This is a genomic window from Paraclostridium sp., from assembly GCF_051656405.1.
In the GTDB taxonomy this organism is placed as follows: domain Bacteria; phylum Bacillota; class Clostridia; order Peptostreptococcales; family Peptostreptococcaceae; genus Paraclostridium.
Genome location: NZ_JBOGBV010000001.1, coordinates 1 through 57,671, shown reverse-complemented (window position 1 = coordinate 57,671; position 57,671 = coordinate 1). Strand labels below are relative to the sequence as shown.

The following is a 57,671-nucleotide window of genomic DNA, read 5'->3' as shown; positions in this document are numbered from 1 at the left end:
GTTCATTCCATCTTTTTTACACTTATCAACTGCTTCTTTAGATTCTTGAGATGAATATCCTAATGCAATAAGTGCATCAACTGCTTCATCTTGTGATATAGCTATTGGCATTTGACTAAGAAGTGTAGGTTCAAACTCTATGTTATTTTTATCAATTTTATCTTTTAGTTCTAATATAATTCTTTCAGCAGTTTTTTTCCCAACCCCTGGTGCTTTTGACATTTTTGCTACATCTTCACTGACTATATATGCACCTATTTGCTTAGGTGTAGCAAAAGATAAAATTCCCAAAGCTACCTTAGGTCCTATTTTAGAAACTGAATTTAATAATTCAAACATTTTTAACTCTTCTTTTGTTGAAAATCCACATAGACTCATATCATCTTCTCTCACTATTAGCTTAGTATGAATTTTACATTCTTTCCCTAATTTTACATCTGATAAAGTGTTTGCTGATACATTTACTTTATATCCAATGTTATTCGCCTCTATTACTAAACTATCTAAGTTTATTTCTTCAATTTTACCTTTTATATAACTATACATATTGCCCCCCTATGTTCTTTATTGTTTTTTCTAATTTATTTGAATGACAATGACATATTGCAACTGCTAATGCATCGGCTACATCATCTGGTTTTGGTATCGCCTTTAAATTTAAAAATGACTTAACCATTTGTTGAACTTGAGCTTTCTGAGCTCTACCATATCCAACTACTCCTTGTTTAACTTGAAGAGGTGTATATTCATATACAGGTATGTTGTTATGTGCACATGCAAGCATTGTAACTCCTCTCGCTTGTGCTACCGTTATAGCTGTTTTTACATTTTTGTTAAAGAATAACTCTTCAATTCCAACTTCGTCAATATTATAGTTTTTTATAAGCATGTCTATTCCTTTATATACAAGCTCTAATCTCCTTAATATATCCATGTGTGCTGGAGTAGTAACTGCTCCATAATCAATAACTCTGAACTTATTATTTTTATATTCTATAATTCCATAACCAACAATAGCAATTCCTGGATCTATACCTAAAATAATCATATTTTGAAATAACTCCTTTTTACGAAACTTACGTTCTATATTAATATATAATAACATATTTATCTATAAACTATAAAGAGATGAAAAGTTTCCCTTTCATCTCTTTATAGTCTTGGTTATGAGTTTATATTTTTTCAACTTCCAAAGTCTTCTAATTTTGAATAAATTTCGTCTTGTGATTTTGCAAATATTCCAGATTTAACTTCTTCTTGAACTTTTTTAGGTAAAGACTCTGTTTCAATTTCTGTATTTTCTATAAATTCTCTATCGCCTTTTTCATTGTACTTGTAAACATTTAATAAACCTTTGTTGTCAACTATAGCAAATTGATTAGCCTTACTAGCATCATTAAATGTTTCTCTTTCTTGTAAAGTAATTTCATATGTATCTAGTTTTTTTATGCTTCTATTAGGATATTTAGTTGATAAGTACTTAGTTATATCTTCTTTTGATTTTCCAACTAAATCTTTCGGTATCGTACCGATCATTGTTGGAGCTTCTTTACTAGGTGTGCCATCTTCAAGTGTCTTTTCTACCCAAATTTCACAGTCTTCACTTAAATTAAAAATTTCTTTAGCTGTTGTTTCTTCTTTCTTTTGCTCTGAATTGGTCTTTTTAGAAATATTTTCATTTGTTGATTTAAATCCTACATAAATCCCTCCAGCGAGAACTACTATGCCTAAAATTATAACAATTGGTATTCGCCAAGGAAATTCTTTTTTCTTTTCGAACATTAAAAACAACCTCCTTATATCGGATATTTTTTCCAATTGTTTATTTTTTATACATTTTTTACATTTATTATAGTATTTTATTTTAAATATTTTTCTATCCTTAGTCCCATTTATTGATAAATTTTCATATTATACTTTATAAATATGATTTTTTGATGGAGGTGAAAATATTGAGTATCGATAATGAATTACTATCAAGAGTTGAATTTATTGAGTTTAAACAACAAGTTTTACTCTTAAAACATCCGTCTCATAAAGCTACTATATTTGCTGAGCTAACTTTATACGAATTTTTATCTATTAAAGATTATGTTAAAAATTTTGAATATTATTTAGAAAATGGATATAATTTTGATTTCAAAAGCTTTGAATCAGGCTTATACGATTTAGTACCTAAACTAAAAACTTATCCAGAAAGTTCAATTTTAATCGCAAAAATAATAATGAATATATCAAACTTCAATAAATTATTTAATTCAAATAATTAGTGATATGACTTTGAAAGTTCATATTGCCTTTTTTTATAAAGTATATCTATAAATCCTTTTGGAAATAATTTTAATAAATACTATTTTAGGAGGATTTATTATGGATAAAATTAAATGTAGCGTTAACAACTGTTCTCATAATGGTAAAGGTTTATGTTATGCGGATAGAGTTAATATTCAAGGAAGTTCAGCCCAAACAAAAGAACATACAGCATGTGCATCATTTTTAGAAAATGCAGTTTACAGTGAACTTACTAACAACACTAATGATAAGGGAGCTTGCTCTTGCCTTTTCTGTAAAGTAAATACTTGTTCACATAACTCTAACAACCTGTGTACTTTAGAATCTATCGATGTCTGTCCTGATACTGGTAGACCTAACCTTTACTCTGAAACAAGTTGTTCAAGTTTTAAATGTAAATAAAAAAAAGGAGATATAAATATCTCCTTTTTTTATTCTTCTATTTCCCAGTTATGAGCTATAGATTGAACATCATCATCATCTTCTAGCATGTCTACTAATCTATTCATGAACTTTAATTGTTCTTCTTCTGTTAATTTAGTAGTTGTTTGTGGTAATAATTTAACTTCTGCTGATATAAAGTTATATCCTTTACCTTCTAATTCGTCTCTAACAGCTTGGAAATCTTCTGGAGAAGTTACTACTTCAAATCCATCTTCTTCAACTATTAGATCTTCAGCTCCAGCTTCTAATGCTATATCCATTAACTCTTCTTCAGATACATCATCAGTTGCTTCTATTAATATTTGACCTTTTCTATCAAACATAAATGAAACGCATCCACTAGTTCCTAAATTTCCACCATTTTTATCGAAATAGTATCTAACATTTCCTGCTGTTCTGTTTTTGTTGTCAGTTAAAGTTTCTACTATTACTGCAACTCCTCCTGGTCCGTACCCTTCATAAACTATAGTTTCAAAGTTCTCGTTGGCTCCACCACCAGCACCTTTAGCTATAGCTCTATCTATATTATCATTAGGCATATTGTCTGCTTTAGCTTTATCTATTGCTGCTTTTAGTGTTGCATTGTATTCTGGATTTCCTCCACCTTCTTTAGCTGCAACTGCTATAGCTCTTGCATGTTTTGTAAATATTTTTGCTCTCTTAGCGTCTTGTTTACCTTTTTTGTTGATTATGTTTCCTATACGTCCCATAATTCCACTCCTTGCTATGTAAATTAAAATAAAGTTGCGTTATGCTTATATTTTATATAAGGATATTTAATACGTAATATAACTTTAATATATAAATATTTTGTAAGTTATACTATATATACACCGTAATTTTAGCATAAAACATTAATTTAGTAAATTAGAACTTAGGCGGTGCTGCTGCCGTATGTCTTTTATGTTCACTAATTCTATGAAGTCTTGCTATTATAGCTTGGTCTTTTTGAGGAACTTTTTCTACTTCTCCTTTTACAACAGCATCTATCATGTCATAAGTTGTCCCCATTTCATTTTCATCAGTTTGACCTTCCCAAAGTCCAGCCGATGGTGCTTTATTTATAATATCATCATGAACACCTAAAGCTTTTGCCCATTCATATACTTCTCTTTTTGTTAAGTTTGCTAGAGGAACTAAATCAACCCCTCCATCTCCATACTTAGTAAAATACCCTGTGTGAATTTCTGCTGCATTATCAGTTCCTACAACTAAATAACCTAAATTATTTGCAACTGTATATACTGTACTCATTCTTATTCTAGCTCTTAAGTTAGCATCGCTCATTCTATCATTATTTTCTTTATAAAGTCCTTTGTTTTTTAAGCCATCCGTAACTTTATTGTATATTCCGACTTGTTCATTCGTTAAATCTAAATCTAAATACTCTAATTCACACCCATCTATTACTTTAAGTGCATCTAATCTATCTTGTGGATTACTCTTTATACTCATAATTACACCCATTGAATCATTTGGAAAAGCTTTTTTTATAAGGTAAGCAACTACTGCCGAGTCTATACCTCCAGACACACCTACTATTAAACCATTAGTATTTGATTCTTTTACTTTTTCTCTTAACCAATCTATTATTTTATCTATTTTTGAATTTATATCTGTCATTACACTTCCTCCTTACATTTTATGGATAACCCAATTATATCAGATATTTTTATTTTAATTAAATATAATTTATGCTTTATGTTAAAAATAATTCAAGAAGGTGATATTATGGAAAAAAAATTTTTGAATTTCAATATTAAAAATTCATTTATAGGTTTAATCACAGGCTTTATAAACGGTGTTTTTGGATCTGGTGGTGGAACACTTTTAGTTCCTATTTTAAATAACATTTTAAAAGTAGAAGAACATAAGTCTCATGCTACAGCACTTGCAATAATATTATTTTTAACAACTACAAGTTCATTTATATATGTTTCTCAAGGTACGTATGATTTAAATACAACACTTAAAGTTGCTGTAGGAAGTATTGTTGGAGGCATTGTTGGCGCTAAAATACTTTGTAAGTTGACTGGAAGATTTTTAAGAATATCTTTTGGATCTATAATGATTATAGCTGCATTAAGGATGGTGTTTTAATGTTTCTTGTTTTACTTGGATTTTTTTCTGGAATAATAGGTGGTATGGGTATGGGTGGTGGTACAATATTAATTCCAGCATTAATATTATTTGCAAATATTGACCCTAAAATAGCACAAAGTATAAATTTACTTTCATCCATACCTATGACTATATTCGCTTTGTTAATACATATAAAAAATAAAAAGGTTATTTTAAAATTAGTAATACCAATAGCCTCATTTGGTATTTTGGGGGCTATATTTGGATCTTTTTTAGCAACATACCTATCATCAGAAGTTTTAAAAAAAGTGTTTGGAGTTTTTTTACTTGTAATAGGAGTTTTAGAAGTTAAAAAAGGGATTTTCAATCCAAATAAAAATAAATGTGAAAAATAAAAATCGCTTTGCTCATGTTGCCAACGACTTCGTCCGTTGCTCAAAAAACTTTTTTACGCTCAAAATGTAGAATGTTTATATAACCAATTTTTATAGTTTATCAATAGTTTTTAAATAATTATAATTACTTAAACGTAAAAAATATGCCCAAAGTTTAATTTTTCTAAAATTAACTTTGGGCATTCTTTTTTATAATATCACTTGACCATCTTTTTCTGATAAATAGAACTCTTCTCCTAGCGTTATCTGTGCTGTAGCACTTGTTATATCATTAATTCTTTCTATAATAGCTTCTTTTTCGTTTACCCTTGAATATACTATTATCTCTACATTATCTTCGTAAATAGTATCTTTTATAAAGTACCCCGTATTCATTATTTCATTTTGAACTTTGCCAAGTTGATTATAATCTATTTTTATTTTAACTTCTTGATACATTATTTTTTCTATTATTTTTCCTGCTTCAAGACCTATTTTAGCTCCTTTTGTATATGCCCTAACAAGTCCTCCTGCACCTAACTTTATTCCTCCAAAATATCTAGTTACAACGACTACAACATCTCTCAAATCTTCTTTCTTTATAACTTCTAATGTAGGTATACCTGCTGTTCCCTGTGGCTCACCATCATCGCTATATCTTTGTATATTCATGCTTTTTCCTACAGTATATGCCCAAACATTATGTCTTGCATCTTTATGCTTTTTCTTTATTTCATTTATAAATTCAACAGCTTCTTCTTCTGTTTTTATAGGCTTAGCGTATCCAATAAATGTAGACTTTTCTATTGTAATTTCATCCGTCCCAAATTCATGCAGTGTTTTATACATCTAGTTCCTCCTTAGCTTGTTTATATACTAATTATAGTATACATAAATAGAACAAGGCAAATGCCTTGTTCTATAATTTAAGTACGAATAATTAAACCTTTAATTATTCGTACTATTCTTTTTTAAATCTTTAAATTTTCTGTAAGAAATTTCTACAAGAGATTTTTCTTTGTTGTGAGCTAACATATCTAAAGCATCTTTAACCTTGAAAAAACCAGCTTCTGTAATATCTTCATCATTAATGTTGTACTCAGTGTTGTCGCTCTCCATTATGTACCACATTATAGCGTTACATACTTTTTGATGTCTAGTTTTTGAGTAAAATTCATACATAGTATCTCCTGCCATATCTAGAACTTTAGCCTCAACCTCAACTTCGTCTTTAACCTTTTGTGGAGCTACTTCACTAGCGATATCATTCTCGCTTATTTTTCCTTTAGGAATAGTCCATTCACCTTTGTCGTTTTTTACTATTAATACTTTGTTTGCATAAAATACTATACCACCTGCACAACGTCTTAGTATCATAATTAGACTCCCCCTACTAAACCATATTTTCACACCCATATGTGGAGTTACACTACTTTAGTAATTTCTTTTGTTACTCCATTATATGTTAAATTTATATTGTTTATGTTATCTATTGAGGAGTTTTTTCTAATCGATTTATAGTCTCTTCATACGCTCTAATAACATAATTTTTTTCAAAATTATTTTTATCTTTAAGCTTTTGTAATATAACTAAACTATCTTTATTTCCGACATTTGCAAGTGCCTTAGCGCAGTATTGTCTAGTTTGAGCATTTGAATCATAAAGCCCTTTATGGAAAATTTCTCTACTATCTACAGATGATATTTTTCTAAGAGCTGAGTATGTTATTCTTCTTACATCAGAATGTCTATGATTTGTAAGCTGATGTAGAATTTTTAAAAATCTATCATCATTCAATTCCCCAGTTGCCCATATTAAAATCATAAGATCTTCTGCATTTTTCTCTGTCATAATTCTTTTGTATATTTTTCTTTTAAAATCCAATAATTTTTCGTCATTTAAAGAATTCATCAAATCTATTCTTTCATCTTTGTCTAACTCTAAAAACTTATCTAGAATATCTTTAGATGATTCTATTTTACTTTTCATTAAAGATTTTATTTCTATTTTTGCCTTTATTAATTGTTCATTTATTTCTTGAACTTCAATATTTCTTATCTTACTTATTTGAGATACTGTCTTAGACTCTTTGTATAGGAGATACGTTATAAAATAATCTTCTAAATTTTCTATATTATCCCAAGATATATTCATTTAACTACCTACTCATTTATTATATAGCTTTTATACATATTGTAATCTTCTTCATCTAAGTCGACAGTTAACTCTATTCCATTTTCTACATACTCAAATTTTTCAATATTGTATTTGTTTTTCAATTTATTAAATATATCACCTTTATCATATGGAAGTAGTAACTTTACTTTATACGTATTTTCCATTAGCGCATTTTGTATCATATCTATTAATTTATCCATATTAATACCTTGTTTAGCAGATATATATACTGTATTTTCTTGATTTTTAGGATAAATATCAAGGTCTAGTCTATCAATTTTGTTGTAAGCCATTATTGTTGGCTTATCATTCGCATCTAGTTCTTTTAAAACATTTTTAGTCGTATTTTCTTGGATTTCAAAACTATCATTAGTCGCATCTACTACATGCACTATTAAGTCTGCATAATGTACTTCTTCTAATGTAGCTTTAAACGCCTCAACTAAATCATGTGGCAATTTACTGACAAATCCTACTGTATCTACAACTAAAAACTCTCTTTTATTAGGAAGTAATGCTTTTCTTAGAGTTACATCTAAAGTTGCAAATAGCATATCTTTTGATAAAACTTCTTTTTCAACACTATAATCTTTATGTGTTTTTATAAGCTCATTCAATAGTGTAGATTTTCCTGCATTTGTATATCCTACTAATGCAACAATAGGTATATTAGACTTTAATCTTTGTGCCCTTTGAGTATCTCTGTTTTTCTTAACATCTCTAAGTTCTTGTCTTATATCTGCCATTTTATTTAAGATATGTCTTTTATCAACTTCTAACTTTTGTTCTCCCGGCCCTCTTGTTCCAATACCTGCACCAGTTCTACTCATTTCTCCACCCATACCATACAGTCTAGGCATTCTGTATTTTAACTGAGCCAACTCAACTTGTAATTTACCTTCTTTGCTTAAAGCTCTTTGTGCAAATATATCCAATATTAGAGTTGTTCTGTCTATTACTTTTCTCTGAACTAATTCTTCTATATTTCTTATTTGAGCTCCAGATAATTCATCATTGAATACAACAACTGTAGCATCTAGAGATTCACAGTAAGCTCTTATCTCTTCTACTTTTCCTTTTCCTATATAAAAAGCAGCCTCTCTAGCTGGTCTATTTTGAATTATACTCCCTACAACTTCTGCTCCAGCAGCTTTTGCAAGTTCTTTTAATTCTTCCATAGATTCATTAATATCTATATCATCAACTTTCTTTACATTAGTAGTTATATTTAATCCTACTAACAATGCTTTTTCTACTATTTTATCCATTGGAACACCTCATTTAATGTACTTTTTTTTATTATACCACTATTGTAATTTTTTAGTATAATTATATTAAAACTCTAAATAATTAGGAGGTACAAGTATGTCTGAGAATTATAAATTTTTTAGAAATGATAAATGTGAATACTTTCCTTGTCATAAAGTAAGTAATCCCGATAATTTCAATTGTCTATTTTGCTATTGTCCTTTATACGCTTTAAAAGATGAATGTGGTGGTAACTTTAAATACACAGATGATGGAATAAAGGATTGTTCTTCTTGTCTAGTTCCTCACAACAAGAAAAGTCATGATTACATAATGAGCAAAATAGGAGATATCCTAAACTTAGGTAAAAAACAACCTGAGTAAATATATTTTTAAAGGAGTGGTAACTACCACTCCTTTAAACACTCAATAAGTATTTTTTATATACTTACTATAAGATTCTTAGCGACATGAGCGACGCAAATTTTTTATTGTTTTTTTATAAATAAATAACATCATTATACTTATAGAAAATATAAGCCCTAATATTAAAATTCCTTCATGAAGAAAAAATTCTGCAGGCAACATATTTATTACTGGATCTATTGTCGGGTCAAATATCCAGTAATCATTATTGAAAAATAATTTATGAAACATCTCAAAGCTTTTTTCAAAATTCATAATAATTGGGATAGATATTAAAATAGGCAATGTTATCAATGTCCATGAGCTATATTTTAATACATCTAAGTTTTTGCATTTAAAACATATATATGCACCTATCACGACTAATATTAAAGTTATTTTATTTATTATAGCTAAGCTTTGAAATATATTTCGAACTTCTTCAAAGTGAATTTTACCTTGTGTTGATGACTCTAATGTCGGCAGTTTAAAATTCATTTTTCCATTACTAGTATTATAGTCAATTAAGTAATCATAATTTAACTTTATCTCTTCTTCATTCATATCACTTAATATAGGTATATTTAAATAGTTTATGTCAAAATAATATATTTGTTTAAATTTAACAGTAAAGCTAACAACCGAAGTTATTATAAATAAACTTAATCCTAATGATATTAAAAAACTTAAAATTCTATTCATATTATTACCCTATATTATACTATTTTAGTTGTGAAATCCTCTATATTCCATACATCATCCACTATATCTTCATAGAATTCAGGCTCATGTGATACTAAAAGTACAGTTCCTTTAAATTCTCTTATAGCTTTTTTTAGTTCATCTTTAGCTTCTACATCTAAATGGTTTGTAGGCTCATCTAAAACTAAGAAGTTTATTTGCTTTAACATTAATTTACATAATCTTACTTTAGCAGCCTCTCCTCCACTTAAAACTCTCATTTGGCTTGTTATATGATCGTTTGTAAGTCCACACTTAGATAATGATTGTCTTACTTCAAAATTAGTAAGCCCTGGGTATTCTGCCCATATTTCATCCATTGGAGTGTTACTATTTTCTCTTGAACTTTCTTGCTCAAAATATCCAACTTCTAGATAATCACCTAACTCAACTTTTCCATCGAAAGGCTTTATTATTCCTAAAAGAGTTTTTAAAAGAGTAGACTTTCCTATACCATTCATACCTCTTAAAGCAATCTTTTGGTTTCTCTCTAATGTAAAGTTAAGAGGTTTTGTTAGTGCTTCATCATATCCTAATACTAAATCTTCAGTTGTGAATACAAATCTACTAGAAGCTCTTGATTCCGTAAATTTGAATGTAGGCTTTATCTTCTCCTTTGGTCTTTCTAAAATTTCCATTTTATCAAGTTGTTTTTGTCTACTGTTTGCCATACCGCGAGTTGCAACTCTAGCCTTATTTCTAGCAACAAAGTCTTCTAATCTCTTTCTTTCTTCTATTTGCTTGTCATAAGCTTGTTCTTCTTGTCTTTTCTTTATATCTCTAAGTCTTTCAAATTCATCATAATTTCCTTTATATCTATTAAGTTCTCCGTTTTCCATATGGTAAATTACATTACATGTATCATTTATGAACGGTACATCATGTGATACTAATATAAAACTATTTTCATATTCTTGTAGATATCTTGTTAACCAAGCTATATGTTCTACGTCTAAATAGTTAGTAGGCTCGTCTAATATAAGTATTACAGGGTTTTCTAAAAGTAGCTTTGTCAGTAAAACCTTAGTTCTTTGACCTCCACTTAAATCCGTTACATCTTTATCTAGACCTATTTCTCCAAGACCTAATCCATTAGCAATTTCTTGTATTTTTGCATCAATCATATAAAAACCACTATTTTCTAAAATAGTTTGAATTTCTGCAGTACCTTCCATTAACTTTGTCATTTCATCTTCGTCAGCGTCACCCATTTTATCATACATAGATATCATTTCTTGTTCTAAGTCAAACATAGGTTTAAAAGCATCTCTTAAAACTTCTCTTATTGATTTTCCTTTTGTTAATACTGTATGTTGGTCTAAGTACCCTACAGTTACCCTCGACGACCATTTTATATTTCCAGCATCTGGCATAAGTTTTTTTGTTATTATATTTAAAAATGTAGATTTTCCTTCTCCATTTGCTCCGATAAGAGCAATATGTTCGCCCTTTCTAAGTCTAAACGACACATTTTCAAGTATAGTTCTTCCACCAAATCCATGGCTAACATTTTCAACAACTAGCATCTAAACACCTCTTCTAATTTTATTATCTATAACATAATATCTTCTTTTTTTAATCTAATCAAGTAATACAAATATTTTCATGTATTTTACCATATATTTAGCAATGAATAAAGCCCTCTTGTTAGAGAGGGCTTTATTCATTGCTAAATATATCATCAAAAAACATTGTTAAAAATCCAGCAGTTGTTTTTTGTGCTAATGGTAAGCATTTAGTTGATAACATATAAAACTTATTTTTTAAATCATTTACATTTTCATACATTTTATCATAATTCATAGCTTGAGTTGCATTATAATTAATATATTCTTCTACACTATTTTTTTGAATCATTCCATCTTTTGCTCTTAATCTTGGTATAGACATATAATTATTTTTTATATACACCTCAAATTGCCTATGGTTATCTAAAAGCTTTCCTTTAGCGTGTTGAGGTATAGTTAAATCTTGAAGTACATGGCATGCTGCTCCAAAGTAAAATAAACTAAGTTCAAACTTATCTAATGCAAAAAACTTTAAAGCTTTATTATAATACTTATTTATTAAAGTAAATGCATTCTCTTCATATCCAAACTTTCCTCTTTTTACATATGGATTATAAAAGTGATGATAACTTTTAAAGTCCTGATCTGCCCATATTAATCCTTTATTTATTTGAGGCAAATACGCTTTAAAAAACTTATATTGCGTAATATATCCTTCATTTTTTAATATTTCTAATGAATTTGCTTGTATAAAAATATGGACTTCACAATCTGTAGTTATTATACTTTTTTTTACTGGATTTACTACTTTAAAAGTTCCTGTCAGAGCCTTTCCGTAAACATTTTCTATTCTTTTTCTCATAATAATCACCTGATAGTTGAATTTACAACCTAAATTTTATTTCGATATTAACAATATATTACTTTTTTTAATATTTGTTAACCTTTATATTTATTTTTAATTCTTATTTTCTGTATCTTTTAAGTATGTTTCTAATCCATCTGCTACACTTTGCATCATTTTTCTTTGATATTCAGGGTTAGACATCATTAAGTCTTCATTATAATTGCTCATAAACCCCATTTCTACTAGTACTACAGGAACTTTAGACCAATTAAATCCAGTTAAATCATTTCTTTCAAATATTCCATTTACCTGTATGTTTTCTTTCTCTAATGCATTTTTTATATCTAATGCACACTTATTGCTATCTTCAAAAATTTTAGATGTATATTGTCCATCTTTTTGAGGAATCAAAATAGATGCACCAGTTTTTCCTGAATTATCTAAACTATCTGCGTGAACTCTTATAACCATGTCTGCATTTTTATCATTAGCTAATATAGCTCTTTCTGCATTACTTATATTTACATCATGACGCTCTCTTGTCATTACAACATTATAACCTTTATTTTCTAAAATATGCTTTAAAACTATTGATGCCTCAAGGTTTAGCTTATATTCAGGTTTTTTAGTTGCTATTCCTGTTGCTCCAGATGAAACTCTCGCTTTTTTAGAACTTGATCCCGGTGCTACTGGCTCTAAATTAGGATCTCCTTTTTCTTGATGTCCTGGATCTATACATATTGTATATTCACTATTATTTTTAACTTTTTTATCTTTATCTTCTTTTTTATTTTCTTTTTCAGTTATATTGTTTTTACTTATAAAATTAGTAGATTTATATAAATTTTTTGCTGGGTTTGATGTTCCTATAAATATAACGCCTATAGCTATTATAGCAACTATAAAAAGTCTATAATTTTTCATGTCTATCTCCTCTCTCTAGTAAAGTATATATATAATTTAAACAATAGGCTTTGTTTTTATGTAAGTTAATGATAATTACAATTAATTTATTTTATAGTTGTTTGTATTTAAATAGTCTCATATATATTTTATATACACGTATTTTGGAGGTTAATATGTCTAAAGTAAATAGAAGCAACAATGATAAGTCTAGACTTTGTCACTTTGGGTATGTAGATTATATAGTTTTAGCATCTAGTTTAGCTATAGCTGTTGCTGAAGAGGTAAATGCAACTGATTTAAATATACTCGCCAGTTTTTTTGCTACTTTTTCAGATGAGCTTGCTTTAATAGCTTCAGTTAAACAAGGTTGTTCTCCAGATTCAGACTCTGATTCCTCTCCTGATAATGATGAAACTACCTTTGTTCCTCCAATACCTGCTACAAGTGGTTCCAGATCTAAACCTAAGATAAAAAAAAGAAAAAAAGTAAAAAAATATAAAAAAGTTTAAATCACCTAAAATACTTAATTTTAGGTGATTATTTTTATATTTTGAAAACAATGGTTTTATTGTGTCTGTTTTCTACGGATTAAAATTTTTATCCTGCACAATCTAATATTAAAAGAAGCACCATTAACCATCATCAAAGACTCTATCAGAAAGAAGGTGTTTTAATGAATATTAGAAAGTGTTTTTTAACAACATTTTTAATATATTTTCTGTCAATAGGATTTATTTATTCAGAACCTACAACAAAAAATGATTCTACTTATTTAATACCTATTGGTAACATAATGCAAATAGATGCTGAGTTACAATATCTTATGGTTAGAAATAATTTCACTGATTCTTCATTTAAAATAGGTGATTCATTAATATCAATAAATAATAATGAGATAAATAATTATTCAGATTTTTCTAGTTTGCTAAATACATTACCAGAAAATGAAAATATTAAAGTTCAAGTATTAAGAAATAACGAAAAATTAGATATTGATACCGATAAAGAAATTTTAGAAAAAATAAATTTCAATAATATAGTATCTGGATTTGCTACTCTAACATATGTAAATCCACAGAATAATAATTTTGGAGCAGTTGCTCATCCTATAAGTGTTGGATTTAATAAAAATTTACCTATTAAAAATGGATATATATCTTCAACATCTAATTTAACAATCGATAAATCAGCTAAAGGAAATGTAGGATGTATTAACGGAGAAAAAAATGAATTTATAGGAGATTTTAAAGATAACTCTAACTTTGGAATAAAAGGAACTGTCCATAAATTAGATTTATCCAAATTTAAACAATATAAAGTTGCTCAATTAGGAGAAGTTAAACCTGGAAAAGCTTCAATTCTTTTACAAACTTCAAATGGCGAGCCTACAGAATATGAAATTAATATATTAAATATAAAGAAACAAAGAAGTCCTGAATCAAAAACTTTTAAAATAGAAATTGTAGACAAAGAACTGTTACAATTAACTGGAGGTATAGTTCAAGGTATGAGTGGTACTCCAATAGTACAAGATGATAAAATTATAGGTGCAGTATCACATGCAATTGAAAATAACCCCGCTACTGGATATGGAGTCTATATAGGTTGGATGTTAGAGGGAGAGTAATCTCCCTCTTTTAATTTGATTTATTTATATTTTTATTAGGCATAACATTAACTATATCTTTTTCTGGAACATTTACATAGCTTTGTGGGACCTCTCCTACAATTACAGTTTCACATATAGGAATTTGAGTCTTAACTTCTTTAGTAGATGTTGTAAGTGGTACTACTACTTTTACTTGTGTTTTTGCTTTTAAGTATATTCTATGCCTTGTTTGATTTATTCCTGAAGACTCAAAATCAGTTCCAAAGTCTACGTATACATTTCCTATAGGTTCTATAGAAACTTTTATTTTAGGCCCATACTTTGCTAAAAGCGGACTTCCAAGCGCAGTTCCTATAGGTATATATGTTGACGTTGTTTTAATTTTTTTCATTTCTGACTGTATTTCTAGTGCAACTTGTGAAGCTATTTCATTCATTGCTATAGAATTAGCTTGCATCATTGTTATTTTTCCATTTTCTCCAGTCTTTACATTTATTAAATCTTCATACTTAACACTATTGTCTATAACACTTGCAACAGCTTTATTTATAGATTTATTAGCTAGTTCTTCTGCTTTTGTTTCTGCTATAACCGTAATAGTTGGTCTCAATTTATTATCTATGTATATAAACGTTCCTATTAATGTAGATACTAAAAATATTATTATAAACATTATTATATTCTTTTTAATTTTTTGTTTTCTTTTTTGAATTAATATTTTTTTCATAAAAAGCCCCCCTTACTATATTATGTAAGGAGGGCTTATAATTACTTGTTAATTATTAATTTTGCAAATTTTCTTTTTCCTACTTGTATTATATCTCCAGTTTGTAAAGCTATTTTGTCATTTTCAACTTTTTCACCATTAAGCTTTATTCCACCTTGCTTTAATAATCTTCTAGCTTCACTTGTAGATGGAGAAAGTTTTAAGCCTGTAATTAGCTTCGGTATAAAGAATAAGCCTTCTTCAGACTCTTCTATCGAAACTTCCATTTCAGCTATATCATCTGGAATATTCTTTTTTTGGAATACAGATTTAAAATATTGCTCTGCTTCTAATGCTTTTTCTTCTCCATGATATAGTTTTACAACTTCTTTAGCTAATTTCATTTTTAAGTCTCTTGGATTCACATTATCTTGTTCTATATCAGACTTCATAGCTTCTATTGAATCAGGATGTTCATCTGTAACTAACTCAAAATATCTTATTATTAATTCATCCGGTATAGACATAGTTTTTCCATACATATCATTAGGTGCTTCGCTTATACCAATGTAATTGCCTAGTGATTTACTCATCTTTTTAACTCCATCAGTACCTTCTATTATAGGCATTAATACAGCAATCTGAGGCTCTTGATCGTACTCTTTTTGAAGAGTTCTTCCCATTAATATGTTAAACTTTTGGTCCGTTCCTCCCATTTCTATATCAGCTTTTATTGCTACTGAATCATATCCTTGCATTAATGGATAGAAAAATTCATGTATTGATATAGATTGATTAGATGCGAATCTTTTCTTGAAATCATCTCTTTCTAACATTCTCGCAACAGTATACTTAGATGCTAAATTAGCAACATCCATGAAATTCATAGTTTGTAACCACTCACTATTGAATTTTACTATTGTTTTTTCTCTGTCTAATATTTTAAATATTTGTTCTTGATATGTTCTTGCATTTTCTAAAACTTGTTCATGAGATAGTTGCTTTCTAACCGCTGACTTTCCAGTTGGATCTCCTATCATACCTGTTGCATCACCTATTATTATAACTACTTGATGTCCTAAATCTTGGAATGCTTTCATTTTTCTTAAAACAACAGTATGTCCTAAGTGAATATCTGGCGCAGAAGGATCTAATCCTAATTTTATTGTTAATGGCTTATTTTCTTTTGCCGATTTTTCTAACTTTTTAACAATATCTTCTTCAGAGATTATTTCAGCTGCCCCTTTTTTAATTATCTTCAATTGCTCATTTATTTCAATCATATGTACACCTCACACATATTTTTTTTATACTTAGTTAAAAATAATTAATATTGTATCATAGTTAAATGTTAAATTCAAATAGTCAACTAACACCACGACTGATTAATTACATAATATTCATTTTTATCTATAAAATACAAAATTATTCGCATATATGATATAATATATTCTTATAGTAAGGAGGTTAATTTCATGGGAAATGATAACAATGACAAAAACAAAATACGTAGAAAAAAAGTTAGCTCCTCTAGTACTAAACCTACTGCCTCGCCGAGGAAATCAACTAAAAACAGTAGTCAAAAAACTAAAAGTATTTCTAAATCTTCAAAAAAGGATAAGTTTAAAATATTTAGAACTGTAGGTGTTACACTTTTAGTTATGTTGGTATTAGGAGTTGCAGTTTCAACTGCACTAGTATTTGTAGCCTTAAAAGACGTAGAGCCTGTGACAAAAGCTGCTCTTGATAAAAAAGTTAACACAGTTACAGAACTTTTATATAGTGATGGGTCTTTAATGGGAAATCCTCCGACAGATAATAAAAAGGTTCCTATATCTATAAAAGATATGCCAGCTCATCTTCAGCATGCACTTGTATCTATAGAAGATGAAAGATTTTATGATCATAATGGTGTAGATTTTAAAGGGCTTGCTAAAGCCACTCTTATAAATATATTTACATCTTCTTCTCCTGGAGGAAGTACTCTAGATATGCAGGTTTCTAAAAACTTACTTACTTCTAGTGAAGTGTCTGTTGTCCGTAAAATTAAAGATATTTACTATGCTTTAGAAATGGATAAAACTCTTAACAAGAATGAGGTTTTAGAACTTTATTTAAATAGTGCATACTTTGGAAGAGGTGCTATAGGTGTTGAAGCTGCTGCAAATGCATACTTTAATAAACATGCTAAAGATCTTTCAGTTGCTGAATCTGCTATGATTGTCGGTATAACTCAAAATCCTAATAAATATGCAGCTTATAACACTGCAAAACTAACAGGCAATGAAACTAAAGATGAATTAAAAGGAAAATTAAAATTCTATGCAAAGAGTGATGGTTTTGATGAACCTACTAAAGTAGAATTAGACATGGTTAATAAACTTTATGATTGGGGTCTTCTACCTGATGATGACACTTTTAGAGAATTAAAAAATGGTACTATGGTTTGTAGAAAAGTTGAACTAAACCCTAATGCCAAGAAAAGACAAGAAACAGTTTTAATGAAAATGTTAGAACTTGGTTACTTAACTCAAGAAGAACATGATAAAGCTGTTGCAGAAAAAATAAATATACAATTACCTAAACCATCTAAAAAACCAGCTTCTTCAGTTGAAGACCTTATAGAAACCGACGTTATAAATAGTCTTATAACTCAAGGATACACTGAAGCCGAAGCTAATACGCTATATTTTAGTGGTGGTTTAAAAATACGTACTACTATAGATAAAAATATGCAAAGCGATTTAGAAACTGAATTTAATAATAGAAATAACTTCCCAGGCACTGACTTATTTGGTCCGGATAAAATTCCTCAACCTCAAGCTGCCATGGTAGTTTTAGATTATAGAACAGGTAAAATAAAAGCCTTAATTGGTGGTAGAGAAATTAAAGCTAGAAAAGTTTTAAATAGAGCTACTGAACCACATCAACCTGGTTCTACTATAAAACCTTTATCAGTTTATACTCCAGCTATTGATAATGGAATGAACCAAGCTGACACATTTAGTGATGCACGTGGTGGATATAAGTTTAAAGAAAATAACAAATGGAATCCTAAAACTACGACATCTGGTTCTGGTGATATGACAATGCGTAAAGCTTTAGCTTATTCATCAAACACAATAGCAATAAAAGTAGCTGAACAACTTGGTTCAACTTACAATGAAAGTGTTGATGTTATGCTTGACTACCTAAAGAACTTCGGATTATCTGATTTAAAAGATGGTCCTGGTGGAGCTGATAGAACATTCCCTGCTCTTACTCTAGGTGGTATGACAAAAGGAGCTTCTCCACTTGATATGGCTGCGGCTTATGGAACTTTAGCTAACGGCGGAACTTATGTTGAACCTATAACATTTACAACAGTTGAATCTTCAGATGGTCAAGTGTTAATACAAAACACTCCAGAAGAACATAAAGTTGTAGACCCTGAAGTTGCATATGTTCTTACAGATATGCTTAAAGCTGTTATTACAGAAGGTATAGGTGGAACTGCTAAATTTGGTGATATGCCTGTAGCTGGTAAAACTGGTACAACTAATGATAACAAAGATGCTTGGTTTGTTGGTTATACCCCTTATTATGTAGGTGCTACTTATATAGGTGATGACTATAGAATTGATCCAACTACAAAAGAAACTATACCTCGTAGAGGTGTAGTTCATGGAAGTTCAACTTCAGCTAAGTTATGGTCTAAGGTAATGGATAAAGTACATGATGGACTTGATCCAATTGATTTTAAAAAGGCAAGTAATATAGAATTTTATAATATAAACTTACTGAATGGTAGTATAGTTCCTAAAGGAGCTTATAACGCTGGTATGGCTGCTTTCATAAAAGGACACATACCTACTACTCATTCTTCTTATACACCGCCACCAGAGACTACAACGCCTCCTGCAGAGGAAGAGAATAAACCTGAAACGGAAACTCCTTCTCCAGAAAATCCAACTCCAGAAAACCCTAATCCTGGAGATAATGAAAATAATGGCAACAATACTGGTGGTAACGAAAATAATAATAATCCAGGTACTGGCACTAACCCAGGAACTGGCGGTGGAAATACAGGTGGAGGTACTGGCACTAATCCAGGTACAGGTGGTGGCACTGAAGTAACTCCTACTCCACCTCAAGGTAACAATCAAACTTCACCTACTCAAACCACTCAAAAACCTAATACAGCAGCAAAACCAGCTGCATAAAAAAAGAACTATATGAGCTAAATCTCATATAGTTCTTTTTATTTTACGGTTTAGCTTTTGGGGTAAATACAACGGCCATTATATATCCAAAAAATATAGCTGCTGTTATTCCTCCTGCAGTTGCAGTTATACCACCTGTGAAAATACCCATAAATCCATCTTGTTCTATTGCTTTAACAACTCCATTATATAAAGAATATCCAAATCCTATTATAGGTACAGTTGCTCCAGAACCTCCAAACTCTACAATAGGCTGATATACCCCTAAAAAGCTTAATATTACTCCACTTGTTACATACGTAACCATTACATATGGTGTTTGTAATTTAAAGTAGTCCATTAATATCTGAGCAATTAAACATATAGTTCCGCCTACTAAAAATACTTTAAGATACTCTATAAGCACTTCTTACACCTCCTATTCATTTTCTATAACTACAGCATGAGCTACGCTAGGTATACTCTCTTTTTGTAATGTACTTGTAGGTGATAATAATGCCCCTGTTGAAACTAACATAACCTTATTAAATTTTTTAGATTTTAACATTTTATAAATATATCCATTGAAAACAGATGCTGAACATCCACATCCACTTCCACCACAATGAACATCTTGATCATCTAAATTGAAAATTTCTACTCCACAATCAGTATAAACTTTAGATATATCTAATCCTTTTTCTTTTAATAAGTCTATAGTTATTTGCATACCTAATTTACCTAGATCACCTGTTGCAATCATGTCAAAACTATTTGGATCATCTTTTGTGTCCACAAAGTAAGAGTATATCGTGTCTATAGCCGCTGGAGCCATAGCTGCTCCCATGTTGTTTGCATCACTTATTCCTTTATCAATTACCTTTCCTATCGTTATATACTTAACCTTTGGTCCTTCTCCCTTACTAGATATCAAAGAGCAACCAGATCCTGTAACTGTCCATTGTGCCGTCATAGGTTTTTGATTTCCTAATTCTAACGGAAATCTAAATTGTCTTTCCGCCGTACAGTAATGACTTGATGTAGCTGCAACCACTAAATCAGCAAATCCTCCATCAACCAACATCGACCCTAATGATAAAGACAGTGCCATTGTAGAACATGCTCCATAAACTCCTAAAAATGGAATGTTTACTTCCCTAGCTGCAAATGATGTTGATAAAAGCTGATTTAGTAAATCTCCAGCAATCATATAATCTATGTCATCTACAGACTTATTTCCATTTTTTATGGCGTTTTCTATAACTGTTTGAACCATCTTGCTTTCTGCAAATTCCCAACTTTTTTCTCCAAATAAATCATCGTCCAGCTTCATATCAAAGTATTCTTTAAGAGGCCCATTCGCTTCTTTAGGTCCCACTATCGATGATGTAGATATTATAGTTGGTCCATTCTCTAATCTAATAGTTCTTTTTCCTATCCTATTTCTAGCCACCTATATATCTCCTTTCTATATGATAAATTTTATTATGTAGTATATTAACCCACATAACACAGATGAACCTATTCCATATACTAAAACAGGTCCTGCAATCTTAAATAAATTTGCGCCAACACCCATTACATAGCCTTCTCTTTTATACTCCATCGCAGGTGATACTATAGAATTTGCAAATCCAGTTATTGGAATAATGGATCCAGCCCCTGCTCTTTTGCCAATTAAATCATAAACTCCTAATCCTGTTAAAAATGCACCTATAAAAATTAAAGTCATAGATGTTGCTCCAGCTGCTTTCAATTTATCTAGTCCAAAATTCATATAACCATCATTTATAGCCTGCCCAATTACACAAATTATTCCACCTACGATAAATGCTAATATATAATTTTTTGCATATGTAGGTTTAGGACTTATTTTATCAACATATTCTTTGTAATTTTTATCCATATTCTGACCTCCTATTTAATCAAGCTATATACTGTTATTATTTAACAAAACAAAAAAAATAAACCCTTAATTTAAGGGTTTATTTTTATCCTATATAAGTCTTTAGTTTTGATAATACTTTTTTCTCTATTCTAGAAACTTGTACTTGAGATATATTTAAAAGTTCTCCTATTTCACTCTGTGTTTTATCTTCAAAGTACCTAAGCATTATAATCTGTCTTTCTCTTTTATCTAATTTTCCCAATACCTCTTTTAATAAAAGATTATCTATAACTTTATCTTCTTCATCTTCACCTTTTAGGCTAATTTTATCAATTAGGCATATAGGCGCTCCTTCTTCTTCATGTATTACTCCATGTAAATATTCCACAGAGAAATTTGATTCTAATGCCATAACCAATTCTTCTTTATCTACTCCTACAACTTTTGCTACTTCCTCTATAGTTGGCTCTCTTCCTAATTTTTTAGTTAGAACTTCAGTTTGCGTTTTAGCTTTTATTGCTACTTGTTTTAAAGATCTTGAGACTTTTATCATTCCATCATCTCTTAAATATCTTTTTATTTCTCCTAAAATCATAGGTACTGCATATGTAGAGAATTTAACATTAAATTTGGGATCAAATTTATAAATTGATTTTATAAGTCCTATTGACCCTAATTGAAATAAATCATCTCTTTCATACCCTATATTTAAAAATTTAGATACAACACTTCTAACTAACCCTAAATTACTCTCTATCAGTATTTCTTTTGCTTCTTCATCCCCATTTTGTACAAGTTGTATTAATCTTAAAGTCTCCTCATGGCTAAGCAATCCCTTTCTTTCTTCTTTATTGGCAGTTATCCCCATAACAAAACCTCTATTCTATATTAGATGAATCTATTTTCTTTTTCATAATAACTTTAGTTCCCTCGCCCTTTTTAGAAGAAACAGTTACTTTATCCATGAAACTTTCCATAACGGTAAATCCCATACCAGATCTTTCTAATTCAGGTTTCGATGTATATAATGGCTGCATAGCCATATCCAAATCTTCTATACCATTTCCAGTGTCTTCTACTGCGATAATTATTTCTCTATCTTCTATTTCACATCTTATATTAACAAATTTCGTTTCATCTTCATCATATCCATGTATTATTGAATTAGTTACAGCTTCAGATACAGCAGTTTTTATGTCTGCAATTTCATCTAATGTAGGATCTAACTTAGCTGCAAATGATGCAACTATTACCCTTGCAAAACTTTCATTTTCTGATCTTGCTGAAAACTTTACTTCCACAATATTATTCATTTGCAACGCCTCCTAAAAAAGAACTTAAAGCATCTTCATAAGTGTCGTGAATTTGTATTATCTTATTCATTCCAGATAAATCAAAAATCTTTTTTACTCTTGAGTTTAAATTAATTACAGCTACCTTTCCACCCTCACTAGATATTTTTTTGTATCTACCAATAACTACTCCAATACCTGAAGAATCCATAAAATTCATATTTTTAAAATCAAAAACTATATTCTTGATTTGCTTATCTTGTATAACATAATCAATCTCTTCTCTTACTTCATTTGCAATATGATGGTCCAATTCTTTACTTAAAAACTCAACTTTTAAGTTTTTATTGTCTAAAGAAAAATTTATCATTAGCTTCCCCCTCCTATCGAATTTAAAAATGATACTTTTTATTCAATTCTATAAATCGGATTATTATCCTTCAACGAAATTTAAATAGTTTTGTTTTATTGTATCAAAAAACTATTTATTAAAATATTATATATTATACTAAATAAGTTTTGGAGGAATAATAATGGATTTTATTGACAACAAAGTTTCTGCCCGACTTGGTGGTTCATCATTTTTTGAAAGCAGTGATAAACTCTATAAATTCGAAAAAATAAAAAAAATAACAAAAGAGGTTCAATCTAAATTTCCTGATGTAAAACTTATCGATATGGGAGTTGGGGAACCTGATAAAATGGCTGATCGTTCTATTGTTGATATATTATGTGTTGAAGCTGGAAAACCTGAAAATAGGTTTTACTCAGACAATGGAATTATTGAATTTCAAGAAGCTGCTTGTAGATATTTATACAATATGTATGATTTGAAAAATATAACCCCTGAAAATATAGTTCATGGAATAGGTTCTAAACCAGTACTTGCTATGATTCCACTATGTTTCATTAATCCTGGGGATATATGTCTAATGCCCTCTCCTGCATATCAAGTACTTGGAACATATTCAAAATTTTTAGGTGGTGAAATTTATAAGCTTCCTTTATGTACCGAAAATAATTTCTTTCCAGATTTAGACAACATACCTAAAGATATAAAGAAAAGATCAAAACTTTTATATTTAAATTATCCAAATAACCCTACTGGTCAAATCGCAACAAAAAAATTTTATGAACATGCAGTTAAATTTGCAAAAGAAAATGATATTATAATTGTTTCTGATTTAGCCTATGGAGCTTTAACTTATGGAAACTGTACTCCTATTAGCATACTGAGTGTAGATAGTGCCATTGATGTATGTATAGAAATTCATTCTCTATCAAAATCATTTAATATGACTGGTTGGAGGTTATCATTTGTTGTAGGATCTAAAAAAGCTATGCAACTATATTGTGCTATAAAAGGTCATACTGACTCAGGACAATTTAGAGCTATTCAAAAAGCAGGTGCTTATGCACTAGATAACTATCATAGCTTAATTAATTTAAATAAAGAAAGATATTCAAGAAGGTTTGACTTACTAATTGATGTTTTAAATCAAGTTGGATTTAAAACAAATAAGCCCGAGGCTGGATTTTATTCTTATGTTAAAATACCTAAAGGTGTTAAAAATGGAGTTAGATTTAGCAGTGCTGAAGAAGCAAGTCTTTATATACTTTCTCATGCTTTAGTATCTACCGTTCCTTGGGATGATTGTGGAAGTTTTTTAAGATTTTCAGTTACCTATGATGCAGATTCTTTAACTGATGAAATTAATGTGATGAATGAACTTAAAAGAAGACTTTTATCTTTAAATCTGGAATTCTAAGTTAAATATAACTAAAGGGTATCTCAATTTTGAGATACCCTTTAATATTTAGATATTATTTGCTTTTTCTCTTACTATTTGCTTTTTCTATATTAACTTTGTTTCCTTTTATTTTTATGTTCTTCATCTTATCAAGAACTTTTCTAGTATGTTTCTTTGGTATCTCAACAAAAGTATATTTATCATATATATCTATAGTTCCAACTAATTTACCTGGTATTCCAACTTCTCCAGCTATAGCCCCAACGATATCTTTAGCTTGAACTTTTTGTGTTCTACCTATATTGATAAATAATCTAGTCATTCCAGACTCAGCACCTGTGTTATGACTTTCTTCTATTATTTCTTCTTTTGCTTGATCACCTAGAGCTAATTTAACTAAAGCAGCAGCTATATCTAAAGTATCATAATCTTCTTCTTTGCAGAAGTTCTCTAACCATTGTACTTGCTTTGTTAAATGACCTTCCTCTATAGTAGATTTTACTTGATCAAAGAATAAGCTTACTTTTTTCTCTTCAACATCTGATATTGAAGGTATGCTATGTTTTTCTAATTTAGATTTAGTGTATCTTTCTATATCTTTCATCTTTCTCATTGATTTTCCGAAAACAAAAGTGAATGATACTCCATTTCTACCAGCTCTTCCTGTTCTTCCGATTCTGTGTACATAGTACTCTTCATCTTGTGGTAAATCATAGTTAAATACAGCTTCTACATCATCAACATCTATTCCTCTAGCTGCAACATCTGTAGCAACTAAGATATCGATAGTTCCGTTTCTAAACTTATCCATAACTATATCTCTTTGAGTTTGCTTTAAATCTCCATGTAGCGCATCTGCAAAATACCCTCTTGCTTGTAAATCACTAACTAATTCATCAGCACCTCTTTTTGTGTTACAAAATACTACTGATAATTTAGGGTTGTATACATCTACTAATCTGCATAATACTTCTAACTTATTAGCAGCTTTAGTTTCTATATAATATTGTTTTATATTAGGAACTGTAAGTTCTTTTCTAACTATTCTTACATGCTCAGGATCTTTTTGGAATCTCTTTGTTAAATCTAATATACCTTTAGGCATAGTAGCTGAGAAGAAAGTCGTTTGTCTATTTTTAGGAGTTTCATTTAAAATCATCTCGATGTCTTCTCTGAATCCCATATCTAACATTTCATCCGCTTCATCTAATATAACCATTTTTACTTTATCTAACTTTAAAGTTTTACGATTTATATGGTCTATTATACGACCTGGAGTTCCTATAACGATTTGAACACCACTCTTAAGAGACTTTATTTGTCTGTCTATAGGTTGTCCTCCATATACAGGTAAAGTCTTTATTCCGTGCATGTATTTACCTATTTTTCTTATTTCACTTGAAACTTGTATTGCTAATTCTCTTGTTGGACATAAAACTACCGCTTGTAGACTCTTGTCCTCTGGGTCTACCATATCTAATATAGGTATACTGAATGCTGCTGTTTTCCCCGTACCTGTCTGTGCTTGCCCTATAATATCTACTCCAGTAATTATTTTTGGTATTGCTTGAACTTGTATTGGAGATGGTTCCTCGAATCCCATTTCTAATACAGCTTTTTTTATGTTCTCATTTATTGGTAAATCATCGAATTTAACTATATTCATATATTATTTCCTTTCCGTTATCAATTTATATTAACTTTATCAATTATATATTTTTTTTTAATATTATGCAATTAATATTTTATCCTAATAGTAAAGATCATATTCAATTTAAAGCAAAATAGAGGGTATTTTCTAACCCTCTACTTTTTTTATTTTATATATGTAAAATATAGAACAAATAAATATAATAAATATGTAAGTATCATTAAAATTCCTTGAAGTCGATAAATTTTTTCCTTTATAATTGTAGGAACTGTTAAAATTAAAACTAATACTATCATAAATGGAAAGTCTATCATTGATGTCTGTTTAAGTATGGGCGTATCATTTATAAAAGATGATATAGATATTACTGAAACTATATTTAAAATATTAGCCCCCAATATATTACCTACAGATATAGCATTATGCTTCTTTTTTATAGCCGTTAAACAAGATACTAATTCAGGAAGTGAAGTGCCTAATGCAATTACAGTTAAACTTATAACTCCTTGTGGAACTCCTATATATTCAGCTATTATTATTCCATTATCAACCAACAACCTAGAACCTATTATCATCATAATTATCCCTGCTATAAATAAAAGACCTATTTTCAACATGTTAATTGATTTTATATCTTTCCTCGTATTCGTGTCCGATACTGATCTCATTTTAGTTTTAGGTATACTTTTATAATTGTTAATCATGTAAATAATTAACATTCCCATGAGAGCCATAGCATCTTTTCTGTCTATAACTTTGTCCAAACCTAATACAATTAAAATGATTATAGATATGATTAATAATGTAGCTTTTGAATTAAATACTTTTTTATCTACTTTAAAAGGTCTAATAATCGCAACTAACCCAAGCGCTAATCCCGTATTACAAATTATAGAGCCTACTGCATTTCCTAAGCTCATAGTAGTATGACCTTTTATTGATGCGCATACTGACACTGTCAATTCAGGAAATGTAGTTGCCAAGCTAACTATAGTTGCTCCTAAAACAATTTCAGGTATATTAGTTTTTTTTCCTACAGATATAGTAGAATCTATAAATATATCCGCACCCTTTGTTATAAGCATAAACCCTATTATAAATAGTCCTATTATAAATATCATTATATCCCCCCTTATTAAATAGATATTCAATCAACTTAATTCTATGATGTATAAAAAATTTTAAAATTATTCTTAAAATTCATGTTTATTCGACATTTTAACCGGGTATTATATGAATATAGCAAAATAACAGAAAAATCTATCAAAAAAGAAAAGATAGTGTAAAATTCTGTATACAAAATACTAATTCTATGTTATGATTATATTGTTTAAAAAATATCTAGCTAGATTTTATAAAATAAATATACTCAACACATATAAACTTAAGGAGGCTATCAACATGAATGCATGGCAAGGATTCAAAACTGGTAGATGGACTAAAGAAGTAAACGTAAGAGAGTTCATACAATTAAACTACAAACCATATGAGGGAGATGATTCTTTCTTAACTGGAGCAACTGAAAACACTAAGAAATTATGGGATAAAGCTCTTGAATTATTCAAAAAAGAAAGAGAAAACGGTGGAACATTAGATGTTGACACTGACACTGTATCTTTAATAGATGCTTACGGTGCTGGATATATAGATAAAGATTTAGAAACTATTGTTGGTTTCCAAACTGATGCACCTTTAAAAAGAGCTGCAATGCCATTTGGTGGAATAAGAATGGTTGAAACTTCTTGTGAAGCTTATGGATACAAATTAAACCCAGAAATAAGTGAAATATTCACTAAATATAGAAAAACTCATAACCAAGGTGTATTCGATGCTTACACTTCAGATATGAGAGCTGCTAGAAGTGCTGGTATAATAACTGGTTTACCAGATGCTTACGGTAGAGGTAGAATAATAGGGGACTACAGAAGAGTTGCTCTATACGGTGTTGATAGATTAATACAAGATAAATTAGATCAAAAAGATACTTTAGAAGTTAGATGTATAGATGAAGAAGTTATAAGATTAAGAGAAGAATTATCTGATCAAATAAAAGCTTTACAAGCTTTAAAGAGAATGGCTGCTGCTTACGGGTTCGATATATCTCAACCTGCTACTAATGCAAGAGAAGCTGCTCAATGGACTTACTTTGCATACCTTGGTGCTATAAAGGATCAAAATGGTGCTGCAATGTCATTAGGTAGAGTATCATCTTTCTTAGATATATACTTCGAAAGAGATTTAGCTGCTGGTACATTAACTGAAGAAGAAGCTCAAGAAATAATGGACCACTTCGTTATGAAGTTAAGAATGGTTAAATTCTTAAGAACTCCTGAATACAATGATATATTCGCTGGAGATCCAACTTGGGTAACTGAATCTATAGGTGGTATGGGAATAGATGGTAGAGCTTTAGTAACTAAAAACTCATTCAGAATGTTAAATACTTTATATACATTAGGAGCATCTCCAGAACCAAACTTAACAGTATTATGGTCTACTCAATTACCTCAAGGATTCAAAAACTTCTGTTCTAAAGTATCAATAGACACAAGTTCTGTTCAATACGAGAACGATGATTTAATGAGACCTTATTGGGGAGATGATTACGGTATAGCTTGTTGTGTATCTGCAATGAGAATAGGTAAACAAATGCAATTCTTCGGAGCTAGAGTTAACTTAGCTAAAACTTTACTATACGCTATAAACGGTGGTATGGATGAGAAGAAATTCAAGCAAGTTGGACCTAAGTTCGAGCCTATAACTTCTGAGTACTTAGAATTTGATGAAGTTATGACTAAATTTGACTTATTTGCAGATTGGTTAGCTAACTTATATGTAAATTCATTAAACGTAATCCACTACATGCATGATAAGTATTCTTACGAAGCATTAGAAATGGCTTTACATGATAGAGACGTATTCAGAACTATGGCTTGTGGTATAGCTGGTTTATCAGTATGTGCTGACTCATTATCTGCTATAAAATATGCTAAAGTTAAAACTATAAGAAATGAAGACGGAATCGTTGTTGACTTCGAAATCGAAGGTGATTTCCCTAAATACGGAAACAATGATGACAGAGTTGATGATATAGCTGTTGAATTAGTTGAAAGCTTCATGAACAAGATAAGAAAGAACAAAACTTACAGAAATTCTTATCATACTCAATCTATACTTACTATAACTTCAAACGTTGTTTATGGTAAGAAAACTGGTAACACTCCTGACGGAAGAAGAGCTGGTGAGCCATTTGCTCCAGGAGCTAACCCAATGCACGGAAGAGATACTAGCGGTGCTTTAGCATCATTAGCATCAGTTGCTAAATTACCATACGAGCATGCTCAAGATGGTATATCTAATACTTTCTCTATAGTACCAGGTGCTTTAGGAAAAGATATGGATGAAAGAGTAAACAACTTATCTTCAATGATGGATGGATACTTCTCTCAAAATGCTCATCACTTAAACGTAAACGTATTTGATAGAGCTACTTTAGAAGATGCTATGGAGCATCCAGAAAAATACCCTCAATTAACTATAAGAGTTTCAGGATACGCTGTAAACTTCATCAAGTTAACTAGAGAGCAACAATTAGACGTTATAAACAGAACATTCCACGGAAAAATGTGCTAATTATAACTTAATATAAAAGTAAACATATTATAACAATCAATTATCAAAGTATATTCAGAGTGCAAACCTCATCAGTTTGCACTCTTTTTTTCTAACGATTAAAATAAATAAATTAAGTATAAATTCCCATGAATTAAAAAAACTATTTAATAGACTTTATACGTTTAATGTTTTATAATAGTGGGTAGAAAGTATAATGTATACAATTAATTTAAATGATAAATTTTATTAGTATAATATATAATTAACGAGGTGGATAAAATGGTAAAAGGTAGAGTTCATTCAATAGAGACATTTGGGACTGTAGATGGCCCTGGAATTAGATTTATATTATTCATGCAAGGTTGCCCTTTAAGATGTAAGTACTGTCATAATAGAGATACTTGGGATGTTAAAGGTGGAACTGAATACACTACTGATGAAATAATAGAACAAGTTAAAAAATACTCTTCTTATATGAAATTCTCTGGAGGAGGTTTAACAGTTTCTGGTGGTGAAGCTACTCTTCAACCTGAATTTTTAAAAGAACTATTTAAGAAAGCTCAAGAAAATGAAATTCATACATGTTTAGATACATCTGGTTTTGTAAACATAGATGTTATAGATCCAGTGCTTGATTATACAAATTTAGTTTTACTTGATTTAAAACATATGGTACCTGAAAAATGCAAAGATTTAGTAGGTGTTAGTATAGATAAGACATTAGAATTTGCTAAGCATTTAAGCGATAGAAATATACCAGTTTGGATAAGACACGTTCTTGTTCCTGGAGTAACAGATGATATAGAAAACTTAGAACTTATGGGTAAATTTATATCAACTCTAAAAAATGTTGATAGAGTTGAATTACTTCCTTACCATACTCTAGGAGTTCATAAATGGGAAAACATGGGATTTGAATATGAATTAAAAGGTGTTCCTGATGCTACAACAGAAGATATAGAAAAAGCATCTAAAATTCTAGCTGAGTTTGGAGTAATAACTCATAATAAATAATAATAAAAAGGATCTATACAAAATGGTATAGATCCTTTTTTTATTAAAATTCAAATACTTCAACTTCTATATTATCAATCGCATCTTGTATTAGTTTTTCAACATCTAAAGATGATTCTGATTTCTCTATTCTATCTAATTTAGGCTTTGTTACAGGACTTTTCGGAGAAAATACTGTACAACAATCCTCTTCTGGTATAATTGATGTTTCAAATGTTCCTATTTCTTGTGCTATTTTTATTATTTCTGATTTATCCATTGCTATCAGAGGTCTAAATACAGGTAATGATACAGAAGCATTTGTACAAGTTAATCCTTGTATAGTTTGAGATGCAACTTGTCCTATACTTTCTCCTGTAACTAATGCATCACAGAATCTCATTTCTCCTACTCTTTGAGCTATCTTCATCATAAATCTTCTAGATATTATAGTCATTTCTTCTTCTTTACATGAAATACCTATAGCCTTTTGTATTTCTAATATATTCACTTTATGAAGTCTAACTTTACCACAATATTTTGCTAGTATTTGAGCTAAGTCCCTTACCTTTTCTTGTGATTTTTCACTAGTAAATGGATAGCTATGGAAATGGATAGCTTCAATTTCTACTCCCCTTTTTGCAACCATCCAAGAAGCAACCGGGCTATCTATTCCTCCAGATAATAAAGACATAGCTCTACCATTTGTTCCAACTGGAAGACCTCCATAACCTGGAACTGTATCACTATATACCATTACATGATTTTGTCTATATTCACAGTGTATAGTTGTCTCTGGGTTTCTAACATCTACTTTTATTCTATCTTTTACATTATAAACTAAAAATCCAGCTATATCTTTACTCATTTCTTGAGAAGTTAATTCTAAACTCTTATCTCCTCTTCTTGAAGTAACTTTAAACGATTCTGAACCCGCTTCTATCTTTTCTTCTAAAAGTTGTAGTGCTAGTTGCTTTAATTTATCATAATCTTTTTCTGCTCTTATACCTGGGCAAACTCCTACAACTCCAAATACTTTTTTGATTTCTTCTAATACTTCTTCATAGTCTTCTGCATATTCACCTAAATCAACATATATTCTTCCATATTCTTTATATACATTAAACTTTCCTATAGGCGCTAACATATTTTTCACATTTTTTATTAATTTATTTTCAAATATATATCTATTTTTTCCTTTTACACCGATTTCTCCGTACTTAACTATAGCTATATTATACAAATTTATCACCTCTTAATTATCGTCTTCTTATTATAAATCTAAGTTCTTCTACTGATTTTTTTATTATTTCACAAGCTTCATTTATTTCTTCTTCTTTTGTCATATCAGATAAGCTAAATCTTATAGCTCCGTCAATTTCTTGTGGAGTAAGCCCTATTGCATTTAAAACATGGCTTCCCTTTTTCTTTGATGAACAAGCTGATCCTGTAGATACAAATACACCCTGCTGTGCTAAATGATGAAGTAGTACCTCTCCTTTAACATCTTTAAATGATATATTTAATATATGACATACACCGTCCTCAGGAGAATTCACTTTAATATCATCTATATTTTCAACTATAAAATCTTTAAGTAAAACTTTTAGTTTTTCTATTTTCTCTATTTTTGAATTTAAATCTGACATTATTATATCTATAGCTTCTCCTAATCCATATATACCAGCTACATTTTCAGTTCCAGATCTTATTCCTATCTCTTGTCCTCCACCAGTTAACATAGGTTTTATTTTATTATTTTCCTTTACGTACATAAATCCAATACCTTTTGGCCCATGTAATTTATGTCCACTAACACTCATAAAGTCTATATTATATCTAGATGGTTTAAAATTTATTTTAGCAAATGACTGAACTGCATCTACATGTAAATACACTTTTTCCTTTAACGTGCTTAGATACTTACCCACTTCTTTTATAGGTTGTATACTTCCAATTTCATTATTTACATGCATCATACTAATTAATATAGTATGATCTTTTATTGCATTTTTTACATCATCTATATTTACTGTTCCTTTGTCATTTACTTTTAGATAAGTAACTTCAAATCCTTGTTCTTCTAAATCTTCCATTGTTCTTAAAACAGATGGATGTTCTATGTTTGTAGTTATTATATGATTTTTTCTCTTTTTATGAAGATTTGCAATACCTCTTATGATTGTATTATTAGCTTCTGTTCCTCCTGATGTAAATATTATTTCTTTATCTTTACATCCTATACTTCTAGCTATTTCTTGTCTTATTTTTTTTATATTTTTTTCAACTTCAACACCTTTTTTATGTACAGCTGAAGGATTTGCATAATCTGTAGTAAGTGCATAGACCATTTTTTCTACTACTTTTTCATATGGCTTAGTTGTTGCACTATTATCTAAGTATATTTCCATACTAATACACCAACTTTCTTTGTATTTAATAATACTATTTATACTCTATATTATTGTCCCAATTAACTATGTAAATTATCATATAATTTTAGTGAAACTTTTACTATTATACCACTATTTTCTCTTTTTTTATATAGCAAAGCGCTATAATTACACACTTCTATTGCTCTTCTTCTTTTTTTATATCTATTTTTATCGCAAATTAATGTTTTTTAAATTTTTTTGTCAAAACTATTGATTTTTCTGTCGAATCTTGGTATTATGTATACATGGTTATCCCCCTGATAACCTTAATTAAAATCTCTATTCCCAATACCCCTTTTAAATGGATGTATACATTCATTTAAGTCCTACTTCTTAACGGAAAAGAAGTAGGTTTTTTTTATGTTTAAAATCAATTTTCAATTTTAATTAAATTTTTTTGTCAAAACTATTGATTTTTCTGTCGAATCTTGGTATTATATATACATGGTTATCCCCCTGATAACCTTAATTAAAATCTCTATTCCCAATACCCCTTTTGAACGGATAGACTTTATATCCAATGTTAAACTGACAACGGAAGTTAGTTTAACGCAAAAAGAGCTTCCCCAAGCTCTTTTTTTTTATGCTCAATTCTATATTTATATCGCTTTTTTTGGTATAATTTAATGTATATATATAATAAAAATTTTAGGGGGTCGATACTATGCAAAACAAGAAAAAAGTAGCTATAGTATTTACAGGTGGAACTATTTCCATGACTGTAGATGAAAAAATAGGCGCTGCTATACCATCTCTATCTGGGGAGCAAATAATGTCTATGGTAACTAACATAGATAAAGTTGCTGATATAGAGATATACAACTTTGATGAGATTCCAGGACCTCATATGACACCTGAGAAAATGCTTAGTTTAAGAAATTATATAAACGATATAATTTCAAAAGACGAATTTTCTGGTGTTGTTGTCACTCATGGTACAGATAGTTTAGAAGAAACTGCCTATTTCTTAGATTTAACATTAGATACACCTAAACCAGTTATAGTTACAGGTGCAATGAGAAGTAGTGATGAACTTGGATATGATGGACCAAGTAACCTTGCTGCTGCTGTTTGTACTGCTATTTCTAATGAAGCTTATAATAAAGGTGTTTTAGTTGTTCTAAGTAACGAAGTTTTATTAGCATCTGAAGCTACTAAAACTAATACACTTACATTAAATACTTTTAAATCTTTAACTTGTGGTCCTTTAGGAATAATTGACTGTGATAAACTTGTATTATCTAGAGATATAGTTGATAGACAAACAATTTTAGTAGATAAAGTTGAGTCTGATGTTGCTCTTATAAAATCAGGTGTTGGCATGGACGATTCTTTTATAAAGTTTGCAGCTGACAAAGGATGTAAGGGTATAGTTATAGAGGCTATGGGTAGAGGAAATATACCTCCAGAAATGTTAAAAGGTGTAGAATATGCTAGAAGCAAAGATATACCTGTTGTTATAGCATCTAGATGTCATTCTGGTAGAGTTTTTGATAGTTATGGATATTTAGGTTCTGGTAGAGATTTAAGAAATCTAGGATGTATATTTGCTGGTGATTTACCTGGGCAAAAGGCTAGAATAAAACTTATAGTTGCTTTAGGAAAAACAAACGATCTAAATGAATTAAAAGATATGTTTGAAGAAGGAATATACTATTAAATAAATAATAAAAAAGGTTATTCATATGAATAACCTTTTTTTATTATGTTCTCTCTATAATTCCATTTTTTAGGCATATTGAGTAATCCAAATCTTTTACTCCAACCCTAAATTTTACCTCTATCATTTTACCATCTTTTCCTATTACATTTCCTTCTCCAAATTTACTATGCAAAATCTTATCCCCAATTTTGATTGCATTTATATCTTCTTTTGTTGGTGACTTTATATTATCAATAAATCTTGACGCAAAAACTTTTTTTCCATATTTCATTTTTGGAGAACTTATATGCAGTTCATCTTGAGCTCTAGTTATCCCTACATAAAATAATCTTCGTTCTTCCTCTATAGCTGATTTTCTTTTTTCTTCATCTTCTATATCATAAGATTTTTCATGAGGTATCGTACCTTCATTTACCCCTATTATATATACATATGGGAATTCTAACCCCTTTGCACTATGCATAGTCGTAAATATTACTCCCTCTGAATTTTTATTATTTCTATTTTCAACTATCTCAGATTTAACCTTTTCTATATGCTCTAAGTATTCATTTATAGTTTTAAAGTTACTTGAAGAACTTTCTAGTTCATTTAAAATTTCTATTAATCCATTTGGTTTAATCTTCCTATTACTACAATAATCTAATACATATCTATCATAATCTAAACTAGTACGTATATATGAAATTGCATTCTTAGGAGATAATGTCTTTAAATAACTTAAATCTATTTCTAAATCATTTAATGTCTTTACTTGTTTTGGATGTAATCCGCCCTTATTTATTAATGCACCTATGAAGTCTCTATCCTCACTTGCAAGTTTTATACTATCTTTAGATATATATCTAAATGGTTTATTAATAATTCTTATCCAATCTTCACTCAATGTTGTATCTATCCCTAGTCTTAAGTACGCTAATAAGTCTTTCGCAACCCAATGGTCATATATAGTTACAATTGAGTCTCTAACAACAAATGGTATATGCATATCCATAAATACATCAACTAGTGCTCTAGACTGTATATTTGTCCTATATATAACTGCAAAGTCATCATAGTTAACACAATTATCTTCACATTTGCTAATTATGTCTCTAGCTATAAACTTTGCTTCTTCTTCTGAGTCTTCAGTTTTTATATAATTTACACTTCCCTTTTCTTCCCTATCGCACTTAATTACTTTTTCGTATCTATTATCATTAAATTGAATAAGTTTATTTGCAGTATCTGTTATACCTTGCTTTGATCTATAATTTATATCAAGAACATATTTATTGCTATTTTCAAAATATCTTTCAAACTCTAATAAAAAGTCCGGTCTCGATCCTCTAAATCCATATATACTTTGATCTTCATCACCTACAACAAATATATTGTTGCTTGGACTTGCTATTAACTTTATAACTTCAAATTGCACTTTATTTATATCTTGGAATTCATCCACTAAAATATATCTATACGCATTTCTAACTCTTTCTAATACTCTTTTATTGTTTTGCAATAAGTAATAAGTCTTTATAAGCATATCATCAAAATCTATTTTTTTGATACTTTCCTTATAATCCTCATACATATTATAAGCTTTTATAAATTCATCCTTTGAAAGTATTTCTGGCTCAAAATCCAATTTGTCCATTAACTCGTTTTTAACATAAGAAATTTCATTTATAACATTTAAAATCGTATCATCATCTTCTGCATTTTCTATATTTAAATTTTTTAAAATTCCTCTTATAGCAAATTTTTTATTCTTTTCATCTAAAATACAATCCAGTTCGTACTTTTCAAAAAATCTAAGTATTCTAAAGAAAACTGAATGGAATGTGCCATAACTTACTTTATTTAATCTAACATCATGACTCAAGCTTAGCGCTCTATTTTTCATTTCTGTTGATGAAGCTTTTGTAAAACTAATAGCTAAAATATTTTTAGGATTTATATTATTATTTAAAACCATATTAACTATTCTATACGTTATAACTCTCGTCTTCCCTGAACCTGGACCAGCTAAAACCATACAAGGTCCATCTATGTGCATTACTGCATTTTTTTGATTACTATTTAATCCATTTATATCTATCATCATTTATCACCTTGAACTATCTTTATATTATTTTATAATTAATATTATATACTATATTCACAAAAAGGAGTAAACCTATGGAAGTTATTACTAAGACTATAGATAATTTAATTGATATACCAAAAAATCATTTTGTATTCGATATAGAGACCACAGGACTTAGCCCTAAATATTGTAAAGTAATATTAATAGGGGTTTTATACAATTTAAATAACAAAACTATAATTAAACAATATTTTGCTGAGTCTGAAGAAGAAGAAAAAGATTTACTTTTAAAATTTATTAATGATATAAAAACTTTTGATCATCACATAACATTTAATGGAGTATCTTTTGATATCCCTTTTTTAAACTCAAGGTTTAATTCTAATGATATTGATTTTTCCATAGATAAATGTGATGATATTGATATTTTAAGAATTGTAAAACCATTTAAAGAAAAACTGTCTTTATCTGATTGTAAACTAAAAACAATAGAAAAATACATGGGCATACAACGAGAAGATACTATATCTGGAAAAGAAAGTGTTGAGTTATATAAAAATTTTGTAATTAGTAAAGATATTAGTTTAAAAGAAAAAATACTATTACATAATTACGAAGATATTTATTACTTAGGAAAAATATATAACATAAAAAACATAATAGATGAAAGTTTGGATTATATAGATATAAATATAAACAATTTAAACTATAAAGTTCTTTTAAGTAAATATAAAATTACAAAGTCTGTTTTGCATTTAAATTTTATATCTAGAAAAGAATTTGAACTTCCATTAAATATATTTAGAGATACTTATACTATTTCTACCGGTGAGAATACACTAAATATATTCATTAACCTTAATAAGGGTATTGATAGCAATGGAAATACAATATTTTTTTATAAATTAGGATCTATAATTCCCATAAAGTTTAATAATGATTTTATAGTCGACAATATTAACTCCTTATCTAAATTTATAATTTCTAAAGAATTATAAATATCATCTTTGTCCGTAAAAAAAGAACTGTTGAAATATCAACAGTTCTTACTGGCGGAGAAGGAGGGATTCGAACCCTCGCACCGGTTAACCCAGCCTAATCCCTTAGCAGGGGATCCTCTTGAGCCACTTGAGTACTTCTCCGTATTCATTTTTACTATACTATAATTATATAAGTTTTTTTTTTTGATGTCAACGTTTTTTACAATTTTTTTTGATTTGACATAAAAATAAGGAGATTAACTCCTTATTTTGCTTACATATTCTTTTTAGCTTCTAATAGCATTTCATTTGATTTTTTTAAGTAATCAATTGCTTGTTCAATATTTTTCGCAGTTTCTTCTTTTCCCATTTCTCTAGCTTTTTCTGCCCACTCTCTAAATCCTTCTTCATGAGATTCATTGTGATTTACCCAATGAACAAGAAGTATGTTAAGAGTTTTTTCATCTTTATTTTCAGCTACAGCCGCACCTGAATGTTCTATATGCTCATGATCATGGTCGTGACCATGGTGGTTTCTTACACTAGTTTTATTAGATATCATTTATAATCCCCCTTATTTTATATTAAATTCTTTTTTTATCACTTTCACTGCATCCTTTATCAGTAGTGATAATGGTTTTCCTTCTAATCCTACCATTTCTACATCATCCGGCATTATAGGAAGTAATATTTTTAAAGCTTCACTATCTGATATAGCTTCACTAATTCTAGCTGTTACTTCACCCATCATTGCATTTGGTATAACTGCAGATACTGGTGCAACTACTATACTAGCTTTTTTTGTTGAAACTATTATAGCGTTCTCCCCTGTAGCACCTTTATTAGCGTGTGCTTTCATCATTGAACTTGTTGCTATTGAGTTTGTCCCTAGTGCGTATATTTCTATGTACGATGGAAGTTCGTCTCTAAGAACTGATACAACTTGAGCTCCTATTCCGCCTCCCATTCCATCTATAACTGCTATTATCATATTTCCTTCCCCTCAATTACATTTTTATGTAAATTAAAATTTGATTTATACTGATTCTTTGATTATTATTTTATGATCCATAAGTCTTATTTCTTTGATTTCCCCATCGATTATTTTTTGCTCTCCAAGTAAGTCTGTTAAATATACTTTTCCTTCGTATGGGTCTACACTAACCACATTATCCATTACTCTTTCAAGATTGTTGTTTTTTAACACATAAGCTGCTGATTCACACATAACATAATCCCCCTTAGTATATTAATTTTATACTCAATCAAAAAAAGATTCCTCCAAGGTATTTCAAAACCCTTAAAGAAATCTTCATGATTTCAAATAACTTTGTATATTTTGAGTATAACACCAAATTTTGGTTAAAGTCAATTCCTTTACTTATATAAATTATCTTTTATTTGTGTACTCATCTGAAGAGTATTTGCTATATAAATGCTTGGCTAAATCTAGTTCATACTCCGTTAGCTCTTCCTCTTCAAACTCAACATTAAAAGTCTTTGCCATTCCTCTTACAATGAATTTTTCAAGGCTTTTTATATCTATTTTTCTTCCTATTTCATTTTCAATACCACTTGCCTTACTTAACGTGAATTTTTTTGCTCTTTCTTTTATTTCTGGAGATTTAGTTTTTATAATTTCATACAAATCATCTATATTGAAATCCAATACAATAGACCCATGTTGTAATATAACTCCATCATGTCTATGTTGTGCACTTCCTACAACTTTTTTATCATTTATAGTTATTTCATATGAAGCATGAGCATTAAAACACGCGGCTGAAAGCTTCTCTCTACTAATTCGTTCTCCCTTACTTACATTATCAACCTCTATACCTTCAAGTTTTAATCCATTTGCAATTCCTTCACTTATAAACTTGTATGAACTATTTATACTCTTATCCATCAGTTCATTGTCTTCTCCTACAATTATAGAATAAGTTAACTCATTTTGGTGTAATACAGCTCTTCCACCTGTAGCTCTTCTTACACAGTCTATATTTAATTCTTTGCATTTTTCTATATCTACTTCACTTTCAAGCTTTTGAAAATATCCTATAGTTAAACAGCTAGGATTCCAAGAGTAAAATCTTAGTGTAGGCTTACATTTTCCTTCTTTATACGAAATAGTAATAGCTTCGTCTATAGCCATATTCATTGCACCATCATAAGTTTTGTTTTTTATTACTCTCCACTTTTGCATAATTTTACTTCCCCTATATCTAAGTTAATTTCTTTAATTGCTAGTTTAATTTCTTCTTTACTTAACTTTCTTGAATAATTATATATTGTATGTCGTGGTCTCTCATTGTAATATGGTCTATTGCAATTCTTACATCCTTTTATTTCAAATGGCTTTCCTTTTAATATATCCATCTTTATATATTCATCTATCTCTATTTCTTCTAGGTACCCATCTAATCCAAATTTAAAGTAATCTCCATTATATCCTTTATCCATCATATACGTCATAAGTTGAACTCTTCTATAACTCTCTATACTAGGTTGACTTACACCTTCCATTTTAGTTCCCTTTACAGGTGTAAATGCAAATAAACTGATTGTTATATTGTAACCTTTCAGAATTTTATATAAATCATATATATCTTTATGGCTTTCTCCTAATCCTACGATTATATGCGTACTAATTCTATTCGGATATATAAGTCCTGCTTCTTTTATAAAATCTATTTTTTTGTCAAAATTAGTTCCTTTTATCTTCTCATATAATTCCTTATTTGCAGCATCTATAGCTATCCCTATTTTTTCAACTCCTAGCTCAAAGAATTTTTCAATTTCATCCATATCTTCTAACTTAGCTGATAAAGATATAGGTATATTTAAATTAGCATTAACATATTTGATAAATTTTCTTACTTCATTAAGAGATTCTTCACTATCCATGGATTGTAAGCATATTCTTTTTATATTTTCTCCTTCATAGTTTTTAAAAGCATCTAAAATATCTTCTTTTGTATATTCTGGCCATAAAACTCTAGACAGTTTATCTTTTCTACTATTACTTTCAATGGATTGTGAACAAAATGAACATCGATTATTACATTGATTTCCTATCATTATATAAGCAGTAGTAGGAGGTATGTCGCTTTGGCCTCTTTTTATACCAAGTTCTATTGCAGTTCCAATAGACAGTCTAATCATAATATGCAACACTCCTTACTCTCTTTAATATCTAACTTCATTTCAAGTGCTAAGTTTTTACATGATCTTGACGGTAATACAATTTTATTTATTCCACATTCTATAGCTAGTTTATCTAAATCACTTCTATATTTGCCCCTGGGCCTCATACACCCTAAATTTATTTTAGTTTTTGGAAGTCTTATTCTTGCTTCACATAATACATCTATAACTTCATTTAAATTAGGTGGATCTACATTTTCATACTCAGTATTTTTTGTAGGTATCAAAACTATAAAAGTTAACTGTTCTGGCTTATTTTTCTCAAGATAGTCTATAATCTCATATTCTCCTTTTACTTTTCCACCCTTTAACCCTATACATATATGTGGAGCTACCTTTGTGTATTTTTTTATATATTCATATGTAGCTATGTATTCTTCTCTACTTTTATTAATTTTATATACTTCTTTTATAGTATCCTCATCAAATACAAGGTCAAATGATACATAATCTAAAAAATTGCAGACCAAGTCTATATTTTCTTTATTCATAAGTCCTATATGTGAGTTTAATTTATATCCATTTTGTTTTAACTTTTTTATAGTTTCTATATGAGTATCTATAGGAACATCTCCATCTTGGCTACATCCGCCACTTAATAATATGCTGGTTATGTTTCTCTTTTTTATATCTTTTTCATATTCAGCTATAGGTGTCATGTTTTTTAAATAGTGACCATTGCAATGAGCGCATCCTAAACTACAATTTGTATCTGTTATACTCACTGCTAAGGTTTGGGTTGGATATGCAAACTCAATATTATTTCCGAAGTTTTTAACTTTTGTATCATATGCTAAATTAATTTTTCGATTTAAATTCATAGATTTATTCTCCTAATATTTTTTTAACTGAAGGAAATTGTTCTATATTTGTATGAGGTAAAAAACAAGCAGATATAAATTCATCCATATATGTAGGATATACACTTAACTCTACATATGTTAATTGATCTCCTATTTCTTCTAGCTTATCTTTCGCATCATTACTTATTAGTGTTAAATAAGAACCTATAAGAGAGCTATTACCTATATAGACAAATTTATCTCTATCTATGTCTGGTAATAAACCTATCATAATAGAATTTTCTATATCTAAGCTATTTCCAATACCTCCTGCAATTAAAACTTTATCTATTACGCTAAAATCCATACCCAAGCTTTCTATAAGTATAGATGCACCTGAATATATAGCTCCTTTTGCCCTTATAAAGTTATCTATATCTACTTCATTTACACTTATATCATTTTCTATATTGTACTCTTCCTTAAATGCAAGCACATATTCGCCTATATCATGTTCATTAAATCTTATACGTTTATTTTTTAATTCTTTATTGATCTTACCTCTTCTATCAATAATTCCGCTTATCATCATTTTACATATAATATCTATTATTCCTGAACCACAAACTCCAACTGGATTGCAATCTCCAATAATTTTTAATTTAGGATTTAAAGTATTTTTATCTATATCAACTTTCTCTATAGCTCCATTTGAAGCTCTCATACCACAACTTATTCCTCCACCTTCAAATGCAGGCCCTGCTGAGCATGCACAAGTCATCATATAGTCTTTATTTCCAAATACAATCTCTCCATTAGTTCCTAAATCTATAAACAATACATTTTCTTCACTAGCCCATATTCCAGCAGATAGTACACCTGCTGTTATATCTCCGCCAACATAACTAGCTACAGATGGTGCTAGATATACAGTAGCATCTTTATTTATATTTAATCCTATATCATGAGCACTTAAATTTGGAGATTTTACAAATGGAGGTATATAAGGTTCTTGTCTTAAAAAATCCGCATGTACTCCTAAAAACAAGCTACTCATTGTCGTATTCCCTGCAACTACAAAATAACTTATATACTCTTTATCAATTTCATTTTTATTACATACCTTTTCTATTAGTGGGTTTATAGTTTCTTCTACTATTGCATGTTGTAGAAGTTTAATTCCATCCTTTTTAGTTGAAAATATTATCCTATTTATTACATCTGCTCCATATTTAATCTGTGCATTTCCTGATGATTCTTTTCCTATAATCTCATTATTTTTTAAGTCAACTAAACAAACTACAACTGATGTAGTTCCTATATCAACAGCTATTCCATAAAATTCATCTTCTATATTTCCAGTATTAATATTAATCAGGTTCACAATGTCATTTTTTAATTCATAAGTTATAGTTACCTTAAAATTATTATCTCTAATTACTAAAGGGATCTTCCTAAGTAAATTCAAACTAAACTCTATATTTTCATATCCAAAATTATTTCTAATATGTCTTTGAATTCTATCTATATCGCTTATATTATCATCTAAATTTGGCTCATCTAACTCTATATATTTTTTAAATATTTTTTTATTGAAATCTAATGAATTGTCTTTTAATATGTTGATTGCTTTATCAAATATTTTTTTATCTTTATTATTATCACTACCTTCAATTTTCATTTCATTCATAGATGTTGAAAGTTTTGAAGGAACTTCAATTTCTATATCTTCAATAACCTTACTTGCACACGAAAGAATATATCCTTGCTTTTTTTCTTCTTCATTTATATGTATATTCATTTTAGAATCTACTTTACCATTTTTTAGTTTTACTTTACACTTTCCACATACCATACTTCCATTGCAAGGAGCATCGATAAATATATCATTTTCTCTAAGAACATCTAGTAAATTATCCTCTTTGTTACATTCAATCTCTTTTTTATGAGACAATATTTTTACTTTAACCATGCTAATCCCCCTTATTTAAAGTCACTAAGTTACAAAGTTATCCCCTAAATATATATTCTATGTAAACAATCATATTACCTTGATTTTTGTTTTATTTTTATCAAGTTTTAAGCGTAAAAAAGCTGTTCCAAGATCAATTGATTTTACAATTTCACTTGAAACAGCTTTTTGTTATTCCTCTATACTAGCTTCATATCCATCAGAGTTTATTAAACTATCTAACTCTTCTGGATCTGACATTTTTATTTTTATTATCCATGCATCATAAGCATCTTCATTTATAGCTTCTGGCTCATCTTCTAAATCTTCATTTATTTGTACAACTTCTCCAGATATAGGAGCTATTAAATCAGAAGCAACTTTTGATGATTCTACAACTCCAAAGTCACTACCTTTAGTTAGTTCATCCTCTACTTCAGGCATCTCAACAAATAATATTTCACCTAATTGATCTTGAGCATAATCTGTTATTCCTATATAAGCATATTCTCCATCTACTTTTACCCATGTATGCTCTTTACAGTATTTTAAACTTGGTATAACTTTCATTGTTTCACTCCTCAAATTTTATAAGATAATATTACATCACACATTCCATGCTTAAAGCTGGATGACCTTTTTCTTCTAGGTATGCTAATACACCTTCAGAATCTGTAGATATAGTTTCATCACAAATCATATCTGTGAAGTTTTCTATTCCATGTAATTCTAGCATTGCAGCATTTAACTTATCTGCAACATAGTCTTTTAATTCTTTAGGCATCCATACTACTCTAGATGGTCCACCTTCTGCATAAGCAAATTTCTTAGAAGATATAAATTGTCTTCCGTGACCCATAAATCCTGGAGTTTGAACTCCTCCACCTGTCATCGAAGCAAGTTCTCCAAATGTCATACCAACAGGAGTCATTCCTGCAAATTCTCTATTTACTATAACAAATCCGTTAGCTTCTGGCATTATACCGCATATACATTCAAAACATCCACATGAAGTCATTGGATCTTCTAATATAGAGTATAATGTAACACTTTCAACCGCACCTTGAGATATAGCACTTACTTCATCATTTACTGATTGCCATACACCTTTTAAGTCATCTAAGCATTCACCTTTTATTATAGGTTGGCATGGTCCTGTTTTATCAAGCTCTTTTGTTGCTTTTGCATCTAGCCAACTAACCGCTCCACAAAGACCTAGTCTTTCAGGTGTTACGACACAAACATGTGCAGGTGCAAATGACTGACATAAATTACAAGTGTAGAATTCATCAACACTTTCATCTACTAAAGAAGCTAATCTTTCATCTCTAGCAGTATATCTAGGAGTTGCATACTCTGATTTTAATTTAGCTACTTTTTCTGCATCTGTTATTAAAGTAACTTGACACTTATCAACTACTGATTCAAACTCATCTAGCATCTTAGCATATATAACTTCTCCTATATGATTTAGTCTAAATCCTTTTTCAACAGCATCTTTAGAAATTCTTACCCAAGTTATATCTCTTTGCCCAACATGCATTACACCTTCTATATAGTTTAAGAAGTAATGTAATCTTCTTTCTAAAACTGGTTCAAAGTCTTCTTGCATATTCTTACCAGCTATATCAACTATAACTGCAAGAGGCAATCTTACAACTCCATTTACAGCTTCAACTTCATCTATATCACTACCTATAATTTCTATCTTGTGATCCTCAACTTCAGATAGCTCTTTCTTTCTAACTAACTCCCAAGCTTCTGTTCTGTTTCCACCAAATTCAGCAAGCATATCATTTTTTCTTATTCTTTCACCTTCAAATGCTGCTGCAAAAGAAACTGGTATTGGTATTTCAGTTATTTTTATTTTTATTCCTCTAGCTTCTAGAGATGTTGCTACAAACTTATCGTAATCTTTTTGAGTTAATAAGTTCATTGGAACTTCTAATACATCCTGATCTGTTATAACTGGGAATCCTAAAGCTATTGCTCCTGCTCCACAAGATACAACTAAATCAGTCAATGGTCCAAATGCATTTACAAATGCCGGAACTCTCTTAGCTGTATATTCTAGTAATCCAGTTAAATCACCAGGAGCTAATCCTCCAAATATTAGTGCTGCTCTTATAGCAACTGACACAACATGTATTACGCTTGTTACATCATATCCTAGAGGTATAACTCTAAGCTCTAGACCCATTTTCACTCCAGCCTCAATAGCCTGATCTATAACTTTACCAACTAAGAATGTCAATAATCCTTTAGATTGATAGTCTTTTATTATCTTAGCTGCAGTTTCTGCATCTGGACATTCTCCAAGTACAACCGCAACCCCTGGTATATCTCCTGTAACTAATGGTACTCCAAGAGATCTTATTATAGGGTCTGTTATATGTCCTGCACATGGCTCACTATATGGAGCATCACTCATTGAGTATTTTATAGCTTCTATTACTTCTGCTGCTAAAGCTGTTGCTAATCCTGAATTAAATACATGTTCTAATAAGTGAGTTTTATTTATTAAACTTTCAATAATTTCTAGGGCAACTTCTAAATCTCCTAAATTATTAATTTTCTTTCCTGTTGCAGCATATATGCAAGGAAGCGAATATGCCGTATCTGGGAATTCAACTTTATGGTCTTTACCATGTTTTTCTATAGCTTCATTAAGCAATCCTTTTGCAGCTTCTAATGCCTGCTCGGATCCATTAAAAACAGTACTGTACAAATTTTTCACTCTATTTCCCCCTTTTATATCTATACTATATATAAAATAAATACTTACTATACGTTATATGCAAATCCACCTTCATTTAATTCTAAATATGAGTCTGCATAAAGACTAGAATTTCTTATTATGTCACAAGATTTTATAGTTCTCATTAATTCTTCATCACATGGGTTTACTATAGCAGAGCTAAATCCATTTGCCATAGCCATAGCTGCGAATGCACTATCTAATATAGGTCTTACATGTTTAGGGCATCCATTTGAAACATTTGATAACCCTCCAGTTGTTAAAAGTCCCATTTCAGTCATCATTTTTATAGCTTCTAAAACTTCCATTTGTTTGTCTTGCATTCCTTTTATAACTAAGCATAGTGGGTCAAATAACATATCTTCTGGCTCTAATCCTGCCATTAATCCTCTTTCTAATAATTCTTGACAGTATGCCATACGCTCATCATTATCTCTAGGTATACCTTCCTTAGCACATAAAGCTATAACTTTAGCTTGGTATTCCCCTGCTAAATCTATTAACTCTATTCTTCCACCCGCATCAGCTGAGTTTATTATAGGTTTACCATTATCTCTGTTATAAACTTTAAGTCCAGCTTCTATAGCTTTTCTATTTGCAGTATCTAAAGCTAATGGTACATTGTTAAATTCTGATTGAAGTAGTTGAACACCCCAAGTCATTATATCTGCTCCATCTCTTTCAGCTGGACCTATGTTGAAATCTATATAATGAGCTCCAGCGTCTAATTGTTCTTTAGCTCTTTTTAGTATTGGAGCTGGATCTCTTTCTTCTAAAGCTTTTCTTATTGATGGCGATATACAGTGTATTCTTTCTCCTATTATCATAAATTTTTCCATGTGATTTGTTCCCCCTATTAAATATAGTTTATTGAATTTAAGCCATCGCAGTTTCTTTATTGGCTTTATATTCTCTTAAGAATTTTGGTACTTCCATTGATTCTTCTGTTCCAATTACTACATTCCATCCTGGTAAATTATCTTCTATATCTCCTTTTAATACCGCTACTTTACCTGGTATTATTAAATCTCTATTCTTAGTTTTCTCAGCTACTCCTATTTCTTTTATAAAGTTAGCTATAGAACTTCCTCCAAACTTACCTGCCGCCCATGCAGTTAAAACTGAATATCCTCCTGCATCTGGTATAGCTAACCATACAGGTACTTTAGATCGTTCTATTTCTCCTGCTATTATGAAGTAAGTTAGTGCAAAGTCAACTGTAACTAAAACTGGTGAATTTTCATCTGGATTATTTATAGGATATAGTTTAGTTTCTACTCTCATTGGTCTTTGTGGATCTGTGTATATATTTTGTCTAAGTGCAAATAAAGGTAAAGCTTTTGCATAATTTATATCATCTAATACTATTATAGATCCATATTTAACTGTGAATATTGAAGATATAGCAACTTCCATGTTAGGATCATTTTTAGCTAATTTATTTGCAAATACTAATGATGGGTATCCAAATGTTCTATCTTGTTCTTTTAAAGATATTCTTCTTATTTGAACTACATTTGTGAATGTGTCTTTCATTGTTTCTCCAGTTGCATCTAATAACAGTTCTTTATACCCTAAAGCTTGTATAGCTTCTGTTGTAGAGTATAATTCTTCTAAATTAGATGCATTTACACCTAATACTAACTTATCATTTTTAACTAATTCAACCATCTCTTTGTAGTTATCTTTATTTGCTCCATAAACTACTGGATTTTCACCTTTTAATAATTCTATAGCTTCCTTAGCCACTTGAGCATCTTCACATATTATCATGTATGCTAAAGCTAAATTACTTTGTTTAACTTTATTTATTAAGTTTAAATATGATTCTTTATTTGAAATGTATCTTAAAGCCGCTATCTCTACTTTCATTTCTTCGCCTATTCTTATGTAGTTTACAGCTTTTATATTTTCTAATTTAGAACTTATTTCATCTTCTGTCATGCAGTCACAAAATTCTACTGCAAATCTATTTTTATTTAAGAAAGTTTTTTCATGTCTAAATAATACAGTTTCTCCACCTAAATCATATTGAGCTTCTCCTGCTCCAATTTTTAAACTTTTCATAAGTGGAGCAGTAGCTTCCGATAATTTATCTAAAGCTTCCTGAGCCATATGAGGGCATTTTCCTATTTCACACGCCCCTGATGCAACCTTCATACAAAATGCCATACAAGTTGGAAAACCACAATCTTTACAATTTTTCTTTGGTGTTAATTTAAATATATCTAAAGCTTTTAAAGCCATATTATTCTCCCCCTAACCTTTTAACTTATTATGCTAATTCGCTAATTAAAGTTTTTATAGTTTCTACAGATTTTGGATGACGAAGCACTACTGCGTTTGATCCTCCAGCTAAAGCACTTGATGCTGTTGAAATTTCCATAGATATTCCTCTTGCTTCTGGACAACCCCACGCTGGTTCATCTTCTATACTTGCAACAGACTCTTTTACATTCCAACTTTCAAAGCAAACTGGTGTTATTATTGGCATTTGTAATGTTTTATCATTTTGACCAAGTGCCGCAAGTCTGATTCTATCCATTGTAGATGCAACATATTCATATCCATATCCAGCTGCTGAACATCCAACGTTCATAACTATATTTTCTTGCTTAACTCCTAATTGAGTTAGTAAAACATTTAATTGTTTAGCTAAGTTTATATCAACTGAAGATTCAGCTCCTACTTTATGACCATAAGCCATTCCAGCTGCAGCCCCTACTCCTTTATAGTTTTCTTCTGTAGCTGACATAAATAAACAATTATATCCATCTACAGCTTGAGCTACTTTTTCAAATACCTTTGCATCTTTTTCATGATTTCCACATCCTGCTATTACTATTGGCAATGATACATTTTCTAAAACTTTTTTAGCAACTTCTGCACATTCTTCAGGAGTTTTATCTAATCCATTAGGATCTGCACCCTCTAATCTTAAACATATAAAATCAGGCTCTATTTTTTCTTCTATATACTTAGCCCAGTTAACACTATCATTAGCTACATCTTCATATAAGCTTTTAATTTCACTAGTCCAGTTTTCTGGATATACATCTAGCATTTCTACACCAATTTTTTGTGTATTTACTTGATCTCCATCAAAGTTATAAAAAGGAAGTATGTTTTCTCCTCCTATTTTTATAGCTCTTTCCCCTGAACCTATTTCAACCTCTGCTATTTTACCAGAGTATTTTTGAACAGACATCTTAAATGCCATATTTTTTTCCCCCTTAGTCTAATTTAATTCTAATTTAGATATAATATCTTTAATAGCGATTTTTGACTTAGCATCTTCAGGTAAATTTATTAAAGGTATCCCTGAAGAATCATATTCATATATCATATCATCTAAAGGTACAACACCTAAAAGATCTAATTTATGTTTCTCTATTTCTTCTTTTACACCATCATTTAAAATTCCATTTGGAACCTTATTTACTACTAACTGCATATCTCCTACATTTAAGTTTAACTCTCTAGCTAAATCTCTTATTCTTGCAACTGCTTGAATACTACGTCTTGAACAGTCACTAACTAAAAGTAATTTATCTATATGTTTAGTAGTTTTTCTACTTAAATGTTCCATACCAGCTTCATTATCTATAACTAGGTAATCGTAGCTATCTGAAAGTTTATCTGTTTGCTCTCTTAAAATTCCATTTACATAACAGTAGCACCCTTCGCCTTCAGATCTTCCCATAACTATCAAATCATATCCTGGTCCTTCTGCTACAGAAGTATTCAGCCTATATTGTAAGTATTGAGCTTTAGTCATACCTCCTGGAAATGCATTACCTTGTTTTTCTCTTTGATTTATTTCTTCTCTTATTTGACCTAATGTTACATCTATATCTAATCCTAGTACTTCATTTATATTAGCATTTGCATCTGCATCAACTACTAATATTGGCCCCTTATTTTCTTTTACTAAGCAGTTTATTAGAAGACCTGTAAGACTCGTCTTTCCAGTTCCACCTTTCCCTGCCACTGCAATATTAAATCCCATAAGATTTCCCCCTTTGTTTGTCTAAACAGAACTTATTTATTCTACTTATGCTTTTGCTAATTTAGGAGCTGCATGCACACATTCACCATGAACATCATGAAGTGCTTCCATTATTCCTTCTGATAATGTAGGATGTGCATGTATAACATCCCCTACTTCTTCAACTGTTAATCCTAAGTGAACTGCTAAAGATAGTTCTGTTAATAAATCAGTTGCATGAGGTCCTACTATAGACGCTCCTATTATTTTGTCATTTTTATCTGCTAATATTTTAATGAAACCTTGGAAATGTCCTATTGCCTGAGCTTTTCCTAGTGCTCTAAAATCGAATTGTCCTGTATTATACTCTATACCATTTTCTTGAAGCTCTTTTTCAGTTTTCCCTACTCCTGCAACTTCTGGTTCAGTATATACACATCTTGGAACTGCTGCATAATTTACAGTCTTTGAATTGCCACAAACAGCATTTTGTGCTGCTACTAATCCTTCCTTTGATGCTACATGCGCTAAAAATGGTGTGTTTATTATATCACCAATTGCATATATACCTTTAACATTAGTTTCTAAATTTCCATTCACTACAACCTTCCCTCTATCTAGTTGTATTCCTATATCTTCTATTCCCGAATTATCAAGATAAGGTTTTCTTCCTATAGATAGTAAGGCTTTTTCAGCTTTAACTTCTTTACCATTAGACAGAGTTGCTACGACCTCATTGTCAACTATTTCACATTTTTCGATCTTAACCCCTGTCATCACCTTAATTTTATCTTTTTTAAATTGTCTTTGCAACTGTTTAGCAACATCTTTATCCTCAAGTGGAAGTAATTGATCAAACATTTCTACAATAGTTACTTCCGTTCCTAAAGCTCTAAAAAATTGACCAAATTCACATCCTATAACTCCTCCGCCAACGATTAACAATGACTTAGGAACATCCTTTAGATTTAATGCTTCATCACTAGTTATAATCTTATCTCCATCATAAGGAAACATCGGTAGTATAACTGGCTGAGATCCATTTGCAAGTATTATTTTATCAGCCTCTACCAATTCTTTACTTCCATCTTCTTTATTAACTTCTATTTTATTTGTATCTACTAATTTTCCAAATCCATTAACTAATTTAATTCCTCTTTTTTCAAATAAAAATTCTATTCCGCTAATTAACTGACTTACTACTTTATTTTTTCTATTCATTATGTCATCAAAGTTGGCTTCTACTTCTCCATTTATATGTATTCCAAAATCTTTAGCTTCTTTTATAGATGATATTAATGATGATGATGCTAATAATGCTTTTGTCGGTATACATCCTACGTTTAAGCAAGTTCCTCCAACTTTTCTTTTTTCTATAACTGTAACTTCAGCCCCAAGCATAGCAGCTTTTATAGCAGCTACATAACCACCTGGTCCTCCTCCGATTACTGCTACTTTCATTTCTCAATCCCCCTATGAAATTTATAGTTTTGCTGCGTCTAAAATTGCTGGAACATTTTCTTCTGCTCCAATTGCCATTATATGCACTCCATCACATAAATCTTCATCTCTTAATTGTTGAATTAATTCTCCTGCTATTTTTATTCCTTCACTTGCCCAGTTTTCTTTTCCTACCGATCTTAATCTATCTATAAGCTCATCTGGAACATATATACCTGGAACATTCTCATTCATAAACCTAGCCATTCCTGGAGATTTTAACGGAATTATACCTGCCAAAATCTTAGTGTTCATTTCCTTTGTATGCTCTTTAAATTCTCTCATTGTATCTATATCATATACAGCTTGAGTTTGAAAAAACTTAGCTCCTGCATTTATTTTCTTTTTCATTTTTAATAATTGTATTTCAATAGGTGTGTATCGAGGTGTCACGGATGCTCCCAAATAAAATTCTGGTGATCCTTTTAATTGATTGCCTACCATATCTGTTCCTTGCGAAAGTTTCTGTGCCGTTTGTAAAATTCCAACACAATCTAAGTCAAATACAGGTTTAGCTTGAGGATGATCTCCTACTATGGTGTGGTCGCCTGTTAATGCCAGCATGTTTTCTATTCCAAACACACCAGCTGATAATAATTCTCCTTGAATTGCAATTCTATTTCTATCTCTTCCAGTTACTTGTAGAACTGGTTCTAATCCTTCATCTTTTAACAATTTACATGTAGTAAGTGAAGTTGTTCTCATTACTGCAGATTGAAAATCTGTTACATTAACAGCATGTACTCTTCCTTTAACAGCTTTTGCACACTCTACTAAGTGTGATAAGTCTATTCCCTTTGGAGGAGCCATCTCAGCAGTTATTGCAAACTTACCACTTTCTAAAGCTTCTCTTAATAAGCTCATTGTTTATCCCCCTTCAACCTTTTAAAACTATTTAAGCATTTGCCATAGCTTCTTTTTTCTTTAAACTTAAGCTACGTGGGTTACACGCTTTTGAATAATCTTTTGGTTCTTTTACTTCTAATAGGTTGTCAAGTTGATTTATTGCCTTTAATCTATTGTATATAAGAACCCAAGCACAATCATTTTCTGGATTTACTTCACATTTGCCATCTCGTGCTCCACCGCAAGCTCCATTTAATAATCCTTTAGCACACATAGTAACCGGACATATACCTCCAGTCCATGCAAGTTCACAAGAACCACATGCTTTACATGCTTCCTCAAACTCTCCAACTCTTTTCACTTCACCTATAAATAAAGTGTCATTTGCTGGATATACTGGTTTATCTTTTATATTTTTAACCACTGTTTGAGTTCCATCTCCGCACGCTAAAGACAATATAGCATCAGCTTCTTTTATCTCAGATTTCAACTCTTTCAAGTCTTTCTTTGATTTTAAAAGATTACATGCAGGGTCTAATACTTTATATCCTAAAACTTCTTTTCCTTCAGCCTCTAATAAGTCTTTCATCTTTAAAATTTCTGTTTCTCCACCACTTTTACAAGTAGATGCACATAGGTTACATCCTACTAAAACTAGTTTTTTAGCATCTTTAACATAACCTAAAATCTCTTCAAATGGCTTATTTTCAGAAATTATCATCTCTATTCCCCCTTGAAAATCCCCATTTATTTTTTGTTTTGTAACTTACAAGCTTTAACTATATTAGTAGCTAATATAGAAGTTGTTACAGCTCCTACGCCTCCTGGTACTGGTGTTATCATAGAAACTTTATCTAAAACATCTTCCATATCTACATCTCCACATAAATTACCTTGATCGTCTACATTTACACCTACATCTATTACTATTGCTCCATCTTTTACATAGTCTTTTTTAACCATCTTAGCTCTTCCAACTGCTGCTACTAATATATCAGCTTGAGATGCTATTTCTGGTAAATTTCTAGTTTTTGAATGGCATATGTTTACAGTTGCATTCTCGTTTAATAAAAGCATTGATAGTGGCTTTCCAACTACCATAGATCTTCCTAAAACAACAATGTTTGCACCAGTTAAATTTATATTGTAGTGCTTTAATATTTCTATAACTGCCGTTGGTGTACATGGTGGATATCCAGTTTTATCATTTTCTACTATCTTAGCTGTGTTTATAGGATTAAAACAATCTATATCTTTTTTAGGACTTATCTCATATTTTATTTCATCTTCACTTAAATGCTTTGGAAGTGGTCTAAATGTTAAAATCCCATTAACTTTATCATCTTCATTTAATTTATGTACAGCCTTTATAAATTCCTCTTGGCTTATATTCTCATCTAACTCTACTACTTCTGTTTCAATTCCTATGTTTTGGCATCTTTTAAGTGCTCCTCTTTCATAGGCTAAATCATCAGATCTTTCACCGACTCTAACTATTGCTAACTTAGGGTTTATACCCATTTCATTTAAGTTTTTAACTTCTTTTTTTAAATCTTCACTTATCTTATCTGCCACAGGCTTACCTTTTATTATTTGTGATTTTAAATTAGTTTCGTTCATCTTTTTGTTGCCCCCTATATCTTATTTCATAAAAATTTCAAATTAAAAATACATAAAGTTTATTTGTTTAAAGCTAATTCAACCTTTTTATAAACTTCATCACAAATTCTAACTCCATCTTCAACAAGTTTATTGACTTCATTTCTTACAGTCTCAACATATTGTCCATCTTTTATAGAATTTATATTTATAAAAACATTTAATTGTCCACTAAGAATTGCAGCTCTTAGACATTGTACTCCAACACCAACATCACTTATTGCTAGCCTTGATCCTTTGTCTACCAAATCTTCGTGTAGTTTTATAGCTTCATAACATACCTTTACTATCTTTATTGGTACTTCACATGCTGTCTTAAGGGCACTTTCCATAGTATCATTTTTTACCTTTTTCTCTTCTTCTGTAGAACTAGGTAACCCGTAAGCTTTTGATAAAGGAAGAAAACACTCTGCATCTTCATCTATCATATCTAGTAATTCTTTTTCTAAAATTCTAGCTTTTTCTAATATACATTTTACACTTTCTTCATATTCAGCATATTTTTTCTTTCCTATAGTTAAATTACATACCATACTACCTAATGCAATCCCTATAGATCCAGTTAAAGCCGCTGCTCCACCTCCACCTGGAACTGCTGATTTTGAAGCTAGTACATCTACAAACTCTATACAACTTTTTTGTGCTATCTTCATACTTATCTCCCTATAAAAATAATTTATTAAAAAATTATACTAGGTAGCTAAATAGGAAATATAGTTTCTGCCTTAGCACTTTAAAGCATATCTTTTCAGTGCTTTATTCGTAGGAATTAACTATATTTCCTACAAGCCCCTTAATAAATTTTAAGTTAATCAGAAATATTTCATATAGTAGGGAAGTAGTAAATATAGTATTTTTGTATAAAAATCAACTATATTTACTACACCTATCTACCTAGAATAATCCTGATATTACTCCATTTTCATCAACATCTATTCTTTCTGCTGCTGGAACTTTTGGAAGTCCTGGCATCTTCATTATTTCACCAGTAAGAGCAACTATAAATCCAGCACCTGCAGATACTGTTAATTGTCTAACTGTTATTCTAAATCCAGTAGGTCTTCCTAATTTTGTTTGATCATCTGTTAAAGAATATTGAGTTTTAGCCATGCATATTGGCAGTTTACTAAAACCTAGTTTTTCTAAATTTGCAATCTCTTTTTCTGCTGCTGGTGCAAAGTCTACTCCATCAGCTCCATATATTTTAGTAGCTATTGCTTCTATTTTTTCTTTTATAGACAAATCATCTTCATAACAGAATTTAAAGTTGTTTTCTTCTTCATCTAGTAATCTTAAAACTTCTTTAGCTACTTCAATTCCACCTTCTCCACCCTTTGCCCAAACTTCAGAAAGTGCAACATTAACACCTAACTCCTTACACTTATCTTCTACTAATTTAAGCTCTGCTTCAGTATCAAGCGGGAATCTATTTATAGCTACAACTGCAGGAAGACCATAAACTTTTGTTATATTCTCAACATGTTTTAATAAGTTTGGTAAACCTGCTTCTAAAGCTTCTAAATTTTCTTCATTTAATTTATCTTTTGCTACACCGCCATTGTATTTCAATGCTCTGACTGTAGCAACTATTATAACTGCATCTGGTTTTAAGTCTGCCATTCTACATTTTATATCTAAGAATTTTTCAGCACCTAAATCAGCTCCAAATCCAGCCTCTGTTACAACATAATCTGCAAAATGCATAGCCATCTTAGTTGCTATTACAGAGTTACATCCATGAGCTATATTTGCAAATGGACCACCATGAACAAATGAAGGAGTTCCTTCTAATGTTTGAACTAAATTTGGTTTTAATGCATCTTTTAGTAAAGCTGCCATTGCACCATTTGCATTTAATTGTCTAGCTGTTACTGGCTCATTATTGTATGTGTATCCAACTATAATGTTTCCTAATCTTTCTTTTAAATCTATTATGTCGTTTGCTAAACAAAATGCTGCCATTATTTCAGATGCAACAGTTATATCAAATCCATCTTCTCTAGGAACACCATGTGCTTTTCCGCCTAATCCATCAGTTATATTTCTTAACTGTCTGTCATTCATATCAACACATCTTCTCCAAGTTATTCTTCTTGGATCTATGCCTAGAGCATTTCCTTGATGTATATGGTTATCTAACATAGCTGCTAATAAATTATTTGCAGCTCCTATAGCATGGAAATCCCCAGTAAAGTGTAGATTTATATCTTCCATAGGTATAACTTGAGCATACCCACCCCCAGCAGCTCCACCTTTAACTCCAAATACTGGACCTAAAGATGGTTCTCTTAAAGCAACTAAAACATTTTTATCTAATTTAGCAAATGCGTCTGCTACTCCTATAGTAGTTGTAGTTTTTCCTTCTCCAGCTGGAGTAGGGTTTATAGCAGTAGTTAATATTAACTTAGATTTTGTACTTTTGCTGTCTTTCTTTAATAAGTTATAATCAACCTTTGCCTTATATTTTCCATAAAGCTCTACTTCATCATCAGTTAAACCTAATTTTTTAGCTATTTCCCTTATATCTTGAGGTTTTGCCTCTTGAGCAATTTCTATATCTGACTTAAATCCCATAACTAAATCTCCTCTCACTTTACTTCATTATATTTATTATACTAATATCTTAAGAATTCGTCATTAATCTATTTTTTATTTTGACGATTTGATCTTTAGTATCTAAGCTAACATCGTATGGAGATTTGCTTGCTCTATCAGAGTCTATAACATCTTGATTGTAGTAAATAAAGCCTAGCAATTCGCCATCCTGTAAATTACTAGTCACAAAGTCTTCATCTGACTTATTTCTAATTTTATTCCCTACTACAAAAACTTTTTTTACACCTATATCTTTACCTAGTTTTTTTACTTTTCTATAAGTTTGTAAACTTCTTTCTCCTGGTTCAACAACAACTATAAAGGCATCCACTCCTTGTGCTGTTCCTCTTCCTAAATGTTCTATGCCCGCTTCCATATCCATTATTACTACATCTTTATTTTGTAGTATCAAATGAGAACATAATCTTTTTAATAAAACATGTTCTGGACATACACATCCCGATCCTCCAGAATCAACAGTTCCTAAAGTAAGTAACCTTACATTGTTGTATTCCTTACAGTATAAG

General features: G+C 30.1%; 58 protein-coding genes, 1 tRNA gene and 1 pseudogene (1 of these 60 running past the window's edge). 13 read left to right on the top strand and 47 right to left on the bottom strand.

The window, feature by feature from the left end; genetic code table 11:
* The 3 genes from ruvA to ACRDDE_RS00290 all read right to left on the bottom strand — a co-directional run.
* A protein-coding gene (gene ruvA / locus ACRDDE_RS00300; protein ID WP_438624737.1) for a Holliday junction branch migration protein RuvA crosses the window boundary here: on the bottom strand, positions 1 to 546 show its 5' portion. 57 nt of this gene lie to the left of the window's left edge; 546 of the gene's 603 nt are visible here — the first part of the coding sequence; it begins with the start codon at positions 544 to 546; its stop codon lies beyond the left edge, outside the window.
* Positions 539 to 1,048, bottom strand: a complete 510-nt coding sequence (gene ruvC / locus ACRDDE_RS00295) for a crossover junction endodeoxyribonuclease RuvC (RefSeq protein ID WP_438624735.1) — start codon at positions 1,046 to 1,048, stop codon at positions 539 to 541. Before ruvC ends, ruvA begins: the two co-directional genes overlap by 8 nt.
* Positions 1,049 to 1,182: 134 nt before the next feature.
* On the bottom strand, positions 1,183 to 1,782 hold the full coding sequence (locus ACRDDE_RS00290; protein WP_438624734.1) for a hypothetical protein: 600 nt from the start codon (positions 1,780 to 1,782) through the stop codon (positions 1,183 to 1,185).
* A gap of 170 nt (positions 1,783 to 1,952) precedes the next feature.
* Between ACRDDE_RS00290 and ACRDDE_RS00285 the strand changes: the two genes are divergently transcribed.
* Both ACRDDE_RS00285 and ACRDDE_RS00280 read left to right on the top strand, forming a co-directional pair.
* On the top strand, positions 1,953 to 2,270 hold the full coding sequence (locus ACRDDE_RS00285; RefSeq protein ID WP_438624732.1) for a hypothetical protein: 318 nt from the start codon (positions 1,953 to 1,955) through the stop codon (positions 2,268 to 2,270).
* Between the two features lie 100 nt (positions 2,271 to 2,370).
* The gene (locus tag ACRDDE_RS00280) at positions 2,371 to 2,694 is read left to right on the top strand and encodes a DUF1540 domain-containing protein (RefSeq protein ID WP_438624730.1); all 324 of its coding nucleotides are present in this window, start codon (positions 2,371 to 2,373) and stop codon (positions 2,692 to 2,694) included.
* A gap of 29 nt (positions 2,695 to 2,723) precedes the next feature.
* Here ACRDDE_RS00280 and ACRDDE_RS00275 read toward each other — a convergent pair whose 3' ends face one another.
* The gene (locus ACRDDE_RS00275) at positions 2,724 to 3,446 is read right to left on the bottom strand and encodes a YebC/PmpR family DNA-binding transcriptional regulator (RefSeq protein ID WP_035116856.1); all 723 of its coding nucleotides are present in this window, start codon (positions 3,444 to 3,446) and stop codon (positions 2,724 to 2,726) included.
* A gap of 157 nt (positions 3,447 to 3,603) precedes the next feature.
* Positions 3,604 to 4,359 (bottom strand): NAD(+) synthase, encoded by a 756-nt coding sequence (gene nadE, locus ACRDDE_RS00270; RefSeq protein ID WP_438624729.1) that lies wholly within the window; start codon positions 4,357 to 4,359, stop codon positions 3,604 to 3,606.
* A 108-nt stretch (positions 4,360 to 4,467) separates the two neighbouring features.
* Between nadE and ACRDDE_RS00265 the strand changes: the two genes are divergently transcribed.
* Together ACRDDE_RS00265 and ACRDDE_RS00260 are read left to right on the top strand one after the other, a co-directional pair.
* The gene (locus tag ACRDDE_RS00265) at positions 4,468 to 4,836 is read left to right on the top strand and encodes a sulfite exporter TauE/SafE family protein (RefSeq protein WP_021428490.1); all 369 of its coding nucleotides are present in this window, start codon (positions 4,468 to 4,470) and stop codon (positions 4,834 to 4,836) included.
* Positions 4,836 to 5,213, top strand: coding sequence for a sulfite exporter TauE/SafE family protein (locus ACRDDE_RS00260; protein ID WP_021428429.1), 378 nt, complete (start codon positions 4,836 to 4,838; stop codon positions 5,211 to 5,213). The genes ACRDDE_RS00265 and ACRDDE_RS00260 overlap by 1 nt, the downstream gene beginning before the upstream one ends.
* Before the next feature lie 189 nt (positions 5,214 to 5,402).
* Here the strand turns inward: ACRDDE_RS00260 and ACRDDE_RS00255 are convergent, their stop codons facing one another.
* From ACRDDE_RS00255 to hflX, 4 genes are all read right to left on the bottom strand, one after another.
* On the bottom strand, positions 5,403 to 6,041 hold the full coding sequence (locus ACRDDE_RS00255; RefSeq protein ID WP_438624727.1) for a YigZ family protein: 639 nt from the start codon (positions 6,039 to 6,041) through the stop codon (positions 5,403 to 5,405).
* Between the two features lie 99 nt (positions 6,042 to 6,140).
* The gene (locus ACRDDE_RS00250; RefSeq protein WP_046822539.1) at positions 6,141 to 6,569 is read right to left on the bottom strand and encodes an NUDIX domain-containing protein; all 429 of its coding nucleotides are present in this window, start codon (positions 6,567 to 6,569) and stop codon (positions 6,141 to 6,143) included.
* Positions 6,570 to 6,681: 112 nt separating this feature from the next.
* Complete coding sequence (locus ACRDDE_RS00245; protein ID WP_438624726.1) at positions 6,682 to 7,347, bottom strand: HEAT repeat domain-containing protein; 666 nt, start codon at positions 7,345 to 7,347, stop codon at positions 6,682 to 6,684.
* Between the two features lie 8 nt (positions 7,348 to 7,355).
* Positions 7,356 to 8,639 (bottom strand): GTPase HflX, encoded by a 1,284-nt coding sequence (hflX, locus tag ACRDDE_RS00240; protein ID WP_438624724.1) that lies wholly within the window; start codon positions 8,637 to 8,639, stop codon positions 7,356 to 7,358.
* A 97-nt stretch (positions 8,640 to 8,736) separates the two neighbouring features.
* Here hflX and ACRDDE_RS00235 point away from each other — a divergent pair, with 97 nt between their 5' ends.
* Complete coding sequence (locus ACRDDE_RS00235; RefSeq protein ID WP_438624722.1) at positions 8,737 to 9,003, top strand: cysteine-rich small domain-containing protein; 267 nt, start codon at positions 8,737 to 8,739, stop codon at positions 9,001 to 9,003.
* Between the two features lie 78 nt (positions 9,004 to 9,081).
* On the opposite strand, the gene ACRDDE_RS00230 is transcribed toward ACRDDE_RS00235, so the two are convergent.
* From ACRDDE_RS00230 to ACRDDE_RS00215, 4 genes are all read right to left on the bottom strand, one after another.
* Positions 9,082 to 9,726: a TIGR01906 family membrane protein gene (locus ACRDDE_RS00230; protein ID WP_438624720.1), complete on the bottom strand. Its 645-nt coding sequence runs from the start codon at positions 9,724 to 9,726 to the stop codon at positions 9,082 to 9,084.
* Positions 9,727 to 9,740: 14 nt separating this feature from the next.
* On the bottom strand, positions 9,741 to 11,291 hold the full coding sequence (locus ACRDDE_RS00225; RefSeq protein ID WP_438624718.1) for an ABC-F family ATP-binding cassette domain-containing protein: 1,551 nt from the start codon (positions 11,289 to 11,291) through the stop codon (positions 9,741 to 9,743).
* A 133-nt stretch (positions 11,292 to 11,424) separates the two neighbouring features.
* On the bottom strand, positions 11,425 to 12,135 hold the full coding sequence (locus tag ACRDDE_RS00220) for a zinc dependent phospholipase C family protein (protein WP_438624716.1): 711 nt from the start codon (positions 12,133 to 12,135) through the stop codon (positions 11,425 to 11,427).
* Between the two features lie 96 nt (positions 12,136 to 12,231).
* The gene (locus tag ACRDDE_RS00215; protein WP_438624715.1) at positions 12,232 to 13,044 is read right to left on the bottom strand and encodes an N-acetylmuramoyl-L-alanine amidase; all 813 of its coding nucleotides are present in this window, start codon (positions 13,042 to 13,044) and stop codon (positions 12,232 to 12,234) included.
* Between the two features lie 155 nt (positions 13,045 to 13,199).
* Here ACRDDE_RS00215 and ACRDDE_RS00210 point away from each other — a divergent pair, with 155 nt between their 5' ends.
* Together ACRDDE_RS00210 and ACRDDE_RS00205 are read left to right on the top strand one after the other, a co-directional pair.
* Positions 13,200 to 13,535 (top strand): hypothetical protein, encoded by a 336-nt coding sequence (locus ACRDDE_RS00210; protein ID WP_438624714.1) that lies wholly within the window; start codon positions 13,200 to 13,202, stop codon positions 13,533 to 13,535.
* Between the two features lie 164 nt (positions 13,536 to 13,699).
* Positions 13,700 to 14,653: a SpoIVB peptidase S55 domain-containing protein gene (locus ACRDDE_RS00205; RefSeq protein WP_438624713.1), complete on the top strand. Its 954-nt coding sequence runs from the start codon at positions 13,700 to 13,702 to the stop codon at positions 14,651 to 14,653.
* Positions 14,654 to 14,663: 10 nt separating this feature from the next.
* On the opposite strand, the gene yunB is transcribed toward ACRDDE_RS00205, so the two are convergent.
* Both yunB and tyrS read right to left on the bottom strand, forming a co-directional pair.
* On the bottom strand, positions 14,664 to 15,362 hold the full coding sequence (gene yunB, locus ACRDDE_RS00200) for a sporulation protein YunB (RefSeq protein WP_438624711.1): 699 nt from the start codon (positions 15,360 to 15,362) through the stop codon (positions 14,664 to 14,666).
* A 41-nt stretch (positions 15,363 to 15,403) separates the two neighbouring features.
* Positions 15,404 to 16,624, bottom strand: a complete 1,221-nt coding sequence (tyrS, locus tag ACRDDE_RS00195; RefSeq protein ID WP_438624709.1) for a tyrosine--tRNA ligase — start codon at positions 16,622 to 16,624, stop codon at positions 15,404 to 15,406.
* 192 nt (positions 16,625 to 16,816) lie between these two features.
* Here tyrS and ACRDDE_RS00190 point away from each other — a divergent pair, with 192 nt between their 5' ends.
* Positions 16,817 to 19,543 carry a transglycosylase domain-containing protein gene (locus ACRDDE_RS00190; protein WP_438624707.1) on the top strand — a complete coding sequence of 909 codons (2,727 nt, stop codon included), beginning with the start codon at positions 16,817 to 16,819 and terminating at the stop codon, positions 19,541 to 19,543.
* A gap of 43 nt (positions 19,544 to 19,586) precedes the next feature.
* Here ACRDDE_RS00190 and spoVAE read toward each other — a convergent pair whose 3' ends face one another.
* The 6 genes from spoVAE to spoIIAA form a co-directional block, all read right to left on the bottom strand.
* Positions 19,587 to 19,943, bottom strand: coding sequence for a stage V sporulation protein AE (gene spoVAE, locus ACRDDE_RS00185; RefSeq protein ID WP_035117046.1), 357 nt, complete (start codon positions 19,941 to 19,943; stop codon positions 19,587 to 19,589).
* 18 nt (positions 19,944 to 19,961) lie between these two features.
* Complete coding sequence (gene spoVAD / locus ACRDDE_RS00180) at positions 19,962 to 20,975, bottom strand: stage V sporulation protein AD (protein WP_438624704.1); 1,014 nt, start codon at positions 20,973 to 20,975, stop codon at positions 19,962 to 19,964.
* Positions 20,976 to 20,990: 15 nt separating this feature from the next.
* Positions 20,991 to 21,428 (bottom strand): stage V sporulation protein AC, encoded by a 438-nt coding sequence (spoVAC, locus tag ACRDDE_RS00175; RefSeq protein WP_438624702.1) that lies wholly within the window; start codon positions 21,426 to 21,428, stop codon positions 20,991 to 20,993.
* Between the two features lie 85 nt (positions 21,429 to 21,513).
* Complete coding sequence (gene sigF / locus ACRDDE_RS00170; protein WP_438624701.1) at positions 21,514 to 22,278, bottom strand: RNA polymerase sporulation sigma factor SigF; 765 nt, start codon at positions 22,276 to 22,278, stop codon at positions 21,514 to 21,516.
* 10 nt (positions 22,279 to 22,288) lie between these two features.
* A complete protein-coding gene (spoIIAB, locus tag ACRDDE_RS00165; protein ID WP_438624699.1) occupies positions 22,289 to 22,723 on the bottom strand; it encodes an anti-sigma F factor in 435 nt (144 codons plus the stop codon).
* Complete coding sequence (gene spoIIAA, locus ACRDDE_RS00160) at positions 22,716 to 23,072, bottom strand: anti-sigma F factor antagonist (RefSeq protein ID WP_021431758.1); 357 nt, start codon at positions 23,070 to 23,072, stop codon at positions 22,716 to 22,718. The genes spoIIAB and spoIIAA overlap by 8 nt, the downstream gene beginning before the upstream one ends.
* A 163-nt stretch (positions 23,073 to 23,235) precedes the next feature.
* Between spoIIAA and ACRDDE_RS00155 the strand changes: the two genes are divergently transcribed.
* Positions 23,236 to 24,471, top strand: a complete 1,236-nt coding sequence (locus ACRDDE_RS00155) for an LL-diaminopimelate aminotransferase (protein ID WP_438624697.1) — start codon at positions 23,236 to 23,238, stop codon at positions 24,469 to 24,471.
* A 55-nt stretch (positions 24,472 to 24,526) separates the two neighbouring features.
* Here the strand turns inward: ACRDDE_RS00155 and ACRDDE_RS00150 are convergent, their stop codons facing one another.
* Both ACRDDE_RS00150 and ACRDDE_RS00145 read right to left on the bottom strand, forming a co-directional pair.
* Complete coding sequence (locus ACRDDE_RS00150; RefSeq protein WP_438624695.1) at positions 24,527 to 26,119, bottom strand: DEAD/DEAH box helicase; 1,593 nt, start codon at positions 26,117 to 26,119, stop codon at positions 24,527 to 24,529.
* 149 nt (positions 26,120 to 26,268) lie between these two features.
* The gene (locus ACRDDE_RS00145) at positions 26,269 to 27,225 is read right to left on the bottom strand and encodes a calcium/sodium antiporter (RefSeq protein ID WP_438624693.1); all 957 of its coding nucleotides are present in this window, start codon (positions 27,223 to 27,225) and stop codon (positions 26,269 to 26,271) included.
* A 280-nt stretch (positions 27,226 to 27,505) separates the two neighbouring features.
* On the opposite strand from ACRDDE_RS00145, the gene pflB reads away from it, so the two are divergent.
* Together pflB and pflA are read left to right on the top strand one after the other, a co-directional pair.
* Positions 27,506 to 29,737, top strand: coding sequence for a formate C-acetyltransferase (gene pflB / locus ACRDDE_RS00140; protein ID WP_438624691.1), 2,232 nt, complete (start codon positions 27,506 to 27,508; stop codon positions 29,735 to 29,737).
* 261 nt (positions 29,738 to 29,998) lie between these two features.
* Positions 29,999 to 30,733, top strand: coding sequence for a pyruvate formate-lyase-activating protein (gene pflA / locus ACRDDE_RS00135; protein WP_438624689.1), 735 nt, complete (start codon positions 29,999 to 30,001; stop codon positions 30,731 to 30,733).
* Positions 30,734 to 30,776: 43 nt separating this feature from the next.
* On the opposite strand, the gene thiI is transcribed toward pflA, so the two are convergent.
* Together thiI and ACRDDE_RS00125 are read right to left on the bottom strand one after the other, a co-directional pair.
* On the bottom strand, positions 30,777 to 31,955 hold the full coding sequence (thiI, locus tag ACRDDE_RS00130; protein WP_438624687.1) for a tRNA uracil 4-sulfurtransferase ThiI: 1,179 nt from the start codon (positions 31,953 to 31,955) through the stop codon (positions 30,777 to 30,779).
* 16 nt (positions 31,956 to 31,971) lie between these two features.
* A complete protein-coding gene (locus ACRDDE_RS00125) occupies positions 31,972 to 33,123 on the bottom strand; it encodes a cysteine desulfurase family protein (RefSeq protein WP_438624685.1) in 1,152 nt (383 codons plus the stop codon).
* A 688-nt stretch (positions 33,124 to 33,811) separates the two neighbouring features.
* Here ACRDDE_RS00125 and ACRDDE_RS00120 point away from each other — a divergent pair.
* A complete protein-coding gene (locus tag ACRDDE_RS00120; protein ID WP_438624683.1) occupies positions 33,812 to 34,807 on the top strand; it encodes an asparaginase in 996 nt (331 codons plus the stop codon).
* Between the two features lie 43 nt (positions 34,808 to 34,850).
* On the opposite strand, the gene ACRDDE_RS00115 is transcribed toward ACRDDE_RS00120, so the two are convergent.
* On the bottom strand, positions 34,851 to 36,893 hold the full coding sequence (locus tag ACRDDE_RS00115) for an ATP-dependent helicase (RefSeq protein ID WP_438624681.1): 2,043 nt from the start codon (positions 36,891 to 36,893) through the stop codon (positions 34,851 to 34,853).
* A 77-nt stretch (positions 36,894 to 36,970) separates the two neighbouring features.
* Between ACRDDE_RS00115 and ACRDDE_RS00110 the strand changes: the two genes are divergently transcribed.
* Positions 36,971 to 37,876, top strand: a complete 906-nt coding sequence (locus ACRDDE_RS00110; RefSeq protein WP_438624680.1) for a ribonuclease H-like domain-containing protein — start codon at positions 36,971 to 36,973, stop codon at positions 37,874 to 37,876.
* 52 nt (positions 37,877 to 37,928) lie between these two features.
* Here ACRDDE_RS00110 and ACRDDE_RS00105 read toward each other — a convergent pair.
* The 21 genes and pseudogenes from ACRDDE_RS00105 to ACRDDE_RS00005 all read right to left on the bottom strand — a co-directional run.
* A tRNA-Ser gene (locus tag ACRDDE_RS00105) sits at positions 37,929 to 38,020 on the bottom strand.
* Positions 38,021 to 38,132: 112 nt separating this feature from the next.
* Positions 38,133 to 38,420 carry a hypothetical protein gene (locus tag ACRDDE_RS00100; RefSeq protein WP_438624678.1) on the bottom strand — a complete coding sequence of 96 codons (288 nt, stop codon included), beginning with the start codon at positions 38,418 to 38,420 and terminating at the stop codon, positions 38,133 to 38,135.
* 12 nt (positions 38,421 to 38,432) lie between these two features.
* The gene (locus ACRDDE_RS00095) at positions 38,433 to 38,849 is read right to left on the bottom strand and encodes a DUF3842 family protein (protein WP_438624677.1); all 417 of its coding nucleotides are present in this window, start codon (positions 38,847 to 38,849) and stop codon (positions 38,433 to 38,435) included.
* A gap of 45 nt (positions 38,850 to 38,894) precedes the next feature.
* A complete protein-coding gene (locus ACRDDE_RS00090; RefSeq protein ID WP_021428376.1) occupies positions 38,895 to 39,086 on the bottom strand; it encodes a CooT family nickel-binding protein in 192 nt (63 codons plus the stop codon).
* Positions 39,087 to 39,248: 162 nt separating this feature from the next.
* A complete protein-coding gene (locus ACRDDE_RS00085; RefSeq protein WP_438624675.1) occupies positions 39,249 to 40,064 on the bottom strand; it encodes a lipoate--protein ligase family protein in 816 nt (271 codons plus the stop codon).
* Positions 40,046 to 41,023: a radical SAM protein gene (locus ACRDDE_RS00080; RefSeq protein WP_438624673.1), complete on the bottom strand. Its 978-nt coding sequence runs from the start codon at positions 41,021 to 41,023 to the stop codon at positions 40,046 to 40,048. Before ACRDDE_RS00080 ends, ACRDDE_RS00085 begins: the two co-directional genes overlap by 19 nt.
* A complete protein-coding gene (locus tag ACRDDE_RS00075; protein WP_438624672.1) occupies positions 41,020 to 41,886 on the bottom strand; it encodes a radical SAM protein in 867 nt (288 codons plus the stop codon). Before ACRDDE_RS00075 ends, ACRDDE_RS00080 begins: the two co-directional genes overlap by 4 nt.
* A 4-nt stretch (positions 41,887 to 41,890) precedes the next feature.
* Entirely contained in the window at positions 41,891 to 43,819 is a 1,929-nt protein-coding gene (gene acsV, locus ACRDDE_RS00070; protein WP_438624670.1) for a corrinoid activation/regeneration protein AcsV, read from the bottom strand.
* A 171-nt stretch (positions 43,820 to 43,990) separates the two neighbouring features.
* Positions 43,991 to 44,368 (bottom strand): glycine cleavage system protein GcvH, encoded by a 378-nt coding sequence (gene gcvH / locus ACRDDE_RS00065; protein ID WP_021428363.1) that lies wholly within the window; start codon positions 44,366 to 44,368, stop codon positions 43,991 to 43,993.
* 31 nt (positions 44,369 to 44,399) lie between these two features.
* Entirely contained in the window at positions 44,400 to 46,535 is a 2,136-nt protein-coding gene (gene acsB, locus ACRDDE_RS00060; RefSeq protein ID WP_438624668.1) for an acetyl-CoA decarbonylase/synthase complex subunit alpha/beta, read from the bottom strand.
* Between the two features lie 47 nt (positions 46,536 to 46,582).
* Positions 46,583 to 47,395 (bottom strand): carbon monoxide dehydrogenase/acetyl-CoA synthase methytransferase subunit, encoded by an 813-nt coding sequence (gene acsE / locus ACRDDE_RS00055; RefSeq protein ID WP_438624666.1) that lies wholly within the window; start codon positions 47,393 to 47,395, stop codon positions 46,583 to 46,585.
* A gap of 37 nt (positions 47,396 to 47,432) precedes the next feature.
* The gene (gene acsC, locus ACRDDE_RS00050) at positions 47,433 to 48,803 is read right to left on the bottom strand and encodes an acetyl-CoA decarbonylase/synthase complex subunit gamma (RefSeq protein WP_438624664.1); all 1,371 of its coding nucleotides are present in this window, start codon (positions 48,801 to 48,803) and stop codon (positions 47,433 to 47,435) included.
* A gap of 28 nt (positions 48,804 to 48,831) precedes the next feature.
* On the bottom strand, positions 48,832 to 49,776 hold the full coding sequence (acsD, locus tag ACRDDE_RS00045; protein ID WP_438624662.1) for an acetyl-CoA decarbonylase/synthase complex subunit delta: 945 nt from the start codon (positions 49,774 to 49,776) through the stop codon (positions 48,832 to 48,834).
* 18 nt (positions 49,777 to 49,794) lie between these two features.
* On the bottom strand, positions 49,795 to 50,565 hold the full coding sequence (locus tag ACRDDE_RS00040) for a nucleotide-binding protein (RefSeq protein WP_021431739.1): 771 nt from the start codon (positions 50,563 to 50,565) through the stop codon (positions 49,795 to 49,797).
* Positions 50,566 to 50,610: 45 nt separating this feature from the next.
* Complete coding sequence (lpdA, locus tag ACRDDE_RS00035) at positions 50,611 to 52,005, bottom strand: dihydrolipoyl dehydrogenase (RefSeq protein ID WP_438624660.1); 1,395 nt, start codon at positions 52,003 to 52,005, stop codon at positions 50,611 to 50,613.
* A gap of 21 nt (positions 52,006 to 52,026) precedes the next feature.
* Positions 52,027 to 52,908 (bottom strand): methylenetetrahydrofolate reductase, encoded by an 882-nt coding sequence (locus ACRDDE_RS00030; protein WP_438624658.1) that lies wholly within the window; start codon positions 52,906 to 52,908, stop codon positions 52,027 to 52,029.
* A gap of 31 nt (positions 52,909 to 52,939) precedes the next feature.
* Positions 52,940 to 53,611: a methylenetetrahydrofolate reductase C-terminal domain-containing protein gene (locus ACRDDE_RS00025; protein WP_021428516.1), complete on the bottom strand. Its 672-nt coding sequence runs from the start codon at positions 53,609 to 53,611 to the stop codon at positions 52,940 to 52,942.
* Between the two features lie 26 nt (positions 53,612 to 53,637).
* Positions 53,638 to 54,510 (bottom strand): bifunctional 5,10-methylenetetrahydrofolate dehydrogenase/5,10-methenyltetrahydrofolate cyclohydrolase, encoded by an 873-nt coding sequence (locus tag ACRDDE_RS00020; RefSeq protein WP_438624656.1) that lies wholly within the window; start codon positions 54,508 to 54,510, stop codon positions 53,638 to 53,640.
* Positions 54,511 to 54,569: 59 nt separating this feature from the next.
* Entirely contained in the window at positions 54,570 to 55,202 is a 633-nt protein-coding gene (locus ACRDDE_RS00015) for a cyclodeaminase/cyclohydrolase family protein (protein ID WP_021428493.1), read from the bottom strand.
* Between the two features lie 241 nt (positions 55,203 to 55,443).
* Complete coding sequence (locus ACRDDE_RS00010) at positions 55,444 to 57,123, bottom strand: formate--tetrahydrofolate ligase (protein WP_438624655.1); 1,680 nt, start codon at positions 57,121 to 57,123, stop codon at positions 55,444 to 55,446.
* A gap of 49 nt (positions 57,124 to 57,172) precedes the next feature.
* Positions 57,173 to 57,671 (bottom strand): annotated as a pseudogene (locus tag ACRDDE_RS00005) (carbon monoxide dehydrogenase); the annotation flags it as partial.

Excerpts from the sequence above, each read along its gene's own strand:
- ruvC (WP_438624735.1), bottom strand. The coding sequence starts at position 1,048 with ATGATTATTTTAGGTATAGATCCAGGAATTGCTATTGTTGGTTATGGA.
- ACRDDE_RS00290 (WP_438624734.1), bottom strand. The coding sequence starts at position 1,782 with ATGTTCGAAAAGAAAAAAGAATTTCCTTGGCGAATACCAATTGTTATA.
- ACRDDE_RS00280 (WP_438624730.1), top strand. The coding sequence starts at position 2,371 with ATGGATAAAATTAAATGTAGCGTTAACAACTGTTCTCATAATGGTAAA.
- ACRDDE_RS00275 (WP_035116856.1), bottom strand. The coding sequence starts at position 3,446 with ATGGGACGTATAGGAAACATAATCAACAAAAAAGGTAAACAAGACGCT.
- nadE (WP_438624729.1), bottom strand. The coding sequence starts at position 4,359 with ATGACAGATATAAATTCAAAAATAGATAAAATAATAGATTGGTTAAGA.
- ACRDDE_RS00265 (WP_021428490.1), top strand. The coding sequence starts at position 4,468 with ATGGAAAAAAAATTTTTGAATTTCAATATTAAAAATTCATTTATAGGT.
- ACRDDE_RS00260 (WP_021428429.1), top strand. The coding sequence starts at position 4,836 with ATGTTTCTTGTTTTACTTGGATTTTTTTCTGGAATAATAGGTGGTATG.
- ACRDDE_RS00255 (WP_438624727.1), bottom strand. The coding sequence starts at position 6,041 with ATGTATAAAACACTGCATGAATTTGGGACGGATGAAATTACAATAGAA.
- ACRDDE_RS00250 (WP_046822539.1), bottom strand. The coding sequence starts at position 6,569 with ATGATACTAAGACGTTGTGCAGGTGGTATAGTATTTTATGCAAACAAA.
- ACRDDE_RS00245 (WP_438624726.1), bottom strand. The coding sequence starts at position 7,347 with ATGAATATATCTTGGGATAATATAGAAAATTTAGAAGATTATTTTATA.
- hflX (WP_438624724.1), bottom strand. The coding sequence starts at position 8,639 with ATGGATAAAATAGTAGAAAAAGCATTGTTAGTAGGATTAAATATAACT.
- ACRDDE_RS00235 (WP_438624722.1), top strand. The coding sequence starts at position 8,737 with ATGTCTGAGAATTATAAATTTTTTAGAAATGATAAATGTGAATACTTT.
- ACRDDE_RS00230 (WP_438624720.1), bottom strand. The coding sequence starts at position 9,726 with ATGAATAGAATTTTAAGTTTTTTAATATCATTAGGATTAAGTTTATTT.
- ACRDDE_RS00225 (WP_438624718.1), bottom strand. The coding sequence starts at position 11,291 with ATGCTAGTTGTTGAAAATGTTAGCCATGGATTTGGTGGAAGAACTATA.
- ACRDDE_RS00220 (WP_438624716.1), bottom strand. The coding sequence starts at position 12,135 with ATGAGAAAAAGAATAGAAAATGTTTACGGAAAGGCTCTGACAGGAACT.
- ACRDDE_RS00215 (WP_438624715.1), bottom strand. The coding sequence starts at position 13,044 with ATGAAAAATTATAGACTTTTTATAGTTGCTATAATAGCTATAGGCGTT.
- ACRDDE_RS00210 (WP_438624714.1), top strand. The coding sequence starts at position 13,200 with ATGTCTAAAGTAAATAGAAGCAACAATGATAAGTCTAGACTTTGTCAC.
- ACRDDE_RS00205 (WP_438624713.1), top strand. The coding sequence starts at position 13,700 with ATGAATATTAGAAAGTGTTTTTTAACAACATTTTTAATATATTTTCTG.
- yunB (WP_438624711.1), bottom strand. The coding sequence starts at position 15,362 with ATGAAAAAAATATTAATTCAAAAAAGAAAACAAAAAATTAAAAAGAAT.
- tyrS (WP_438624709.1), bottom strand. The coding sequence starts at position 16,624 with ATGATTGAAATAAATGAGCAATTGAAGATAATTAAAAAAGGGGCAGCT.
- ACRDDE_RS00190 (WP_438624707.1), top strand. The coding sequence starts at position 16,817 with ATGGGAAATGATAACAATGACAAAAACAAAATACGTAGAAAAAAAGTT.
- spoVAC (WP_438624702.1), bottom strand. The coding sequence starts at position 21,428 with ATGGATAAAAATTACAAAGAATATGTTGATAAAATAAGTCCTAAACCT.
- sigF (WP_438624701.1), bottom strand. The coding sequence starts at position 22,278 with ATGGGGATAACTGCCAATAAAGAAGAAAGAAAGGGATTGCTTAGCCAT.
- spoIIAB (WP_438624699.1), bottom strand. The coding sequence starts at position 22,723 with ATGAATAATATTGTGGAAGTAAAGTTTTCAGCAAGATCAGAAAATGAA.
- spoIIAA (WP_021431758.1), bottom strand. The coding sequence starts at position 23,072 with ATGATAAATTTTTCTTTAGACAATAAAAACTTAAAAGTTGAGTTTTTA.
- ACRDDE_RS00155 (WP_438624697.1), top strand. The coding sequence starts at position 23,236 with ATGGATTTTATTGACAACAAAGTTTCTGCCCGACTTGGTGGTTCATCA.
- ACRDDE_RS00150 (WP_438624695.1), bottom strand. The coding sequence starts at position 26,119 with ATGAATATAGTTAAATTCGATGATTTACCAATAAATGAGAACATAAAA.
- ACRDDE_RS00145 (WP_438624693.1), bottom strand. The coding sequence starts at position 27,225 with ATGATATTTATAATAGGACTATTTATAATAGGGTTTATGCTTATAACA.
- pflB (WP_438624691.1), top strand. The coding sequence starts at position 27,506 with ATGAATGCATGGCAAGGATTCAAAACTGGTAGATGGACTAAAGAAGTA.
- pflA (WP_438624689.1), top strand. The coding sequence starts at position 29,999 with ATGGTAAAAGGTAGAGTTCATTCAATAGAGACATTTGGGACTGTAGAT.
- ACRDDE_RS00125 (WP_438624685.1), bottom strand. The coding sequence starts at position 33,123 with ATGGAAATATACTTAGATAATAGTGCAACAACTAAGCCATATGAAAAA.
- ACRDDE_RS00120 (WP_438624683.1), top strand. The coding sequence starts at position 33,812 with ATGCAAAACAAGAAAAAAGTAGCTATAGTATTTACAGGTGGAACTATT.
- ACRDDE_RS00115 (WP_438624681.1), bottom strand. The coding sequence starts at position 36,893 with ATGATAGATATAAATGGATTAAATAGTAATCAAAAAAATGCAGTAATG.
- ACRDDE_RS00110 (WP_438624680.1), top strand. The coding sequence starts at position 36,971 with ATGGAAGTTATTACTAAGACTATAGATAATTTAATTGATATACCAAAA.
- ACRDDE_RS00100 (WP_438624678.1), bottom strand. The coding sequence starts at position 38,420 with ATGATATCTAATAAAACTAGTGTAAGAAACCACCATGGTCACGACCAT.
- ACRDDE_RS00095 (WP_438624677.1), bottom strand. The coding sequence starts at position 38,849 with ATGATAATAGCAGTTATAGATGGAATGGGAGGCGGAATAGGAGCTCAA.
- ACRDDE_RS00090 (WP_021428376.1), bottom strand. The coding sequence starts at position 39,086 with ATGTGTGAATCAGCAGCTTATGTGTTAAAAAACAACAATCTTGAAAGA.
- ACRDDE_RS00085 (WP_438624675.1), bottom strand. The coding sequence starts at position 40,064 with ATGCAAAAGTGGAGAGTAATAAAAAACAAAACTTATGATGGTGCAATG.
- ACRDDE_RS00080 (WP_438624673.1), bottom strand. The coding sequence starts at position 41,023 with ATGATTAGACTGTCTATTGGAACTGCAATAGAACTTGGTATAAAAAGA.
- ACRDDE_RS00075 (WP_438624672.1), bottom strand. The coding sequence starts at position 41,886 with ATGAATTTAAATCGAAAAATTAATTTAGCATATGATACAAAAGTTAAA.
- acsV (WP_438624670.1), bottom strand. The coding sequence starts at position 43,819 with ATGGTTAAAGTAAAAATATTGTCTCATAAAAAAGAGATTGAATGTAAC.
- gcvH (WP_021428363.1), bottom strand. The coding sequence starts at position 44,368 with ATGAAAGTTATACCAAGTTTAAAATACTGTAAAGAGCATACATGGGTA.
- acsE (WP_438624666.1), bottom strand. The coding sequence starts at position 47,395 with ATGGAAAAATTTATGATAATAGGAGAAAGAATACACTGTATATCGCCA.
- acsC (WP_438624664.1), bottom strand. The coding sequence starts at position 48,803 with ATGGCTTTAAAAGCTTTAGATATATTTAAATTAACACCAAAGAAAAAT.
- acsD (WP_438624662.1), bottom strand. The coding sequence starts at position 49,776 with ATGGCATTTAAGATGTCTGTTCAAAAATACTCTGGTAAAATAGCAGAG.
- ACRDDE_RS00040 (WP_021431739.1), bottom strand. The coding sequence starts at position 50,565 with ATGGGATTTAATATTGCAGTGGCAGGGAAAGGTGGAACTGGAAAGACG.
- lpdA (WP_438624660.1), bottom strand. The coding sequence starts at position 52,005 with ATGAAAGTAGCAGTAATCGGAGGAGGACCAGGTGGTTATGTAGCTGCT.
- ACRDDE_RS00030 (WP_438624658.1), bottom strand. The coding sequence starts at position 52,908 with ATGAGCTTATTAAGAGAAGCTTTAGAAAGTGGTAAGTTTGCAATAACT.
- ACRDDE_RS00025 (WP_021428516.1), bottom strand. The coding sequence starts at position 53,611 with ATGATAATTTCTGAAAATAAGCCATTTGAAGAGATTTTAGGTTATGTT.
- ACRDDE_RS00020 (WP_438624656.1), bottom strand. The coding sequence starts at position 54,510 with ATGAACGAAACTAATTTAAAATCACAAATAATAAAAGGTAAGCCTGTG.
- ACRDDE_RS00015 (WP_021428493.1), bottom strand. The coding sequence starts at position 55,202 with ATGAAGATAGCACAAAAAAGTTGTATAGAGTTTGTAGATGTACTAGCT.
- ACRDDE_RS00010 (WP_438624655.1), bottom strand. The coding sequence starts at position 57,123 with ATGGGATTTAAGTCAGATATAGAAATTGCTCAAGAGGCAAAACCTCAA.